This is a genomic window from Cupriavidus sp. 01L45 (assembly GCF_056399885.1).
This window is the reverse complement of sequence record NZ_JBFTSG010000044.1, coordinates 1-57671: the sequence shown is the minus strand read 5'-3', so window position 1 is coordinate 57671 and position 57671 is coordinate 1. Positions and strand designations below refer to the sequence as shown.

Sequence of the window (57671 nt, the reverse complement as noted above, 5' to 3'; positions counted from 1 at the left end):
AAAGGCCTCGGCCTCGGGAGGCAGGGCCGTAAGGTGGAAGGCATCAAGCAGGTTGCTCACTTCTTGCTCCAGGTTTCGGTGCGGGCGGATGGCACGGCGCTACAGCGCGGCCGGCCCGCCGCATCGTTATTCAGGTCTTGCGCGCCGGTACGGGCGCATTCCAGTAGCGCTCCCGCAGCGGCTGCTTGTAGAGCTTGCCGGTCGGCAGGCGCGGCATGGCGTCGATGAAATCGATCGAGCGCGGCACCATGTAGCGGGCCACCTTGGTGCGCAGGTAGGCCAGCAGTTCCTCGGCCAGCGCTTCCGACGGCACCACGCCGCTGGCCGGCTCGACCACGGCCTTGACCTCTTCGCCCATCTCGGCGTTCGGCACGCCGATCACCGCGGCGTCGCCCACGCTAGGGTGGACCACCAGCGCGTCCTCGATAGCCTGCGGATAGATATTGACGCCGCCCGAGATGATCATGAACGCCTTGCGGTCGGTCAGGTAGAGATAGCCGTCCGCATCCAGGCGGCCCACGTCGCCGACGGCGGTCCAGGTCGGATGCACCGGATGCTGCGCCGAGCGGGTCTTCTCGGGATCGTTGTGATAGTGGAACGGGAGCTGCTCGCGCTCGAAGTACACCATGCCGGTTTCCCCCACCGGCAGCTCATTGCCCTCGTCGTCGCAGATATGGAGGACGCCCAGCAAGGCGCTGCCGACCGAACCGGGGTGAGCCAGCCATTGCTGCGTATCGAGCGTGGTCACGCCATTGCCCTCGGTGGCCGCGTAGTACTCATGCAGGATCGGCCCCCACCAGTCGATCATCTGGTGCTTGACGTCCTGCGGGCACGGCGCCGCGGCATGGATGGCGACACGGTGGCTGGACAGGTCGAAGCCCTGGCGCTGCGCCGGTTCGAGCTTGAGCATGCGGATGAACATGGTCGGCACCCACTGGCTGTGGGTCACGCGGTAGCGCTCGATCATGCGCAGCGCTTCCACCGCGTCGAACTTCTCCATGAAGACGATGGTGCCGCCGCAGAACTGCGTTTCCAGCCCGTAGCCGAGCGGCGCGGTGTGATACAGCGGGGCCGGCGACAGGTAAATGGTCCGCGCGTCGAAGCCGTAGCGTTCGAACTGCGGCCGGCGCGCCGACCCGGAGCCTTCCGTGACCATGCCGTTGGGCTGGTTGCGGATGATGCCCTTGGGCCGCCCGGTGGTGCCCGAGCTGTAGATCATGGTGGCGCCCATCCATTCCTCGGCCAGGCGCTCGGCGGGACAGGCCTGCGTGGCTGCCTCGTAGCTGTCCCAGCCGGGGATCGTGCCATCCATCATCAGTTGCAGGCGGCAGGTGGGCATCTGGCCGGAGAGCTGCGCCGCCAGGTCGCGCATGGCGTACGACGTCACCACCACCTGGGCATTGCTGTCCTGGATGATGTAGGCCGCTTCCGCCGCCGTCAGGAAGCGGTTGACGGGGGTGATCATCAGCCCCGAGCGCAGCGCCGCCCAGCACAGCTCGAAGCAGCGCATATTGTTCTCGAGCACCATGGCGATGTGGTCGCCGCGCCGCAGCCCCAGCGCGTACAGGCACTGGGCGAAACGATTGGAGCGCGCGTCGAGTTCCCGATAGGTCAGGATCTCGCCGGTGGTGCCGTTGATTGCCGCGGGCTTTTCCGGCGTCAGTTCGGCGTGGTCGCCCAGGTATTTCGGGGTCTTGGTCATCGAGTCACTCCCGGGATCTCGCCGGAGGTGTCGGCGTTGGCCGCGGCCTGCCGTACCAGCCCGGGAATCCTCGCGCCCAGTTCTTCGGCCAGCCAGCGGCCTTCCTTTTCCATGCGCGGGCCGGCATGCCAGCCCTCGGCCACGGTGATGCGGCCGCCGCGCACGCCGAACACGCGCCCGGTGATATCGCTCGATTCGGTACTGCCCAGCCATGCCACCAGCGGCGCCACGTTGCCGGCGTCCAGCGGATCGAAGCCCGGCGCGGCGCCGGCGGTGAACTCGGCGCGCCTGGCCGCGAAGATGTCTTCCGTCAGGCGGCTCATCGCGGTCGGGTAGATCGCGTTGACCGTCACGCCATAGCGGTCCAGTTCGCGCGAGGCAATCACCGACATGGCGGCAATGCCCGCCTTGGCCGCGCCATAGTTGGCCTGGCCCGCGTTGCAGTACAGGCCCGACGACGAGCTGGTATTGATCAGGCGCGCCACGCGCTGGCGGCCCGCCTTGGACTCCTCGCGCCAGTAGGCGGCGGCATGGCGCGACGGCGCGAAGGTGCCGCGCATATGCACGCGGATCACCGAGTCCCAGTCTTCCTCGGTCATGTTGACGAGCGTGCGGTCGCGCAGGATGCCGGCGTTGTTGACCAGCACATCCAGCCCGCCGAACTCGCGGATGGCGGCGTCGATCATGTTCTTCGCGCCGGCCCAGTCGGCCACGTCGTCGAAGTTGGCCAGGGCCTCGCCGCCCATCGCGCGGATCTCCGCGATCACTTCCAGCGCGGGTCCGCTGGCCGCGCCCGAACCGTCGCCCTTCCCGCCCAGGTCGTTGACAACCACCTTGGCGCCCTGCCGCGCGAACTCCAGCGCGTACTCGCGCCCGAGGCCCCGGCCAGCGCCGGTGATAACGACTACGCGATCCTTGCAAAGCTGTTGCATGGCGAATCCTTGATTCCTAATTCTGTTGGCTGGTTGCGTTGCGGCGTTCAGCGCGCGCTGACGTCATAGGTCTTGACCAGTTGGCGGTAACGCACCGTTTCCGCTCCGATCATGGTGGCCATCTGCTTGCCGGACTGGCCGATCACGTCGGCATACGCGGTGCGTGCGGCAAAGTCCTTGAACTCCGGCTTGTCGATCACCTTGAGCAAAGCCATTTCGAGCTTGTGCGCAATGGGTTCCGGGGTTTTGCTGCTGACGCCAAAGCCGATCCACACGGAGAGCTCGTAGTTCGGCAGCCCGCTCTCGCGCACGGTCGGCACGGCCGGCAACTCCGGATGGCGGGCCTTGCCGGTCACCGCCAGCGGCCGCAGCTTGCCGGCGCGGATGAGCGGCAGCGCGCCGCCCACGTCCAGCAGCGCAACGTCCACCGAACCGCCCATCAGGTCCGACTGCACCTGCGACGCGCCCTTGTAGGGAATGTGGTTGAACTCAACGCCCGCCATCTGCTGCATCTGCAGCCCGCCCAGGCGGTAGTGGTAGCTGTAGTTCGCCATGCTGACCGACCGCGCCTTCTTGCGGGCCGCGCCCAGCACATCGTCGAAGGTCTTGAAGCTGGAACCGGCACCCGTCACCAGCACCGAGGTGCTGCGGATGGCGCTGGCCAGCGGCCGGATATCGCGCTGCGGATCGTACGGCAGGCTGTCATGCACCAGCGGGTTGATCACCATGGAACTCGGCGTGATCAGCAAGATGCTGTAGCCGTCGGCCGGCGCGTTGAGCATGCTTTGCACGGCGATCAGCGTATCGGCGCCGGGACGGTTCTCCACGATGCCGGGCTGGCCCAGCTCCTTGCCCACCTGGTCCGCCACGAAGCGGGTCACGGTGTCGGAGCCGCTGCCCTGCGTCAGCGGCACGATAAAGCGCAGCGGGCGCGACGGAAAGCTGTCGGCCGAAGCGGCTGGCGCCGCCAGCGCCGGCGCCAGCATGGAGATGGCGAGGCCGAAGCCAAGCAGGCGCAACGGTAGAGAGAACTTCATTTTGCTGTCTCCTGTCTGGGTGCGGCCGCCGGCTCGGGTCGGCAGGCGGCTCGCACCTTGTCCTTCATGTCGGGCAGGTGGTGCCCTATGTCAGTGCTTGCCGTACAGCGTCACCACGCAGGCGCCGCCCAGCCCCAGGTTGTGCTGCAGCGCCAGTTTCGCATCCTTCACCTGACGCTGTTCGGCGGTGCCGCGCAGCTGATGGGTCAGCTCGTAGCACTGCGCCAGCCCCGTGGCGCCCAGCGGGTGCCCCTTGGAGAGCAGGCCGCCCGACGGGTTGACCACAACCTGGCCGCCGTAGGTGTTATCGCCGTCCATCACGAACTTCTCGGCGCCGCCTTCGGGGCAGAAGCCCAGCGCTTCGTAGCAGATCACTTCGTTCTGCGCGAAGCAGTCGTGCAGTTCGCACACGTCGATGTCTTCCGGCCCGATGCCTGCCTTCTCATAGACCTTGTTGGCAGCCGCGCGCGTCATATGCGTGCCGACATAGTTCAGCATCGACGGCGGATCGAACGAGGCGGGCGGATCGGTGGTCAGCGACTGGGCCAGGATCTGCACATCGGTGCGCAGGCCGTGCTTTTTGGCGAAACGTTCCGACACCAGGATGGCGGCGGCGCCGCCGCAGGTCGGCGGGCAGGCCATCAGGCGGGTCAGTACGCCGGGGAACAGCACCGCGTCGTTCATCACGTCTTCGGTGGTCACCACCTTGCGGAACAGCGCCAGCGGGTTGTTGGCGGCGTGGCGGCTGGCCTTGGCGCGCACTGCGGCGAAGGTTTCCAGGCGGGCGCCATAGCGCTGCATGTACTCGCGCCCCGCGCCGCCGAAGGTGCGCACCGCCTGCGGCAGGTGCGCCATGTCGGCGGTCAGGCCGTGCATGATCGGCTGGAAGCGCGCGCGGGTGACCGGGCGGTCGTCCCAGTGGGACTTCAGCGCGCCGGCCTGCATCTGTTCGAAGCCGACCGCCAGCACGCAGTCGGCATCGCCCATCGCGATGGCCTGGCGTGCCAGGTACAGCGCGGTGGAGCCGGTCGAGCAGTTGTTGTTGACGTTGAYGATGGGGATGCCCGTCATGCCCACCTCGTACAGCGCGGTCTGGCCGCAGGTGGAGTCGCCGTAGACGTAGCCGGCGAAGGCCTGCTGCACGAGGTCGTAGCCGATACCGGCGTCGGCCAGGGCGCGGCGCACGGCTTCGGCGCCCATTTCGGTATAGCTCAGGCTCGCGCCGGGCTTGGCGAAGGGGATCATGCCCACGCCGCCAACTAGTACTTTTTCGCTCATGATGGTTTCCTGGTTCTCTGGATGACGGTAGGACTTAAAGCTTGCGGGCGATCAGGTCGCGCAGCACTTCGCTGGTGCCGCCGAAGATGCGGGTCACGCGCATGTCGACGAAGGCGCGCGCGATCGGGTACTCCAGCATGTAGCCGTAGCCGCCGTGCAGTTGCACCATCTCGTCGATGCACTTCCACATGGTCTCGGTGGCGAAAAGCTTGGCGATGGCCGCCTCCTGCAGCGTGAGCTTGCGCTCCATGTGCTGGGCGATGTAGTAGTCCACCATGGTGCGCACGGCCACGGCCTGGGCCTTGACGTCGGCGAGCTTGAACTTGGTGTTCTGGAAGTCCCACACGGTCTGGTTGAAGGCGCGGCGGTCCTTGACGTATTGCACGGTCAGTTCGAGCTGGCGCTCCAGTCTTGCCGCGCAGTACACGGCGATGATCAGGCGCTCCTGGGGCAGTTCTTCCATCAGGTGGATGAAGCCGCCGTTCTCATTGCCGATCAGGTTGCCGGCAGGCACGCGCACGTTGTCGAAGAACAGCTCGGCGGTATCGGCGGCGCGCTGGCCCACTTTCTCCAGCTTGCGGCCGCGGCGGAAGCCCTCGCGGTCCGCTTCCACCATGATCAGGCTCACGCCCTTGGCGCCGGCCTTGGGGTCGGTCTTGCAGACCACCACGACCATGTCGGCATTCAGGCCGTTGGAGATAAAGGTCTTGCTGCCGTTGATGACGAAGTCGTCGCCGTCGCGTACGGCGGTGGTGCGGATCGACTTCAGGTCGGAGCCGGTGCCGGGCTCGGTCATGGCAATCGCCAGGATCTTTTCGCCGCGGCAGATCGGCGGCAGCCATTCGCGCTTCTGCTCCTCGGTGCCCAGGCGCACGATGTACGGCGCGGTAATGTCCGAGTGCACCGAAAAGCTCGGGCCGGATATCCCGGAACGGTGGTACTCCTCGGCCAGCACCGCCGAGTGGCCGAAATCGCCGCCGCCGCCGCCGTATTCCTCGGGGACGGTCACGCACAGCAGGCCGTCGCGGCCGGCCTTGAGCCAGGTCTCGCGGTCGACCAGGCCGTCCTTGTCCCACTGTGCCTGGCGCGGCAGGCATTCGCGCTCGAAGAACCGGCGCGCGGTTTCCCGCAGCATTTCATGGTCGTCGCGATAGACGGTGCGCTTGATTTCCACCAGAAGCTCCTCATTGGTCGGTTGCGAGGCCAGCGTCTGTCGCGGTGAGTCCGGACCGGGGATCGCTGCCTTGATGGAAGTATTCTGGTTGCCGGGCGGGGAAAAGTACCTACCCCGGTGGAGTAGGGGTAGGGGTAGGGGTAGGGGTAGGTACGGGCGAAGGTGGCGAGGGTGGCCTGCGCGGCCGGTGCCCTAGCGGGTGGGGTGGGCGTGCTGCGGTTGCGCGGTCTTGTAGTCGCGCATGCGGGCAACCGCTTCGTCGCGGCCCGACACGTCGAGCTTGCCGTAGATGTTCTTCAGGTGCCACTTGACGGTGTCCAGCGAAACGCCGAGCACCCGTGCGATCTTCTTGTTGGGCAGCGCCTGCGCAAGCAGGCCTAGCACTTCGTTCTCGCGTTCGCTGAGCGTATCGGTCACCGGGTGAGCCGGAAGGGACACGGACGGCGCCGCCTCCTGCCCGGCCGGTGCCGTCGCCGCCATCAGCCGCTGCGCGTAGAAGCCAAGCACCGGGTCGAACCCCTGCTCCGCCGGCAAGCCTTCGAGCCTGTCACGCAAGCGCGGCGATACATCCAGCAGGCTGCGCATCAGCCCGAGCCGATGCCCCAGGCGCAGCGCTTCGACGAGGTGCCCGCGGGCGCCTTCGGGATTGCGGCGGCCTTGTTCGGCAAACGCCATCTGCAGCCGCAGGCTGGCCACCCGGCACCAGCGTCCGCCGGCTTCGGAGAGCGCGTTGAGCGGCGTGAGCCGCGCCATGGCGCCGTCGAAATCATTGCGGTGCAGGCACATGCCGATACGCGCCATCTGCGCGCAGACGCTGATCTCCCAGGCGGTGCTGCGGGCCGCGCCCGCATAGCGGGCAGCGAGCGCTTCCAGGCGCAACAGGCTGGCGTCCGCCTCGTCGATCTCCCCCTCTTCCAGCAACCAGCGCGAGCGCAGGCAAAGCGCGTTCGCCAGCAGGCGGTCGACACGATGGCGCGCCGCATAGTCTTCCAGACGCTCCAGGCTGGCCCGCGCCTCCAGCCGGCGCCCGCCCTGCCAGTGCGCGTTGGCCAGCACCATCAGGCCGCGCAGCACGGTATCCGGGATCGAGACGCGCTCCAGCACGTCGATCCGCTTTTCCAGCAACTCGCGCGCGGCATCGACATCGTTGAGTTCGTAGAGCGCCTCGCCAAGCAGCGCCGCGGCCATGCAGGCAATGCCGATGTAGGCCGGGCCCTGCTGCTCGGCCTGCGCCAGCACGTCGCAGAAGATGCGCTCGGCCAGCAGGAACTGTCCCTCGGCCGCATGGGTCATGCCGCCCATGCAGCGTCCCAGCAGGACGCCGCGCGGCGCGCCTCCATGCAACGCGCCCTCCTCCAGCACCTTGCGCGCCTGCTTGTACTCGCCGCGGTGGATAAACATCCACGACAGCACATTGCCGCGCCCCGCGTAGGTGAAATCGTCGGCGTCGGACGGCACGCGCTGCAGTTCCGGCAGCAAGGCCACCACCAAGTCGGTGTCGTCGCGCTGCAGCGCCAGCCCGCCGCGCAGCAGTGCCAGCGCATAGCGCTGCCTGGGGCCGAGCCGTTCGTGCTGCGACGCCATCTGCTCGATGCTCTGCGTCAGCGCATCGATCTCGCCGGCATACATCTGCAAGTGGGCCAGCACCAGATGCAGGTCGAAGCGCGCCGTGACCTGTTCCGGCGGCAGCTGCCGCACCAGCCCCGCGAGCTGGCTGAGTTCCCCGCGCGCCAGCAGGTCGTGCGCACAGGTTTCCACCAGGTCCGCCGCCGCGGCCGCGTCGCCCGCCCGGACCGCATGGCGCACCGCTTCGTCGATGTGCCCCCGCGCGCCGAACCAGTGCCAGGCCGCCGCGTGCAGCGCGTGCTGCTCCGCCGGCGGCAACTCCGCCAGCCGGGCCAGCAGGACTTCGCGCAGCAGCGGATGCAGGCGGTACCAGGTTTCACCGTCCTGGCCGCCACCGATCTGCGTGATGAAGAGGTCATCCGCGTCAAGCCGGGCCAGCCTGGCCGCGATCTCGCCGGCGGCATCCGGGCGCCCCAGCAGCGTGGCGCACAAGGACGCGCAAAAGCGGTTGCAGACGGCCATGCGCGTCAGCAGGTGCAGATCGCCGCCGGCCAGGCGCACCAGCACCTCGCGTTCGAAATAGCTGGCAAACGCCTGGGCGTCGCGCACCTGCACCCGCGCAAAGCCTGCCCCCTGCTTGCCTTTGACATCGATCGCGAACAGCTGGAGGCCCGCAGCCCAGCCATCGGTCAGCTCGTGCAGCACCTGCGCGTCGCGCCTGTCGATACTGCCAAGCTGTTCGCGCAGGAAACGCTCGGACTCCTCGGCCGTGAAACGCAGGTCGCGCAGGTCGAATTCGGTCGCCAGGCCCTGGTTGCGCAGGCGCGCCAGCGAGAGCGGCAACGCATTGCGCGAGGCCAGGGCCACGTGCAGGTGGGGCGGCGCGTAGTCGAGCAGCCAGCGCAGCGCCTGGAATATCCGTGGATCGTCCAGGAGGTGGACGTCGTCCAGCATCAGCACCAGTTCCCGCCGGCGGCTTGCGATGCCGCGCACCAGCGTGATCACCCAGTGCTCGGCCGCGGACTCGTCGCCGTCGCGCCCCATCAGGATTTCTGCTTCGCGCACCATCGCCGCGTCCACCGCGGCGAGGCTCGCCAGCAGTCCATGGAAGAAGCTGGTCAGGTCGTTGTCTTCGGGCGCCAGCGAGAGCCAGGCCACATCGAAGTCCAGCGTCAGCAGGGCCTGCCGCCAGGCGAGCAAGGTGCTGGTCTTGGCGCTGCCCGCCGGCCCCTGGATCACCACGCAGCGCTGGCGGCGCGCGTCCACCAGGCGCGCCATCAAGGCCTCGCGGGGCATCAGGTGGCGCGCCCCGCGCGGCGGAGTGAGTTTGGTGGGCGTGATTGGCTGGACCGGGCGCTCGGGTGAAGCGCGCGTTCCCGCCAGCTGCTCGCCGGAGTCGGACATGCTGGGAAGCCTTGTAAGCACTGCTTTCCGGGTGGGGGGGCAGCGCGCTATCGCGAAGGGATCTGGTGCCTGGATTATAGGGGCCGGATATGCCTCTCCGAGCGCCCGGCGTGGTCCCCTACCCGACGCGGGTAGGTCCGCGCATGGCCGCAATTTGTTCTACTTTGCCCCATGACGCCGGCGGCATTTGCCCGCTCCGGCCCCTTCCAAACCGGCCAGGACGCCGCGCCGCGCCCGGCCAGACCGTTCACAGGATCAGCAATGGGTGTACTAAGCGGCATTCGCGTAGTGGAGTTCGAGGCAATCGGGCCGGGCCCGTTCGGGGCCATGTTGCTGGCCGACATGGGCGCGGACGTGCTGCGCATCGACCGGCCGGTGGCGCCCACCGACCTGGGCCCCAAGTCCGCCACCGGCAAGCGGGTGGACGTCACGGGCCGGGGCCGGCGCTCGGTCACGCTCGATCTCAAGCAGCCCGAGGCCCGCAACGCCGCGCTGGAGCTGATCGAGCGCGCCGACGTGGTGATCGAGGGCTTCCGGCCCGGCACCATGGAGCGCCTTGGCCTGGGGCCGGACGTGGCGCTGGCCCGCAACCCGAAGCTGGTGTACGGGCGCATGACCGGCTGGGGCCAGACCGGGCCCATGGCCGAGCGCGCCGGCCACGACCTGAACTACATCGCCCTGTCGGGCGTGCTGTCCGGCATCGGCCGCGCGGGCGAAGCGCCGGTGCCGCCGCTGAACCTGGTGGGCGACTATGGCGGCGGCGGCATGCTGCTCGCCCTGGGCGTGGTTGCCGCCCTGCTCAATGTGCAGCGCGGTGGCAAGGGCCAGGTCGTGGACGCGGCCATGATCGAGGGCGCCGCGCAGCTTGGCGCCGTGGTCTGGGGTCTGCTGGCTTCGGGCAACTGGCGCGAGCAGCGCGCCAGCAACCTGCTGGACGGCGGCACCCCCTGGTACGACAGCTATCGCACCAGCGACGGCCACTACATGGCGGTGGGCGCGGTGGAATCGCGCTTCTATGCCGAACTGCTCGAAAAACTCGGCCTGGCCGGCAAAGACCTGCCCAGGCAGCATGACCGCAGCGGCTGGCCGGTGTTGCGCCAGCATTTCGAAGCGGTCTTCCTGACCCGCACGCGCGACGAGTGGTGCGCCATCTTCGAAGGCAGCGATGCCTGCGTGGCGCCGGTGCTGGGCTTCGCCGAAGCGCCCGATCATCCGCAGCACCGCGCCCGCGGCAGTTTTGTCGAAGTGGCCGGCGTGGTGCAGCCGGGGCCGGCGCCGCGCTTTCTCGGCACGCCGTCGGAAGTCACAGGGCCCGCGCCGGCACGCGGCGAACACGGCGCCGCGGCGCTGCGCGACTGGGGGTTCGACGCACAGTCGGTGGCGCGCCTGCGTGAACTGGGCCTTGGTTTCCTGCCCCACGCGTGATGACGGCCCCGCGACGCCGGGCCGCCCTGACCATAGAGTGAATTCCATGTCTCAATCGCAATCTTCCGTGGCGGCAATCCTGCCCCATCGGGATCCGCAAGACCGCGGCGTGCCGGCCGGCTTCGAGCCGCTTGCCGGCGCCAGGGGCTTCATGCGCCATTGTGCCGATTTCTACCTGCACGCGGAGCGGCCGGTGGTGGGCGTGCGCATCGCCGACGAACACCTGAACGCCATCGGCATCGTGCACGGGGGCTTCATGGCCATGCTGGCCGACAGTGCGTTCGGGATCGTCATGGTGCGCCGCTTCGGCACCCTGCAGCCCCGCACGCTGCATCTCAGCGTGGACTATCTTGGCCCGGCACATGCCGGCGACTGGGTGGAGGCGCATGTGGACATGCTCAAGCAAGGCCGGCGCGTCGCCAACGTGAACTGCCGGATCATGGTCGGGGACCGCACGGCGCTGCACGCCGCCGGCGTGTTCTACCTGGGCACCAGCGATGGCCGCCCGGACCAGACGGCAAGGGTTTCGCCACTGGGAGGGCACGCGCCATCCTGAGCGCCATCTCCCGCGCCCCTCCCTGCTGGCGGAGGCGCGCGCATCCTGATCAACGTATGCTGGCCTGAGTCGCCGGCGGTCACGCATGTCTGGCCGCCGGCCCGCAACGAAGCACAAACCGGGCGGCGGGACGGCCCTTTCCGTGTCTCCACCTTGACGGCGCTCGATGCCGGCAGGGTCTTGATCTCCGGCCTCGCGGCCGGAGTTCTTTTTTTCCGGGCCTCAAACACACTGCCTCCGGCCCCAGCCCGTCGCGTCGTGCGTGAGCGCTACCGAAACGCGCGGCGGCGCCCATCGGGTTCACCCGGATAGTGAAATCCCGCCCCGCCAATATGGCTGGTTACAGCCCTTCGCGCATCCCCTACCGTCGCACTTGAGCAGCCCTTCCGGCCAGCACGGCGTGACCACGCCGACCCCTGCCAGGCGGGCACCACTCCCAACTCACCGCGAGGTCATGCCAAATGCGTAAGAAGACTCTCTTTGCCGTTGCCGTTCTTGCCTGGAGCGCGCTTTGCGGCGCGCAAAGCTATCCCGCGCGCACCATCACGTTCGTCGTACCCGCACCGCCCGGCGGCGCAACGGACACCATCGCGCGCGCACTGGCCGACGATATGGGCAAGCGGCTGGACCAGACCATCATCGTCGACAACAAGCCTGGCGCCGCGGGCATGCTGGCCGTCCAGGCGGTGACGCGCGCCGCACCGGATGGCTACACGCTGCTGATCACGCATTCCGCGCCGATCATGAACACACCGTATCTCTACTCGCACGTCTCTTACGACGTGCGGCGCGACCTGGCCTTTGTCTCCGAGATCTGCATCGGCCAGGTCGTGTTCGCGGTCAATAGCAAGATCCCGGTCAAGAACATGCAGGAGTTTTTCGACTGGGCCGCGCAGAACAAGGGCAAGGTCAGCTATGGCTCCTATGGCACCGGCAGTTTCCCGCATCTGCTGGGCGCCTACCTCAACCAGTCCCGGGGGCTCGACATGGCCCATATCGCCTACAAGGGCGAAGCGCCGATGGCGCAGGACATGATCGGCGGCAACATCTCGTGGGCCATCGGCTCGGTCAGCACGCTGGGCCCGCATATCCAGAGCGGGCGCCTGCGCGCGCTGGCGATCGTGGGCAAGCAGCGCGTCAAGGCGTTGCCGAACGTGCCGACCCTCGCCGAGATCGGCCTGAAGGACCAGGAACTGAGCCCGCCCGGCTGGGTTGGCCTGATGGCGCGCTCAGGCACGCCCGCGCCGGTACTGGCCCGCCTGGAAACGGAGGCACGCGCTTCGGTCAACGCCGCGCCGATGAAAGAGCGGCTGCAGATGCTTGCGCTGGAGCCGGTCGGCAGTTCCTCGGCGGAATTCAAGCGCGACTTCGAGACGCTCGAGCCGGTGATGGCGCGACTGATCAAGTCGACCGGGGCCAAGGCTGACTGACCGCCGACTGGCTGCCGGCTGGCCCGCGTTGCGAGGAATCATCTTCCGCATTCGTCAATAGGTACTGACCGCCTCGCCGATTTTCTGCGGGATTAAAACCACCATCGCAGCGATTCACTCCCTTTTGGGTGGGTCGGAAAAAAGGAGCGCCACGCTCTAATGCCATCACGGGATCCGACGAGGAGGCTGGTTCCCGGTGACTCTGAAAACAAGCACAAGGAGAAGACATAGCATGAAAAGAACATTGGTCGCGCTGGCGGCGTTGTGCGCGGTGAGCGGCGCAGCGCAGGCACAATCGAGCGTTACCCTCTATGGCGTGATCGACGCTTCCGTGGAGTACGTCAATCGGGTGGCTGCATCGCCGGCAACACCGAACGTCGGCGGCTACCGTTTCGCGCAACCCAGCGTCGGCGGACTTTCCGCATCGCGCTGGGGCTTGCGCGGCGTGGAAGATCTCGGCGGCGGCAACCAGGCGCTGTTCGTGCTGGAGAGCGGCTTCCAGCCCGATACCGGCAACCTGCAGTCGGGCGTTCTGTTCGGGCGCCAGTCGTTCGTCGGGTTGCAGAACGGCGCTTACGGCAAGATCACGGTGGGCCGCCAGTACACCAGCTTCTTCGATGGCCTTGCCAACTTCTCGCCGCTGCGGTTTGCGGCCACCTATGAACCGGGCATCTGGTGGATGGGCCTGAACTACCGCGAAAGCAATATGGTCAAGTACACCGGCCAGTTCGGCGGGCTCCAGGCCGTGGCGCATTACTCCTTCGGCACCGGCGTCTCGGTACTGAACGCCAGCACGGCGCTGGCCAACGGCGGCGCCGGCGAGACGCCGGGACACTTCAGCGACAACACCGCCTTTGGCGCCTCGCTGCAGTACCTGAGCAATGGATTCGGGGCGTCGCTGGCCTATGACGAATGGAGACCGGCCGTGACCACCGGGCAGCCCGGCACGGTACGCAAGTTTGCCGGCGCCGCGAGCTACGCTACAGGCCCGCTCAAGGTCATGGGCGGCTATCGCTGGAACAAGGCTGACTTCAGCAACGGCAGCACGCTGCTGCGCGACGACTACTGGTGGGCTGGCGTCAACTACCAGGCCACGCCGGCCCTGGGCTTGTCGCTCGCCTACTACTACGCCGACGTGAAATCCGCGCGCGCGGCAGTCGGCGCGCCGCAGACCAACCCCGCCAACATGCAGCAGTACAGCTTTATCGCCGACTACAACTTCACCAAGCGCACGGACGTCTACCTGTCCGCCGGGTACGCGCGTAACGGCGGGTTGAGCTTCGATAGCGCGGCGACTGCCTTCGCGTTCAACTATCCGACGATGACGGGGCAGAAGAGCATGGTTGGCGTCACGGTCGGCGTGCGGCACATCTTTTAAGGTAAGCCTGGCACTGCGGAGCTGACGCGGCGTGAGAGCCCCGCGGTGGTGACCGGCACGGTTGCGCTGGGCACGCTCGCCGGCAAGGCCCCGGCGCCCGGCGACGCGGTCTTCATCTTCGCCCGTGCGGTACAGGGCCCGCGCATGCCGCTTGCCGTACTGAAGCGGCAGGTGCGCGACCTGCCAGTCACGTTCACGCTGGACGATACGCTGGCGCTTTCCCCGGCCAACCGCCTCTCTGGGCATGCCGAGGTCATGTTAGAGGCGCGCATCTCTCCCGGCGGAACCGCGATGCCGCACGCCGGCGACCTGTTTGGGCAAGTCGGTCCGGTTGCTTTGGGAAGCAGCGATGTGCGGATCGTGATCGATAGGACGGCCCCCTAGGTAGCTGGCTCAGCCTGGCTTGCCCGGCAAATTCGTGTCTCCCAGCAGCGCCGCCACGAAACTACTGCGGAAACTGCCCTTCGGATCGCAGGTTCGCCGGTAGGCGTCGAAGGCCTTGGTTCGAACACTGCGGCGCTTCGCGAGATCCTGCAGGAAAACCGGGTTGAATGGCGGCGAGAAGGTCCCGGCAGGTTGACCCGGGTCGTAGAAGCCGAACATCTTGCCGGTATGCGGCATTCCTCCCAGCGCAACCCAGGCTCGCTCGATGTCCGCGAAGAAATGGAGCAGACGGTCGGGGTACTCGGACCCTGCGACGGCCGGCACGTACCCGATAAGGTCCAGATTGACGAAGGTTGCATTGGGGGTGTCCGTGTATGTCCCGGCCAATGCGGTGTTGCCGCCGCGGACGAAGCGGAATTCCATCGGTGCAACCACCAGGAAATCGGTGGAACTCCTGATACGAGCCATCACCGCATCAAGGCCCTGCCAGGCCTTGCCTAGCCCCGCGTCGTCGAGCGCAGGAAGCTCGATGAAATAGGACATGAAGATCACGCGGGAGGCCTTCGTCAGCCATAAGTCAGAGTAGACAGCCGTGGCCTGATCGAAGAGCGTTTCGACAGTCAGGTATCCGGCATCAATGATCGCGCTCGCAGCGGTTGTGATTCCAGCATACTGCGCCGCGATGAGCGGAGGCTCGATGATGGGCTCCAGCGGTATCAGGTAGGGCGCGCCAAAGACATCCTCTCCCGCCAGGGTGCACGCATCCGGGACACTTGGCTTCAGGTTCGGAATCTTCGTCGACGGCGACGCGACCACGTCCCACCACAAGACGAGAAAGTTGCTGTTGTACGGGTTGAGGAAGGACTCAACGCGGTCATGGCCCGCGAGCAGCGTCTTGAACTGGGCGACGAACGCCGTCTCATCCATACACGTAATCCGGCTGTTCTTGCCTGGGCTCAAGGTCGTGGCCCACGGGCGTGGCAATACATCGACGGTGACGGAGGTGACGACCCCCAGCACACCGAGAGAGACGCGCGCGAACTGTAAGGGCGACCAGCCACCCTCCGCCGGAGTCTGTGTGTCGATGGTCTTCACCTGGCCATCCGGGCCCATAATGCTGAACGCCGAGGCCGTTTCCGCGAAGATCGGCGCGTTGATTGTCGCCCCATGCACATCGACCGCCGTCATCCCGCCAAGGCTGAAGAAGCCGCCCGCGGTAACGGTCTTGAGCATCATGTCGTTGGCGGTCAGGAACGCATCCAGTTCATCTTCGCGGACGCCGGTATTCACCGTGACCGTGCCTTCCGCTTGATGCAGCACGATCGACTGGTCGCCGCCGGGACCGAGGTCCTTATAGCAGGAAAGGTCGATGAGCCACTGGTCGGGAGCGGGGGCGAGGCGATTGTCCTCGGCGACCAGCGGCGGCTGCGCATGCCGCTGGCCGGAAACACGAACCGTCGCGCCAGCCTGCACTGCCTGGCGCACGATGCCCTGGAGTTCTGCGCGGCTCGTCGGAGAGAAGTAGTATTCGCCATCGATCGTCATCGTATGAACGATGTTCTGCGCCCAGTTCCTCCACGGCAGTGGCAGAACACGGAAGTCCAGTGTCGTCCCCGTGACCTCATACGCGGCCAGCCTGCCGTTACTCGCCGGCTGCACCAGGGGCGTCCCCCGGTTACTTGCTCCCAGAACCGCGGAAACGTAGGGCGCCACCCCAATCGCGTCTGCCGGGATCCCGATCGACGAAAGTGGAGGACTCACCTTGTACAGGCCGTTGTCGAAGTTGCCACTATTCCAGTCGGAGGTATGCCAACTCCCCTTCGAATCGAACCATTGAATCGAAAAGTTCATCTTGAAGATGCCATTGTTAAGGCAACCAATTTTATTGACTTGTCTCATGGTAATTCCCTCCGGCGATCCATCAGGCTGTTATATGAAAACTGGACGATCGGGCAAGKTGAGGCCCGGCGCCGGCCTCCCCCCGATGACGGATCGCAGGAACGCTGATGCCGGGCCTCACAGAGGAGAGTTTGCTGCCTACTCAATCAGATTGATTGCAAAGCCAATGTAAGTCGTCCCGACTGCATCATATGTTGCGATCTGATTGTTCGGCGCGAAACCAACAAACGGTGTTCCCTGACCGGAAGTCCCGGCCACCGCGTGCCCGTATGGCGTCACAGCCAGCGCATCGGCCGGGACACCGATTGTGTCGAGCGGGGGAGATGTCCTGGACTGCGCCACGGGATAATTTCCGCTGTTCCACTCGGTGGTATTCCACTTGCCGTCGCTACCAAGCCATTGGACGGAAAAATTGAACACGTACCCGCCTTTGTTGTTGACGGTGATCTTCTGGACCGGTCTCATGGTGTGTCTCCTGCTACGGAAAAAGTGTTAAGCGAAAAACGATCAGGATGCCGCTGCGTGGCGTCGATGTTCTTTACGTCTAACCTGACATAATTTTCTCCTTTTTCATTCAGGAACTATGAAATTGTTAAATCTCTCCAGATRGGGAGTCGAATTATTGTTGAATTGACAGGATAGGGTTCCGTGAATAATTGACATTAGTCTTCCCTATTCATGACGGCATATCTTGAACAGAGATACCGCCATGAACAGGGAATCAGACGTCGGGGTCCGGCATTGGGCGCATGTTGCCTCCCACAGAAACCTGGGCGAGATTGCGGAAATCTGCCTTCCGGCAAATGAGGTGACGACTATCGAGTGCGGCGAATCAGCGCGATCGTTGCGGCCGGTGGTTCGGCCCGCGCACCGTAGCCCTGCTGCTTAGCGCCGGAGGATGGGTGTGGATCGCACGCCAGACCGGGCCGTGGTGCGACCCTGGTGCGGTCCCTCATTGGGAAATCGGGTGATCCGCCTGATGAGTTCGTCCACTGCAGCAGTTCCAGTGATCAGGCATACGAAGTCGAGATGATGTTGCACGAGAGAGATTCCATGAAGTTTGATAGGTTCGAACCCGGTAAGCACCGCGCAAGCGCGCACGAAGCCCTTCAGGTGCGCCTCACTAGTGGTTTCTGTGGGCGCCGCCGCCGTGTCCCGGGCTAGCATCATGGTTCCCATCTCGCCGCGTCTTGGAATGCTAGTGCCTGTGGATCAATTCGGAAGTAGAAGATGCTTAAGTCTTACTTGCGTGAGGTGCAAGTGTGCTGCTACCAAGCATTGATCTGCGCATTGCATCCGGCGCTGCCGTTGCCCACATGGGCAACCGCATCAAGGGGATCTCACTTCACTGAGGCACAGGCCCGTGCCTCAGCGAAGTGGCCCACCCGGCGCGCGACCCGCCGATCAGGGTAAGTACCCCCCTGCCCACCCTTGGCCGTTTTACTCAGTCGCCCTACAATTTATCAACCGATCACTAATCGGTCGATCAATAGCAGAGGCAACCATGGCAATCCGCAAACTCGCGCACTTCTCGATCCGCACCACGGACCTCGAGACATCCTGCGCCTTCTACGAACGCATTCTCGGCTTCAGGCAAGGCTATCGCCCGCCTTTCGATTTCCCCGGCGCATGGCTGTACATGGGCGGTGACGAAGGTGACTTCGGCACCGTCCACATCATCGGCGTCGCCCCGGACAACCCCGGCGGGCTGTCCGCCTACCTCGGCGACCGCGCCCTTGCGGCGGCGGGTACCGGCACCCTCGACCACATCGCCTTCCTGGCCACCGGCGTGGCGCAGATGTGGGCAAGGCTGGAAGCCGAGGGCATCCCGTGGCGCGACCGCACCGTCCCCAGCCTGGGCCTGCACCAGGTGTTCATCGAGGACCCTTCCGGCGTCACCATTGAACTGAACTACCCCGCCGCCGAGGTGGCGGGCCTTGAAATCCCGGGCGACGGCGCACGCGCGCCCCTCCCCGCAGTGGCAGGAGACTGACCATGACAGCCCTATCGACACGGCCAAAGGCCATCATCGTGGGCGGCTCGCTGGGCGGGCTGTTCGCGGCCAACCTGCTCGCCCGCGGCGGGTGGGAAGTGGAGGTATGCGAGCGCGTTCCCGAAGCCCTTGCCGGGCGCGGCGCGGGCATCGTCACGCATCCGGAATTGTTCGAGGCCCTGGCCGCCGCCGGGGTCGAGGTGGACGACGCCATCGGCGTGCAGGTGAAGTCCCGGCTGACGCTGGGCCAGGACGGCAGCGTCCTGGCCCAGCGGGAGCTGCCGCAAACGCTGACAGCATGGGGCAAGATGTACCACGTGCTGCGCTCCGCCTTCACCGGAGGCACCTACCGCACGGGCGCCAATGTGGTGTCGGTGCGCAGCGAGCCCGGCCGCGCCGTGGTGATGCTGGACGACGGCTCGATCCATCACGCCGATCTTGTGGTCGCCGCGGACGGCTTCCGCTCCGCGTTGCGCGAGTGCCTGTTGCCCGAGGCCCGGCTCCAGTACGCCGGCTACATCGCGTGGCGCGGCCTGGTGGACGAAACGAGCCTGAGCGAAGCCACGCGCGACATGCTGTTCGAGAAGTTCGCCTTCTGCCTGCCGCCGCGCGAGCAGATCCTCGGCTACCCGGTGGCGGGCCAGGGCAACAGCACCCGGGTTGGCGAGCGCCGCTACAACTTCGTGTGGTACCGCGCCACCAGCGAAGACATGGACCTGCCCAACCTGCTGACCGACGCCAGCGGCAAGCGCTGGTCCGGCGGCATCCCGCCGGCGCTGATCCGGCCGGACGTGCTGGCGAGCATGGAGGAAGCCGCGCTGGCCAACCTGGCACCCCAGTTCGGCGAGGTGGTGGCCAAGGCCGCGCAGCCGTTGTTCCAGCCCATCTTCGACCTCGAGGTGCCGCGCATGGCGTTCGGCCGCGTGGCGCTGCTCGGCGACGCCGCCTTCGTGGCGCGCCCGCACTGCGGCATGGGCGTGACCAAGGCCGCGGGCGACGCCATGTCGCTGGTCAACGCGCTGCAAGCGCATGACAGCGTCAGTGCCGCACTGGAGAGCTACAGCGCCGAGCGCGTGCAGGTGGGTGCGGCCATCGTCCGGCACGCGCGCCACCTCGGCGCCTATATGCAGGCGCAGCTCAAGAACGAGACCGACCGCCAGATGGCCGAGCGCTATCGCACGCCGGAAGCCGTGATGCGCGAGACGGCGGTGTCGACGCGCTTCTGAGCGCGCCGCCGCCCCACGCCAAACCAACCGCCCCCAAACGGAGACAACCTTGGATCACACCGCCCCCACCTTTGCCGCAGCCGCCCGCGAAAGCGCCACGCCCGCCGCGGCCCCACCGAATCCCCTGCTCGCCAATCCGGCATTCCAGTCCCTGGTGCGCGCGCGGCGCAGGTTCGCGTGGGCCCTGACCGCCACCATGCTGGCGGTGTACTTCGGCTACATCCTCACGCTCGCCTTCCGGCCCGCGCTGCTGGGCCGCCAACTGACCCTGGGCCAGCCCATGAGCGTGGRCATTCCCGTGGGCTTCGGCATGTTCGCGGTGACCTTCCTGCTGGTGGCGGTGTACGTGCATCGCACCAACACCGTGTACGACCAGCGGATCAGCGACCTCAAGCAAGGGGCAGCAAAATGAAGCAAACCGCCATTTCCGCCACTGCCGCAGCCCTGCTGCTTGCCGCCCTGCCCGCGTTCGCGGCGCCGGGTCCGGTGGGCCAGGGCATGAACGTCATCGCCATCGCCATGTTCCTGGTGTTCGTCGCCGCCACGCTCCTGGTCACGCGCTGGGCCGCCAGGAGCAACCACAGCGTGGCCGACCACTACGCCGCCGGCGGCAAGATCACCGCCCTGCAGAACGGCTGGGCCATCGCCGGCGACTACATGTCGGCGGCCTCCCTGCTGGGCATCTCCGCGCTGGTCTTCACCAGCGGCTACGACGGCCTGATCTATTCCATCGGCTTTCTCGCCAGCTGGCCGATCATCCTGTTCCTGATCGCCGAGCCGCTGCGCAACCTCGGCCGCTTCACGCTGGCGGACGTGGTCTCCTACCGCCTGCAGCAGCGGCCCATCCGCGCGTTCTCCGCGTCCAGTTCCATCGTCATCGTGCTGCTGTACCTGGTGTCGCAGATGGTGGGGGCCGGCAAGCTGGTGGAGCTGCTGTTCGGTTTCAGCTACACGGCGGCGGTGGTGCTGGTCGGCGTGCTGATGGTGGTCTACGTGTTCTTCGGCGGCATGCTGGCCACCACCTGGATCCAGATCATCAAGGCGGTGCTGCTGCTCGCCGGCGCTGCCTTCATGGCGTTCATGGTCATGAGCCGCTTCGGCTTCAGCCTGAACGCGCTGTTCGCGCAGGCCATCGAGGCCCACGGCAAGCACGCGGCCATCATGAGCCCGGGCGGCCTGGTCTCCGATCCCGTCTCGGCGGTATCGCTCGGCCTGGCGCTGATCTTCGGCACCGCCGGCCTGCCGCATATCCTGATGCGCTTCTTCACCGTCGGCGACGTCAAGGCGGCACGCAAGAGCATTCTCTATGCCACCGGCATCGTCGGCACCGGCTACGCGCTGATCATCATCATCGGCTTTGGCACCATCGCGCTGGTGGCCAGCGATCCGGCCTACCACACGCCCGCTGGCGCGGTGATCGGCGGCGTCAACATGGTGGCCGTGCACCTGGCCCATGCCGTCGGCGGCAACCTGTTCCTCGGCTTCATCTGCGCGGTGGCGTTCTCGACCATCCTGGCCGTGGTGGCGGGGCTGACGCTGGCCGGTTCCTCGGCCATCTCGCACGATCTCTATGCCAAGGTCCTGCGCCAGGGCAACGCCACCGACAAGGAGGAGATGCGCGTCTCCCGGATGACCACGCTCGTACTGGGCGTACTGTCCATCCTGCTGGGTATCCTGTTCGAGAAGCAGACCATCGCCTTTATCGTCAGCCTGACCTTTTCCATCGCCGCCAGCTCGAATTTCCCGGTGCTGCTGCTGTCGATCTACTGGCGCGGGCTGACCACGCGGGGCGCCGTGGCGGGCGGCTCGCTCGGGCTGCTGACCGCGGTGGTGCTGACGGTGCTGAGCCCGACCGTGTGGGTGCAGGTACTCGGCCATGCGAGTGCCATCTACCCGTACGAGTATCCGGCGCTGTTCTCCATGCTGGTGGCCTTTGCCGGCATCTACGTGTTCTCGGTCACCGACCGGTCCGCGCGCGGTGCGCGCGAACGCGGCGCCTTCAACAATCAGCTGGTCGATTGCGAGCTCGGGCTGGTCAAGCCGAGGTAGCACCCGTGCCCTGTGCTGCCGGCCGCACTGCCGGCAGCCCGGCCGCGCCTCAATTTATCACCCGATTGGTACAATGCCGCAAGCGCTCCGCACGGGACGTGCCTGCCACAGGTGAACGAATGAAACGAGACGCAACGCCGACCGAGAACGATGCACCGGCCAAGACCGGAAAACGGCTGCTCCCCGAAGAGCGGGAGCAGCAGATCGTGCAGAAGGCCATCGAACACTTCACGCGCAACGGCTTCTCCGGCAGCACGCGCGATCTCGCCAAGCAGATCGGCGTCACCCAGCCCTTGCTGTACCGCTACTTCTCCAGCAAGGAGGCGCTGATCGATCGCGTCTACAGCGAAGTGTTCCAGTGGCGGCCCGACTGGGAACGCCAGATCGCCGACCGCGCCACGCCGCTGACCGAACGGCTGTATGCGTTCTACCTCGACTACGCATCCGTGATCCTGCGCGAGGAATGGATCCGGGTCTTCATCTTTGCCGGCCTCACGCGCGAAGGCATCAACAACAAATACCTCAACAAGCTGCGCAGCAAGGTCTTCCTGCCCGTGCTGGCCGAGGTGCGTGCCGAGTACGGCATCCCGGAGCCGCGCAACGCGGCGGAGCTGGAAGCCGAGGTCGAGATGATATGGGGCCTGCACGCAGCCATCTTCTATCTCGGCGTGCGCAAATGGGTCTACGGCCTCAAGGTACCCTCGGACATCGACGCCGTGATCCGCCGCAAGGTGGACATGTTTCTCCACGGCGCGCCTGCCGTCATGCGTTCCCTGCGCGCGCCCGACAAGCCCGGCAAATAAGTCCCTGCGAGGATAACCGACGCCCCTTTCCGCTGGAGTCTTACCCATGGACAAGCTGCTGGCATTGAAGCTGTTCGTCGAGACGGTCGACGCCAAGGGGTTCTCCTCCGCCGCGCGCCGGGTCAACCTGGCCACGTCATCGGTGACCCGCATGATGGACAGCCTGGAGCAGGAACTGGGCACCGTGCTGCTGAACCGGTCGACACGGCAGGTGACGGTGTCCGAAGCTGGCGCAGCCTATTACCAGCGGGCGCGCAAGATCCTCGACGCGGTGGCGGAAGCCGATGCGCTGATCGCCGACCGCGGCGATACGCCGGTGGGCCAGCTTCGCGTGTCGCTGCCGGTGGCGTTCGGGCGCCGCTGCATCGCGCCGTTCCTCGGCAGCCTGCTCGCGCAGTATCCGAAACTGGAGATGGAGGTAACGCTGACCGACGAGATCGTCGACCTGCTAGGCCAACGCATTGATCTGTCCATCCGCCTGGGCAGCGCCGCGTCGCTCGACGAGGTGGTGGCGCGTCAGATCGGCACGTTCCGGCGCAGGGTGGTGGCAAGTCCGGGCTATCTGCGGCAGCGCGGCATCCCCGCCGCGCCGGCGGAGCTGGCCGGGCACGCGTGCCTGCGCTTCAGCTACGGCGCGGGCCAGCAGATGTGGACCTTCCTGCGCGGCGCCGAGGAAGTCCAGGTGCCCGTTCCGGGCACCTTCAGGAGCAACAACGCCGAAGTGCTGCGCGAACTGGCGCTGGCCGACGGCGGCATCGCCCTGCTGCCCGACTGGCTGGTCGACGAGGATATACAGGGCGGGCGCCTGACCGCCATCCTGGACGACTGGACCGTCAACCCCAACCGCGCCAGCTCGGCCATCTCCGCGCTCTACCTGCCCAACCAGCGCGGCTCGCGGCGCATCGCCGCCTTCCTCGACTTTCTCTCGCGGATTCCCGGCCCGACCGGCGGGAAAGAAGCGGGCGGCTGACCCCCCTTCCCTTTCCCCTTCCCCGCCCCTTGCCCCTTGCTTCCAGCGCAACGCAACGTTGCGCGGCGGCCCGATTCTCCGCCGACGGGTTGGCGCCTAACCTTCAGGTCATCTCTTTTCGAGACGGGCAGCGCGGCGCAAAGGCGAGCCTGCAGCCGCCGCCCCCCATCGCACCTGACGGAGAACCACCGTGACCCACCATCTCTTCACCCCCATTCGCCTCGGCAACCATACCCTGCCGCATCGTGTTGCCATGGCGCCGCTGACGCGCTCGCGCGCCGGCCAGCCCGGCAACGTGCCCACCGCCATGAACGTCGAGTACTACCGGCAGCGTGCCGGCGCGGCGCTGATCGTCACCGAAGCCACGCAGATCTCGCAGCAGGGCCAGGGCTACGCCTGGACGCCGGGCATCCATAGCGAGGCGCAGATCCAGGGATGGCAGGCCGTCAGCGACGCCGTGCACGACCAGGGCGGCATCATCTTCATGCAACTGTGGCACGTCGGCCGCGTTTCGCACCCGGTGTTCCAGCCCGGCGGCGCGCTGCCCGTGGCACCCAGCGCCCTGCCCGTCCCGGGCAAGACCTACATCATCGACGCGCAGGGCAACGGCGCCTGGGGCGACGTGCCGGTGCCCCAGGCGCTGACCCTCGATGGCATCCGCGACATCGTGTCCGACTACCGGCGCGCCGCCCGCAACGCCATGGCCGCGGGCATGGACGGCGTGGAGATCCACGCCGGCAACGGCTACCTGCTCGACCAGTTCATCAATTCCAGCAGCAACCAGCGCGATGACGCCTACGGCGGCAGCATCGAGAACCGGGCACGGCTGCTGCTGGAGGTGGTGGACGCGATCGCGGCGGAGGTGGGGCCCGCGCGCGTTGCCGTGCGGCTGACGCCCATGGGACGCTTCATGGGCATGGGCGATGTGTCGCCCGAAGAGACCTTCGGCTATATCGTGCGCCAGCTCGATACCCGTGGCCTGGCCTATCTGCACCTGGTCGAGCCGGCCATGGTCGGCACGGTCAGGGAAGAGCACGCCGATCCCCGCTGGGACGCAATCATCCAGCAGTTGCGTGGGGCCTACCACGGTGTGCTGATGCTGGCGGGCGGCTACGGGCGCGACAGCGCAGAGCATGCGCTCGCCAGCGGCCGCGCCGACATCATCGCCTTTGGCCGCCCGTTCATCGCCAATCCCGACCTGCCTGTCCGGCTGCGCGGCGGCCTGCCGCTGAACGCGCCCGATGCCTCGTCCTTCTTCGGCGGCGGCGCCGGTGGCTACATCGACTATCCGGCCGCGGCGTGAGCGCGGGGCGTGCGGGGGCTTGGGCCGCAGGCCCGATTGTGGTCAGTCATACCAAGGTCTGATTTCCCTAAACGCATACGCTAGCCGACCCGTCCTGATGGACAGCGGCATAGGCAATGCGGCACACCTATGATGTTGACAAGGCACGGCGCCAGCAGGGACGCTTCGCGGTACYGGAGCATCCGGGCGGCGGGCAGCGGGCAGCGGGTGTGGCGGGGGCTGGCCCCGCCCTGCCGTACAGCGTCTCCTCCTTGCCGGGCCGCGCCTCCAGCATCCCCGGGGCCGGCCGGCTTTTCTTCACGCCGGCTTGCCGCCATCGGGTGCGCCCGGCCTAGCCTTCGGCGTGGCACACGCCCAATTTCTGCGCCATCAGTACCAGATCGGCAAAGGTGCGCGCCTTCATCTTGCGCATCGCCTGTCCGCGGTGGATCTTCACCGTGACCTCGCTGATGCCAATCTCGCCGGCAATCTGCTTGTTCATCAGCCCGGAGACCGCCAATGCCATGACTTCCGACTCGCGCGGCGTCAGGGTCTGGAAGCTGGCGCGCAGCATCTGGAGCCGGCGCATGCCCTCGCGCCGCCGCCGGTCTTTCTCCAGCGCCACCGATACCGCGTCGAGCAGGTCCTGGTCGCGGAACGGCTTGGCCATGAAGTCTTCGGCGCCGGCCTTCATCGCGGCCACGGTCATCGCGATATCGCCGTAGCCGGTCATGAAGATGATCGGCACGTGGATACCCAGCTGCGCCAGGCGCGCCTGCAGGTCCAGTCCGCTCGGGCCGCGCAGCCTGACATCGAGAACCAGGCAGCAGGGCACGTCCGGCATCTGGTACTCGAGCAACTCCGCGGCCGAGCCGAACAATGCAACATTCATGCCGACCGAGCGGAACAGATTGCCGAGCGCGCCGCGCAGCATGGCATCGTCGTCGACGACCAGCACCAATGCGTCGTCCCGAGCGCTCGGCTCGGCGGGCTCCAGGCTTTGGGATGTCACGATCTGCTTCTCCATTCAGCGTCAAAAAAGACCGGCAGGCGCTCGGCCATGCCGGTTGCTGTCCGGGGCTGCGCGGCATCCCCGCCTGGAATCTACGCCACTGTCTCGCCTTTGTATTGTCAATTTGTGCCGCCGGTTTTGTCTATTGTTGTCTATTGTTCTTTAACCCGTGGTCGACACAATAAAGTTAGCTATCAGGCGCCTTGTGATTACTGCGCCCGCCCTGCCGGCATACACCCCGACGGCAGCCGACTAATACGAACAGACGATAGTGATTTCCTCCGGGCAAGTTTAGCCTTCGCTCGGGTTGCTTGCGCAGAGAGATCCAGCCTCGCTCCCGCGCATCACGGTCGCGCCGCTGCCGCGATCGGGCGCCGCAGCAACCCACCGGGAATCGGCCGTCTGCCGCCAGTGCCGCGTCATGTCTGCACGATCCCGACAACCCAACCTCAGGAAAGAATCATGACCAACGCCAAGCTAGAAGTGCTGACCCCGCAAAACAGCCAGCTGATCTTCATCGACCACCAGCCGCAGATGGCCTTCGGCGTGCAGTCGATGGACCGTCAGGCGATGAAGAACAATGCCGTTGGGCTGGCCAAGGCCGCCAAGATCTTCAACATCCCCACCACCATCACCACCGTGGAGAGCGAGTCGTTCTCGGGCTTCACCTACCCCGAGCTGCTGGACGTGTTCCCCAACCAGAAGACGCTGGAACGCACCTCGATGAACTCGTGGGACGACCAGAAGGTGCGCGACGCGCTGGCCGCCAACGGCCGCAAGAAGGTCGTCGTCGCCGGCCTGTGGACCGAAGTCTGCAACACCACTTTCGCGCTGTGCGCGATGCTCGAAGGCGACTATGAGATCTACATGGTGGCCGACGCCTCCGGCGGCACCAGCAAGGAAGCGCACGACTACGCCATGCAGCGCATGGTGCAGGCCGGCGTGGTGCCGGTGACCTGGCAGCAGGTGCTGCTCGAATGGCAGCGCGACTGGGCCCACCGCGACACCTACGACGCCGTGATGAAGCTGGTCAAGGAACACTCCGGCGCCTACGGCATGGGTGTGGACTACGCCTACACCATGGTGCACAAGGCCGAGCAGCGCACCGCCACGCCGCACGAATCCATCGCCCCGGTGCCGGCCCGCTGAACGCGGCCAAGGCCACGGACCAACCACCCATACACCTCGGTCAGACATCGCATGAGCGCGCAATCCAATACGCAGGACACGGCCCGGAGCCCGTCGCGGCGCAAACTGCTGGTATCCGGCGCGGGTACGGTCGGCGCGGCCGCCGTCGCGGCGCTGGGCAGCACCGCCGCGGTCGCCACCGGCAAGCCGCAGGCCCACGCCGCGTCCCACCACACGCCAGGAGCACACAGCATGGACACCATCACCACCAAGGACGGCACCCAGATCTATTACAAAGACTGGGGCGCGGGCCGCCCGGTCGTGTTCTCGCACGGGTGGCCGCTCAATGCGGACGCCTGGGACGCGCAAATGCTGTTCCTGGTGCAGCACGGCTTCCGCGTGATTGCCCACGACCGCCGTGGCCATGGCCGCTCCGGCCAGCCCGCCAAGGGCAACGACATGAATACCTACGCCGACGACCTGGCCGCGCTGATCGAAGCGCTGGACCTCAAGGGCGCGGCGCTGGTCGGCCACTCCACCGGCGGTGGCGAGGTGGCCCACTACATCGGCCGCCACGGCACCAAACGCGTGTCCAAAGCGGTGCTGATCGGCGCGGTGCCCCCCGTCATGGTGAAGTCCGCGTCCAACCCCGGCGGCCTGCCGATGGACGTGTTCGACGGCATCCGCAAGGGCGTGACGGAGAACCGCTCGCAGTTCTACAAGGACCTGGCGATGCCGTTCTTCGGCTTCAACCGTCCCGGCGCCAAGGTCTCGCAAGGCACCATCGACGCGTTCTGGGCACAGGGCATGACCGGCGGCATCCTCGGCCAGTACCTGTGCATCAAGGAGTTCTCGGAAGTCGACTACACCGAGGACCTGAAGAAGTTCGACGTGCCGACCCTGATCCTGCATGGCGACGGCGACCAGATCGTGCCGATCGACGACTCGGCCAAGCTGAGCGCCAAGCTCGTCAAGAACGCCACGCTGAAGATCTATCCGGGCGCGTCGCACGGCATGTGCGTGATCAACGCCGACCAGGTCAACGCCGACCTGCTGGCCTTCCTGTCCGCCTGACCGGATGCCGTCCCGCGCCCCGATGCCGGGCCGGGACGGCCTGGCTTGCCCTTACCCCTGTCACTGACCCGCCGCCAGCCGGAGTTTCGCCATGACCGCATCCAGCACGCCCGACCTTATCCTCGTCAACGGCAAGTTCGCCACGCTCGACCGCGCCAATCCGCAGGCCGAAGCCGTCGCCATCAGCGACGGCAAGTTCGTCGCCGTCGGCACCCGCGCTGAGATCATGCAACTGGCCGGCAACACCACGCAGGTGGTCGATCTGCAAGGACGCCGCGCCATTCCCGGGCTGATCGACAGCCATATGCACATCATCCGCGGCGGCCTGAACTACAACATGGAACTGCGCTGGGACGGCGTGCGCTCGCTGTCCGACGCCATGCGCATGCTCAAGGACCAGGTGGCGCGCACGCCCGCGCCGCAATGGGTGCGCGTGGTCGGCGGTTTCACCGAGCACCAGTTCGCCGAGAAGCGCCTGCCGACCATCGAGGAGCTGAACGCGGCCGCGCCCGACACGCCCGTATTCATCCTGCACCTTTACGACCGCGCCATCCTCAACGGCGCGGCGCTGCGCGCCGTGGGCTATACCAGGGACACGCCGAATCCGCCGGGCGGGGAGATCGTGCACGACAAGGCCGGCAACCCCACCGGCCTGCTGCTGGCCAAGCCCAACGCCACCATCCTGTACGCCACGCTGGCCAAGGGCCCCAAGCTGCCGCCCGAGTATCAGAAGAACTCCACCCGCCATTTCATGCGCGAGGTCAACCGCCTGGGCGTGACCGGGGTGATCGACGCCGGCGGCGGCTACCAGAACTACCCCGAGGACTACAACATCATCGAGGCGTTGCACAAGGAAGGGCAGCTTACGGTGCGCCTGGCCTACAACCTGTTCACGCAGAAGCCCAAGGACGAGCTGAGCGACTTCAGCGGCTGGTCCAGGCAGATCAAGCCGGGCCAGGGCGACGACCTGTACCGCCACAACGGTGCCGGCGAGATGCTGGTCTACAGTGCTGCCGACTTCGAGGACTTCCGCGTCGAGCGGCCCGACATGCCGCCGTCCATGGAAGGCGACCTCGAACCGGTGATCCGCCTGCTGGCCGAGAACCGCTGGCCCTGGCGCCTGCATGCGACCTACAACGAGACCATCTCGCGCGCGCTGGACGTCTACGAGAAGGTGGCCAGGGATGTGCCCTTCGACGGCCTGCACTGGTTCTTCGACCACGCCGAGACGATCACCGACCGCAACATCGACCGCATCGCCGCGCTGGGCGGCGGCATCGCCGTGCAGCACCGCATGGCCTACCAGGGCGAGTATTTCGTCGAGCGCTATGGCGCGCGCGCGGCCGAGGCCACGCCGCCGATCAAGCGCATGCTGGAGCGCGGCGTCAAGGTCGGCGCCGGCACCGATGCCACGCGCGTGGCCTCGTACAACCCGTGGGTCTCGCTGTACTGGCTGACCACCGGCAAGACGGTGGGCGGGCTGTCGATGTATCCGCAGGCCAACCTGCTGGACCGCGATACCGCGCTGCGGCTGTGGACCGAGGCCAATACGTGGTTCTCCTCCGAGGAGGGCAAGAAGGGCCAGATCAAGGCCGGGCAGCTCGCCGACCTCGCTGTGCTGTCCGCCGACTACTTCGGCGTGCCCGGGGACGAGATCCAGGACATCACCTCGGTGATGACCGTGCTGGGCGGCAAGGTGGTGTACGGCGACGGCGACTTCGACAAGCTCGCGCCGGCGCTGCCGCCCGCGATGCCGGACTGGTCGCCGGTGCGCCGTGGGGGTGGCTACCAGCCGCGCCCGCAGGCGAAGGCGCTCGCGCTGAACACCGCGTGCGGCTGCGCCAGCGCCTGCGGCGTGCACGGCCACGGCCATGCCAGCGCCTGGACCGCGAGCGTGCCGGCCGCGGATGAGAGCACCTTCTGGGGTGCGCTCGGCTGCTCGTGCTGGGCCTTCTGAAGCAGGGAGACCCGACATGAACCGCCCCGCTTCCGCATTGACCCCGGCGGCCAGCGCCACGCGGCTGCCGTCCTGGCTGCGCTGGCTCGCGCTGCTGGCGCTGTGCGCCGCCTACCTGCAGGGTGGCCTGGTCAAAGCCATGGACTTCGCCGGCGCCATCGGCGAGATGCAGCACTTCGGCCTCGCGCCGGCGGTGCCGCTGGCTGCCGCGGTGATCGTGCTGGAGCTGGGGGCGTCGCTGATGATCCTGTCGGGCTTCTACCGCTGGCTCGGCGCGCTGGCGCTGGCCGTTTTCACGCTGATGGCCACCTTCCTCGCCAACCGTTTCTGGGCGGCGCCGCCGGCCGAGCAGTTCATGCTGGCCAACGCCTTCTTCGAGCATATCGGACTGGTCGGCGGCTTCGTGCTGGTGGCGTGGGAGGACCTGAACCGGCGCGCCGCCGCGCGCACGGCATGAAGCGCGACGGCCGCCTCCACTTGCCTGTGCTGCCCGACATGGCCAGGCCGGCGACCCACACTGAACACTGAATACTGGAAACGCGATGAAGCTCTATCTCATTTCGCTAGGCGCCGGCATCCTGGTCGGCATCATCTACGCCCTGCTGCAGGTCCGCTCGCCCGCGCCGCCCGTGGTCGCGCTGATTGGGCTGCTGGGCATGCTGATCGGCGAGCAGGTGGTGCCGCCGATCAAGCGCATGCTGGCGGGCGCGCCCGTTACCGCCGCCTGGTTCCACTCCGAATGCGTACCCAAGATCACCGGTGTGCCCGCGCCGACGACATTGACCGCAGCCCGCGAGGACACGCGGCCAGCGCCGGACAATGCATCGGAGTCGCGCTAAGGCGCTTGCTCTTGCTACGGCTGCGGTACCGGCAGCGTAAAGCAGAACGCCGCGCCCGGGCCCCCGGGAAACTGCCCCGCCGGCAACGCGGCCCGCGCCGGAGACTCGGCCCAGATGCAGCCGCCATGCGCCTCCACGATCGAGCGGCAGATCGACAAGCCCATGCCCAGCCCTTCGCTGCGGGTGGTGTAGAAGGCCTCGAACAGCTTGTCGATCTGCCCTGCCTCGACGCCCGGGCCGGTATCCTCGACGCGTAGCAAAGCCTGGCCGTCGGCTTGCCGCGTGGTGCTGATCCGCAGCTCGCGCTGCCCCTGGGCGCGGGACGACATGGCCTGGATGGCATTGACCAGCAGGTTGATGATCACCTGCTGCAGCTGGATGCGGTCGCCCAGCACCTGCGGCAGCCCCGCCGCGTATTGCTGGGCAACGGCGATGCCGTGGAACTCGGCCTGGTGCCTGACCATCAACACGGTCTCGTCCGCCAGTTCGCCCAGGTGGAACGGCTGCCGGCGGGAATCGTCCTTGCGCGCCAGCGCGCGGATGCGCCGGATCACCTCGCTGGCCCGCAGCCCCTCGGCGATCATGTTCTCCACCGCATGGCGCGCTTCGCCAAGATCCGGCTCGGGGCGGTTGATCCAGCGCAGGCATGCGCCACCGTAGGTCACGATGCCGGTCAGCGGCTGGTTGACCTCGTGGGCAATCGACGCCGCCAGCTCGCCCAGCGTGGTCACGCGCGACACGTGCGCCAGCTCGGCCTGCACCCGCTGGCGTTCCTGGTTCTGCCGCAGCAGTTCGGCATACAGCCGCGCATTTTCCAGCGAGATGGCGGCCTGCGAAGCCAGCAGGGACAGCAGGTTGATCCGGCGTCCGGTAAACAGCGCGTCGGCCAGGTTGTTCTCCAGATAGAGCAGCCCCACCTGTTCGCCCTGCTTGACCAGCGCCAGGCAGGCCACCGAGCGCACGCTGCGCAGTTGCACGTCCGGGTCCTGGCCGAACCTGGCATGCGACTTGGCGTTGTCAAGCACGAAGTCCGAGCGCGTGGCGAGCGCCGCGTCGACGACGGTGCGGGGATAGGCAGCCCCGGCCGGATTGAGATAGACCGCGATGCCCGCCCGCTCGGTGCGCGCCTGCGCGGCCAGCCGCAGCGCGCCGTCCTGCCACAGGAACAGCAGCGCGCGCTGCGCGGCGGCCTGCTGCAGCGTGGTGGTCAGCAGCGCCTCGATCAGGCGGTCGAGCTGCATCTCGCCGGCCAGCACCTGCGTGGCCTTGATGGCGGTGTCCAGGTCCAGCTGCGCGGCCGGCCCGATGTAGGTGGCGGGCTGGGCGGCGGCGGCGTGGGGGCGGTCCGGCGTAGCGCACACCGTGCCCATGCCCGAGGCGTCGAACGCGCGCGCGCACGCCTCGAGCTTGTCCACCTGCCCCTCGGCGCCCCAGCGGCCGTAGGCATCGCTGGCCCTGCGCAGGTAAGCCATGGCCGGCGCCGTCAGATCCTGCTCGAAACAGCAGCGCGCGCACAGTTCGTAGGCCAGGGCTTCGTCATGCAGCAGATCCTGGTCCCGCGCCAGCCGGGCGGCCCGCTCGTAGTGCCGCATGGCCTGTAGCGGATCGCGCGCCAGGCGAGCAGCCTCGGCCTCCAGGATGCCAGCGCGCGCGCCGAAGTTGGCGGGATTCTCCAGCGCCCACGCGCTCATCTGGCGCCGATGACGATCGAACGCGGCCAAGTCCGCGCCGCCTTCCTTGCCCGGGTGCCGGCCGGCCGCGCGCGGCAGCCACGCCAGCGACAGCGCCGCGAAGAAGTGGTAGTCCGCGATCTCAAGGAAGTAAGGCGCGGCCCACAGCATCGGCTCGGCCTTGCCTGCCGCCTCCAGCGCGCCGCGGCAGTCATCCACGGCAAAGCAGGCCTGCAGCTTGCGGATCCAGTAGCAGCAGGCGGCCACCGCAAGGCGCGGATCGGCCTGCAGCCGCGCCTCGATGTCATGCGGGCCCGGCGCGCCGGCTTCCGGCACCGCCCAGCCCGGCACCCTGCCCCGCAGCACCGCCACATACCTGGCCTGCGCGTCCAGTATATCGACCACGCGCCCCAGTCCCAGGGTGCGGGCGAAGGCAAGGCCCATCTCGATCTTCGCCTCCACGCCGGCCAGCGGTTCGCCGCAAGCCAGCAGATGGGTCACCAACTGGTTGCGGCTGTAGGCGGCGAAGTTGAAATCGCCGCTCTGCCGGCCCTCATCGAAACTGCGCTCGATCAGTTCCCGCCCGCCGCGCACTGGCTGGGTCCAAGGCAACAGCAGCGCGCCGAAGCACATGTGGACCTTGGCGCGGAAGCGGCCCATGCCCTCCTGCGCCACCAGCGCCAGCCCGACCTTGCCCAGGCGGTAGCCCAGTCCGTAGTCGCCCAGGCGCGGCCCGAGCGTCATGCCAAGGTGCACGTAGCCGATGCAGGAGGCCTCGTCGTTGCCGTGTTCCAGGCTGATGATGGCTATCCAGATCGGAATCAGGTCGCGCAGGTTGCGGTCCATAAAGGAGGCGGGCGACATCACCTCGGTCAGCACGCTCAGCGTGGCGCGCCAGGCCGGATCGTGCATGCGCGGCAGGCTGGCCAGCGCCTCGACTGGCCTGCCGCCCAGCAGCAGGAGGAAGCGCCGGTATTCCCGCTCCACCTGCCCCTGTGCCTGGGGCTGGAAGTCCAGGCCCATCGTGTGGATGAAGGCCAGCCCCACCTGGACGGCCTGGTCGGACTGGTCGAGCGCGGTGTGCACGGCGACCCGCAGCCGCGTGATGGCCRCCAGCTCGGACGGCGTGCGCGCCCGCGCGCCCAGGTCCTGCAAGGTGGCCGCGGCGGCGGCCAGCCGGCCGCCGACGAACTCGCACTCCGCGCGCCCCATCGCCAGGGCCAGCGCCAGGGCGTGGTGCGTCTCCCAGGCGCCGTCGGGGAGCAGCCGCTCGCCGGCCGCGAAGTAGGCGCTGGCGGCGCCATAGGCCGTGGTCTTCATCGCGCGGTGGCCGGCGTCCTGGTTCAGCGCGGCCGCCTCGATGCGCTCGCCGGCGTCGGCGATGACACCGGCCGCCAGGTTGAACTGGTCGACCGCCTCGAACAGGGTGCTGCTGGCATCGCGGTCCAGCCGCTGCGCCAGCCGGCGCGCGAGCCTCAGGTGCAGGGCGGCGCGATCGGGTGCGGGGATCGCGCCATAGGCCGCCTCCTGGACCCGGTCGTGGGTGAAGTGATAGCCGTCGTCGACGGGCACCACAAGGCCCGCGGCCACGGCATGCGACATCAGGCTGGCGATGCCGGCCTCGCTGGCGTCCCACGCCTGGGCCGCGGTGGCCGAGGAGACCGCGCTGCCCAGGCAAGACAGCGCCGTCAGCAGCGCCCGCGTTTCGCGCGGCAGGCGCTGCAACGCCTCGGTGAGCAGGCCCAGCACGTCCATCTCGGCGTCCGGGGTTTCAGGGGCCGCGTCCGCGCGCAGCAGGTCCGAGCGGTGGAGCGCGCGCAGGTACTGCAGGAAGAACAGCGGATTGCCGCCCGTCTTCCGATGGACCAGCTGGGCGATGGCCTGCGCGCGATCGCCGCCGCAGCGCAAGGTGTCGGCCACCAGCGCGGTCAGCGCCGGCGCGTCCAGCGGCGTCATCGCCATCTCGCCGCGCAGTGCGCCTTGCTGGCGCAGCGCCGCAAGCCACTCGCCGGGCGCGCCGCCCTCGACGGCATCCGTGCGGCAGGTGCCGATCACCAGCAGGGGCTGCTGCAGCGGTGCCCGGCGCAGCGCGCCGAACACCTCCAGCGATTCGCGGTCGGTCCATTGCAGGTCGTCGAGCACCAGGACCAGCGGCGGCGCCACCGATCCGAACACGCCGAGCAGGCGGCAGAATGCCTGCAGGAAACGTGTCTTTGCCTGGCCAGTGCCTGCCTCGCCGGCGCGCGGGCGAGGCGGCAGCCAGGCCGCGAAGGCCGGCGCCAGCGCGACGAACATCTCCCCGTCGTCGCCAATCGCCGCGGCCATCGCCGCGGCCCAGCCCTGCTGCCGCGCGCCGGGCGAGGCACCGGCCTGCCTGGCGAGATCGGCGCAGATCTCCGCCACGGCTGCCAGCGGCGTACCCCGCTGGTGCTGCTGCGCCTTCGCGCGCGCCACCACGCCGCCTTCGGCCTCCAGCGATCTGCCGAAGGCCTCGGCCAGCGCGGATTTGCCGCTGCCGGCGCAGCCGGTGACCAGCACATAGGAGGCCGCGGGCGCTGGTCCGCCCTGCTCGGTGGCCTCGCGATACAGCCGGCGCAGTTCGTCCAGCGCATGCGCGCGGCCGTAGAGCCAGGTCGGCGAGGCAAAGCCGGCCAGGTCCGCGGGAACGCCATCCGGCAGCGCATCCAGGCTGCCCCGGGCCTGCCACGTATAGAGACAACGCCGCAGTTCGGCCGCCAGCGCGGCAGCGCTTGGGTAGCGCTCCTCGGGGGCTTTGGCCAGCAGGCGCATCACCATGGCCGAAAGCACCCCCGGTATGCCGGCATTGCGTTCGGTGGGCACCACCGGCTGGCGCGCGAGATGGCTGTGCACCCAGGCGACCGGTTCGCTGGCCTCCAGCGGCAGCGCGCCGGTCAGCATCTGGTAGAAGGTCACGCCCAGCGCGTAGAGATCCGCGCGCGCGTCGATCGCGGACTCGCCGCGGCCGGCCTGTTCCGGCGCCAGATACGCGAGGGTTCCCGCCAGCATCCGGGATGCCGCCGGGTGCGCGGCGCCGGGCGAGGCCACGGCGGCAATGCCGAAGCCCGCGATCCAGGCGCGCTGCCGGTCCGGCGCGACCAGCAGGTGGGCGGGCTTGATGTCCAGGTGGACCACGCCCGCGTCGTGCATGGCCGCCATCGCCTCGGCCACCGCGATGGCGATGTCGAGGAAGGCGTCCGTTGCCAACGGCTCGCCCAGCGACAGTGCCAGCGGCAAGCCGCCCTGGTCCGCGGCCACCAGGGCCGGCCGGCCATCGTAGCGGGTCAGGGCAACCGGCACCGCTGCCCACTCGGGCCGTAGCAGGTGCTGCAAGGCGTACTCGTGCTCCAGGCGCCGTTGCACCGCGCCCGCATTGGCGGCCGAACCCGCCAGCGTGACCAGCACGGACGCACATCCGGCGGCGGTCCCGCGCAGCAAGGCGATTTCGCCGTCCAGCAGATACTCGAACTGATAGTGGCGCAACGGATTCATCGAACCTTGAAAGGCATCATCGAAGCTGGGAGCGGTCTGGCGCAGGCTAAACGGCGCATGGAAGTATACCGCGCGGGCCCGGCTTCTCCGCCGCGCAGGAAGGCGTCGACAGAGGCGGCCATCCCATACCTTGGTATTAGCCGCGGCGGCCAGTGCGCCGGCCGGATCCGCACAATACCACCGTATGATTCCACGGAACGCGCCGGCGCGTTATCCTCGAGACAATCGATGGGAGTCGTTCGCCAGCTTCGTCATCGCTCATGACAACCGAGGAACACCGTGTGACAGCCACCCCGGTGATCGCCATCGTCGACGACGATGCTTCTGTCCGGCAAGCCCTGGGAAGCCTGCTCCGCTCCTTCGACATGGTTGTCGAACTCTACGCAAGCGGGAACGAGTTGCTGCAGTCCCACGCCCTCGATGCCGTCTCGTGCCTGGTCACCGACGTGCAGATGCCCGCGATGAACGGCTTCGCGCTATGCGAGGCCCTGCGCATGCGTGGGCTGTCCATCCCCGTCGTCTTCATGACGGCGTTCTCCGAGGAAAGCTACCGGCAACGCGCGGAGGCGATCGGCGCCATCTGTTGTCTCAGCAAACCCTTCATGGACCCCGAGATCATCCAATGCATCGAGAATGCCCTCGCGCGCGGCGCGGCCAGGACGCCGCAGGAAAGGCGCTGACGATGTCCGGCAGCGCGTTGACCCTGGCGCACGGCATGCGCCACGAGCGGCTGGCCCTGGGCCTGGCCGGTTTCTTTGCCGCCGCTTCGATCCGCGCCGCCGACACGCTGCTGCCGGCGCTGTCGCGCGACTTCGGCATTTCCGCCGGCATGACCGGGGTGGCGGTGACCAGCTTCATGCTGGCCTATGCCGCCTTCCAGCTGATCTACGGGCCGCTGGCCGAGCGTCACGGCAAGCTGCGTGTGATCGCGTTCGCGCTGCTGGCCTGCGCGGCGGCCAATCTCAGCCAGTCGCTGGCGCCGAGCTTCCCGTGGCTGGTGGTGCTGCGCGCCATGGCCGGCGCGGCGGCGGCCGGGGTGGTGCCGATCTGCCTGGCGCGCCTGGGCGATACCGAGCCGCTGGCCTCGCGCCAGGGCCTGCTCGCGCGCTACTCGGTGGCCACCATCTGCGGGTTGATGACGGGCCAGTGGCTGTCCGGCCTGATCGCCGACACGCTGGGCTGGCGCGCCGCCTTCGTGCTGCTGGCGGCGGGCTTTGCCGTCGCGGCCGCCGTGGTGGCCAGGGCGGCCCGCCACGACGAAACGCCGGCCCGCTGGCGGCAGGCCAGCCCCGACCTGCGGCCCAGGGCCGCCGCCCTGCTCCAGTCCGCCTGGGTGCGCCGGGTGCTCTGCATGACGCTGCTGCTGGGCTTCGTGTGCCCAAGCGTGTTCGCCTTCGTGGCGACCCATCTGAAGTTCCACTTCGGCTTGTCGCTGGCAGCGGCCGGTGCCATCACGGCCATGCACGGCATCGGCGGGCTGCTGTATGCAGGCCTCGCGCCGGCGCTGATCCGCCGGCTGGGACGCTGGCGCCTGGCGTGCCTGTCGGCCGTGCTGCTGAGCGCGGGCATGGCCTGCGTCGCGCTCGGGCAGCACTGGCTGTGGATCGCCGCCGGCTGCCTGGCCGGCGGTTGCGGCTACTACATCGTGCTGAACGCCATGCAGACCATCGCCACGCAGATGGCCCCCACGCAGCGGGCCAACGCCGTCGCCCTGTTCGCGTTCTGCCTGTTCGCGGGCCAGGGCCTGGGCGTGCTGCTCGCCGCGCGGCTGGTGGACACGGCTGGCATCCCGGCGCTGTTCGGCATCGGCGCGGTCCTGGTGCTGCTGCTGGTGCTCGAGATATCCCGGCTACTGCGGCGGCGCCCGGAAGCCGCCCTGCCCTGACCTGGCTTCAGCCCGGCGCAGCCAGGTGCCGCGCGCCGGGCGGCGTGGCGCCACGGTGGAAACCCTGCACGCGGGTCTGGATCGCCTTGTCGTTCATGGTGTGGCGCTCGTGCTGGCGCAGATGCTCCAGCCACGACTCCACCAGGAAGGTTTCGATGAAGCGGCCGGGCGCGGCCAGGTCCTCGTAGACGCCCCAGGACAACGCGCCGCCGCGGCGGCGGATGCGACGCATCTCCTGCACGGCCTTGGCAAACTCCGCGGCCTGATCCGGTGCCACGTCGTACTCCACGCAGATCATCACCGGCCCCCGGTCGTGCGAGACGTCCAGCGTCCCGGGATGCAGGTAGCCCGACGGCGCCAGGTCCAGTTCCGGCGACACGCCCAGGCGCCAGCGCAGCGCCGTGGCACTGGCCAGGGCCAGACCCGCGGCTGCGATCACCAGCGCAGAGGGAATGCCGAGCAGCCCGGCCGTCTTTCCCCACAGGGCGCTGCCGGCGGTCATGGCGCCGAAGAAGACGGTCAGGTAGGCCGCCAGCGCGCGCGCCTTGACCCAGCCCGCCGCGCTGCGCTGGGCAGCCACGTTGAGCGTGGACAGCACCGCGATCCATGCCAGCCCGGCGAACAGCAGCGCCGCCGCCAGCAGCCAGAAGTGGCGCACATAGGCCAGCGCCAGCAGGCTCAGCGCGAACAGCAGGCTGGCCAGCACCATCAGGCGGTCGGCCGGGATGCGGCGTTGCAGCCTGGGCAGCAACAGCGCGCCGCCGACCGCACCCAGGCCGATGCTGGTCAGCAGCAAGCCGTAGCCGCCCGGGCCCAGGCCCAGCTCCCGCCGTGCCACCAGCGGCAGCAGCGCCCAACCGGCGCTGCCGAACAGGAAGAACGCCACCGCCCGCACCAGCACGATCCGCAGCAGTGGCGCGGCCTCCACGTAGCGCAGCCCCGCGCGCACCGCCGAGAAAAAATGCTCCGGCGGCAAATTGCGCCGGGCAGGCTCCGATTTCCAGCGCACCAACACCAGCACCACGCCCGACACCGACAGCGCATTGAGCAGGAACACCGCCGCAGGCCCGGCGAACGACAGGATCAGGCCGCCCAGCGCGGGCCCGATGGCACGGCTGATATTGATGCCCAGCGAGTTCAGGGCGATCGCCGGCGGCAGGTCGGCCTTGGCCACCAGCTCTGGCACGATGGCCTGGAACGGGGGCGAGCTCATCGCCGCTCCGGTACTCAGCAGGAACGCGGCAAGCAGCAGGATATGGGCGTTGACCAGGCCGGCGAGCGCCAGCCCGCCCAGCACCAGCGCCACGGCCAGCGTCCACAGTTGCGCGAAGATCAGGTAGCGGCGCCGGTCCACAATGTCGGCAAGCACCCCGGAAGGCAGCGCGAACAGGAACATCGGCAGGCTGCCCGCGGCCTGCACCAGGGCCACCATCAGCGGGTCCGGGTCGAGCGACGTCATCAGCCAGCTGGCACCGACGTCATTCATCCAGGTGCCCACGTTGGACGCCACGGTGGCAATCCACAACATGCGGAATGTGCGGTGCCGCAGCGGGCTCCATGGAGAACCGGCGGCGCCGGCTTGGGATTCGGTCATGGGTAGGTGGCTAAGTTTCCGGGGCCGCTGCCCCGTCATGTGGCCGACGGCCGGAAGCACTCGCTGGCGCGGCCGGCGGCGATGCCACCGGTCGATGGCCGCATTGTGCGAACACCGTCACGGCCCGTCTACTCATACCATCGGACAGTGGCGTCCAGCGCGGGCACCACCTATGATCGGGCACCGGACTGATCCAACCCTCGGTTGCCCTGCAGCCCCATCACCGAATGATCCTGTCCGTGGCGCGCGCGCCGCCTCACCTGGCCAGCCGCGCGCCGGGCCACAGCCGCACCAGCAGCCCGCCGGCCGCGCTCGCGGTGGCCAGCGCCGCCACCCCGCTCCAGCCCCAGCGCGACAGCATCAGGCTGCCCAACGCCGCGCCCGCCGCCATGCCGGCGAACATGCCGACGAACAGCACCGCGTTGAGGCGGCTGCGCGCGCCCGGCTCGATGCCGTAGATGATGGTCTGGTGCGCCACCAGCGCAACCTGCACGCCCAGGTCGAAGCCCACCGCACTGGCCACGATCAGCCACAGCCGCACATGCGGCGCCAGCCACGGCGACAGCAGCATGGCGGCGAAGGATAGCGTGGTCAGCGCGGCGCCCAGGCGCGTGACCAGCTCGGGGCCGCGCCGGTCGGCGATGCGGCCGGCCAGCGGCGCTGCCAGCGCGCCGGCGGCGCCCGCCAGGCCGAAGGCCCCGGCGCTGGCGCTGCCCAGGTGAAAGGGCTCGCCGTGCAGCATGATGGCCAGCGTCGACCAGAACGCACTGAAGCCGACCGACAGCAGGCCCTGCGCCAGCATGGCGCGGCGCAGCGCGGCATGGCTGCGCCACAGTTTGAACAACGAACCCAGCAGCTCGCGGTAGGCCAGACGCGTGGTGGCATGGAAGTGCGGCAGCCCGCGCCATGCGGCCAGCCCGATCAGCGCGATGCTGGCGGCCGCGCCGGCGAACATCGCACGCCAGCCGAAATGCTCGGCCACAAAGCCGCTGACCACGCGAGACAGCAGGATGCCCAGCAGCAGCCCGGTCATGACGGTGCCCACCACCTTGCCACGATGCGACTCCGGCGCCAGCGTGGCGGCGGCCGGCACGATGTCCTGCGCCATGGTCGCCGCGATACCGATGGCCGCGCTCGACGCCAGCAGCAGGCCGATGCCCGACGAGGCCGCGCCGGCCAGCAGCGCCGCGGCCAGTATCGCCGCCTTGATCAGGATGATGCGGCGCCGGTCGTAGCGGTCGCCCAGCGGCGCCAGCAGCAGAATGCCCAGCGCATAACCCAGTTGCGTCAGCGTGGGCACCATGCCGACGGCGCTGTCGGAGGCGCCGATGTCGGCGCCCAGCACACCCAGCATCGGCTGGCTGTAGTAAAGCGATGCCACCGACAGCCCGGCACCGGCGGCCAATAGCAGCACGAGATGCCCAGGCAGTTTGTCGCTGGCTGCGCCGGGCGTGGCAGATGTGGCGGCGGGCGCGGACGCTTCGGTGACGGGCGCCTGTGTGCCGGGGTCGGCAGGCGTGGACGGCTCGGCGGCGGTGACCGCCAGTGCGCGTGTGGAGGGCATGATGTTCAACCTCGGTTTGGAAGCAGTGTCGAAGGGCGTTTCTGCGGTCAGGGCTGGCAAGCGGCCCCGCAGGCGCGGCCGCCAAGGGGGCGGTGTTGCACGCACGGTACGCAAGGCGAGCCGGCCGCGCTTTTGCGCGCGTGCTGCTTTTGTTCCGTTTGCACGGCCGGTGCGTTGCGGGGCGGCCCGGCCAGACGCTGAACGCCCTCAGCAGCCAACCCTGCGGCGCCAGTTGCCGGGCGAAACGCCGAGCACCCGCGAGAACGCGTGGGTGAAATGGCTCTGGTCGGAGAAGCCGCAGGCGGTGGCCACCTGCGCCAATGGCAGTGCCGTGTCGCGCAGCAGTGTGCGGGCGCGCTCCAGACGCAGCGCCATCAGCCATTGATAGGGGGCCTGCCCGGTGGTATCGCGGAAGGCGCGGGTGAAATGGCTGCGCGACAGCCTGCAGGCATCCGCGATGTCCGCGATGGACAGGTCGCCGTCGATCTGCGCGGCCAGCATCTCCTTGGCCATCGCCAAGCTGCGTTGCGACAGCAAGCGGTTGGTCTTGGGCGTGGCGACCCTGGCATTGCCATAGTGCTCGACGAGATAGGTGCCGATGGCGAATCCCAGCTGGTCGACGAACAGCCTGCTGGCGTTCTGGGGTTGGCTGAGCACCGGCACCGCCGCCTGCGCCAGACGCGCCAGCACCTCGTCCCGCTCACCCGCCGCGCCGCGCAGCCCCCGGACGCGCGAACGGCCTAGTTCCCCGCCGGTGCGTTCGATGAAGGCACGGGAAATATCCAGCAGGATGAAATCGAATTGGCCATAGAAATCGGCCTTGTAGTCCTCGTCGAAATTCCGTATGTAGATGGAGCCGTTCTCGAAGTCATGGGTGGTCGCGCGATGTGCATGGAATATCCGGCGGCGATGTCCCGTGCACAGTGAAATCCCCACCAGGAACCCGCGATCCGATGCCGGGGTGGACACCTGGCTGGCATTGCCGCTGGCCGAGGTCTTGCGATGGAACTGCATCTCGCTGCCGGCGAGCGTCTGATCGTTGCGCAGCGCGGCCGCTGCGCAACCGAATGCGTCGGTCGCGGAGGCGGCGAGTGGAGTGGGGGCGCCTGCGTTTGCGGACATAGTGTTTTGGGTGAATCAACCTGCAAGCTGGCAATCGCCTTGCCGCCCGCGGCAGCTGAGGGCGCGCCAAGAATAGCAGAGCCCTCCTGCATACACGTGAATACTTGCATGGCGGCATGCGGTGATGCGCAGTCCGTTCCTCACACGGATTTCCCAGGTGCCTGCCAGGCACCTGCAGGGGCGTACGGCCCCGTGCAATCAGGCAACGCTGGCCTGACTGCTCGCGCAGCCCTCTCATACTTTGGTCTGGGCGCCACAGACCACTCGCTGATTGTTGGCGGTCAACACGGCTCCTACCATGCAACCCGAGCACAGTGCCTTCCCGCCGGCTGCCAAAGGTCCCGATGCATGGGATGCGTGCCACGGGCCTCCATCGACACCAGGACTACCGTAATGAAATGGCGTCTCTTCCCGGCAGGGCAAGCATGAAACGCCGGCCTGTCATTCTCGCCGCGGCAGGGGCAGCGGCGGCTGCCCTGGTGGCCGCGGCCTGCATCATGTGGGAGCCGGCCATCGCGCCGATCCCCGCGCCGGCGCCCTCTTCCTTCGACCGGGCGCTGACGCTGGAGGGCGCCCGCGTGGTCGCGCTCGGCGACTGCGCGGTGTGCCATACGGCCAAGGGCGGCCAGCCCTTTGCCGGCGGCCTGCCGCTGGTCACGCCGTTCGGCACGATCTACGCCACCAACATCACGCCCGACGTGGAAACCGGCATCGGCAACTGGTCGCTGGACGCCTTCGCGCGCGCCATGCGGCACGGCATCGCGCGCGACGGCCACCAGCTCTACCCGGCGTTCCCATACATCCACTTCACCAGGATGTCGGACCGCGACATCGAGGCAGCTTATGCCTACCTGATGCGGCGCGAGCCCGTGACCGCCAAGCCACCCGCCAATGCGCTGATCTTCCCGCTCAACTTCCGGCCCCTGGTTGCCTTCTGGAACGTGCTGTTCCTGCGGCCGGGCGAAGCGCAGCGCGATCCCGCGCAAGACGAAGCCTGGAACCGCGGCCGCCTGCTGGTGGACGGACTTGGCCACTGCGCCGCCTGCCACTCGCCGCTCAATGCGATCGGCGGGGAAAAAGGGGGCCTCGCCTTCGACGGCGGCGTGGTGGACAACTGGGAAGCGCCGCCGCTGAACCACCTTGTCAACGGGCCAGTGCCCTGGACCAAGGTGCAGCTCGCCACCTACCTGCGCACCGGCATCTCCCGCGCGCATGGCGCGGCAGCCGGCCCGATGCTACCGGTCACACTCGAACTGGCCACCGTGCCGGAGGCGGACGTCGATGCCATCGCGACCTATCTGATGTCGCTGCAGAATCCGGCGCCCGCGCCAGCCGTGGTGCCGGTGTCGGCGGCCGCGCCTGACCAGTCCGCCATCGCGCGCGGCGCGACGCTGTTCACCGGGGCATGCGCCGCCTGCCACGGCCCGGGTTCGCCGATGCAAAGCGTGGGCGGGCGCCCCAGCCTCCTCACCAGTTCCGCGGTCAACGCAAGCGCGCCGCGCAACGCCATCCAGATGATGCTGCAGGGCGTGTCGTGGAACGGCGAGGACGCCATGCACTACATGCCTGCGTTCGCGCAGGCCTTCGACGACCGGCAGCTTGCCGACCTGGCGGCCTACCTGCGCGCCACCTACTCCCGGCAGCCGCCGTGGACCGGCGTGCAGGACACCATAGCGAACCTCAGGAAAGGGGACGAAGCGAGATGATCAAGCTCACCGTCAACGGCGCCAGCCACCAGTTGGACATCGATCCGTCCACGCCTCTGCTCTACGCACTGCGTGACGAACTGCACCTGCACGGCGCCAAGTTCGGCTGCGGCCTGGGCCAGTGCGGTGCCTGCACCGTCATCGTCGGCGACCGTCCCGTGTTTTCGTGCCTGATGCCAGTGGCATCGATCGGCAGCCGGCCGGTGCGCACCATCGAGAGCCTGGGCACCGCCGACCGGCCGGGCCCCTTGCAGAAGGCGTTCATCGACCACCAGGCGGCGCAGTGCGGCTACTGCATCGCCGGCATGATCATGCGCGCGCAGGCCCTGCTGGAGGCCAACGCGCATCCCACCGAGGCCGAGTTGCGGGCGCACATGGAACCCAACCTGTGCCGGTGCGGCACCCATATGCGCATCCTGGCGGCCATCCGCGCCGTGGCCGGCACGCCCGGCGCCGTGCGCCCGGGCGGGGTCAAGGCCGAGGGCAACCAAAAGGGTGCGCAATGAGCGGCGATGACGGCGACGTCGACCCGGGCCGCCGCGCCTTCCTGGTCTCGGGCTCGCTGGTGGTGGGCTTCACGCTGCTGCCGGGCCGCAAGGCCATGGCGCAGACCGTGCTGGCCGACGAGGGCGCGGCCGTGCAGGTCGCGCGGCAATACCAGGCGCTGGCGGGGAGCCTGAAGACCAACCCCTATCTCGACGCCTGGATCAGGATCGCACCCGACAACCAGGTCACGGTGTACACCGGCAAGGTCGAGCTGGGCACCGGTGTGCGCACCGCGCTGCTCCAGGTAGCGGCCGAGGAACTGCAGATGGTGCCCGCGCTGATCACCTTCCTGACCGCCGATACCGGCCGTTCGCCGGACGAAGGGCTGACCGCCGGCAGCCACACCATGGCCGACAGCGGCAGCGCCCTGCTCAACGCCGCGGCCCAGGTGCGCGGGCTGCTGACAGACGCGGCCGCGCGGCAGCTGCGTGTCGATGCGGCGTCGCTGTCGGTCGGCAATGCGCGCATCACGGCTCGCGACGGGCGCTCGCTGTCGTTCGGCGAACTGTTGCCAGCGGTAAACCTGCACCGCGCGGCAACACCCGCCTCGCCGCTGCGCGACCCGAAGTCGTTCTCCGTGATCGGCACGTCGATGCCCCGGCTGGACATTCCCGGCAAGGTCACCGGCAAGCCGGGCTATGTCCAGGACCTGGCCATGCCGGGCATGGTGCATGCGCGCGTGGTGCTGCCGCCTGCCTATGACGCCGCCCTGCTGTCGGTCGACGAGGCCGCGGTCAAGTCCATGCCCGGCGTGATCGCCGTCGTGCGCGACGGCAACCTGCTCGCCGTGGTGGCCAGGGGCGAATGGCAGGCGGTGCTCGCGCAGCGAGCGCTCGGCGCCGCCTGCCGCTGGAGCAAGGGGCGCCCCCTGCCCCGCCCCGCCGACGTGAACGCGCAGCTCAGGCAGATCTCCACGCAGCACATCGAGATCGCCAACACGCGAGGCGCAGTGCCGGCAGGCGCCAGGACGCTGGCCGCCACCTATTCCAAGCACTACCTGATGCACGGATCGATCGGCCCCTCGTGCGCCGTCGCGCAGATGCAGGACGGCGTGCTCACCGTATGGACCCACTCCCAGGGCGTCTACCCGCTGCGCGACGGCCTGGCCGAGATGCTGTCGATACCCAAGGACAAGCTGCGCTGTATCCACATGGAAGGCTCGGGCTGCTACGGGCACAACGGCGCCGACGACGCCGCGGCGCACGCCGCCTACCTGGCCCGCGCCCTGCCCGCACAGCCGGTGCGCGTGCAATGGATGCGCGACCAGGAGAATCTGTGGGACCACTACACGCCAGCCATGGTCACCGAGGTCAAGGCCTCGCTCGATGCCGGCGGCCATATCGCCGGCTGGGACTATGCGCTGTGGAGCAGCTCGCATAACGAGCGCGTGGTCAACGCGGGCCAGCTGCTGCCCGCCACCCAGCTGGCCAGACCCTTCGTTCCCGCGCCCTCGGTCCCGATGCTGCAGCCCGAGGGCGGCGGCGACCGCAACGCGATTCCGCTCTACCAGCTACCGGCCTCGCACATCGTCAATCACTTCTCGCCGACCATGCCGCTGCGCACCTCGGCGATGCGCTCGCTGGGCGCGCACATGAACGTCTTCTCGATCGAGAGCTTCATGGACGAGCTGGCCGCTGCGGCCAGCACCGACCCCGTGGCGTTCCGGCTGCGGCATATGAAAGACCAGCGCGCGCGCGACGTGATCCAGCTCGCCGCGGCCAGGTTCGGCTGGCCCGGGCGCGGCCGCAAGCCCGGCCGCGGCGTCGGCTTCGCGTTCGCCAGGTACAAGAACCTGRTGGGCTACGTGGCGATCGCGCTGGAGATTTCGGTGGTGCGCGACACCGGCCTGGTGCGTCTCGAGCATGCCGAGGTGGCCGTCGATTGCGGGCAGATCGTCAATCCGGATGGCGTGCGCAACCAGATCGAGGGCGGCATCCTGCAGTCCGCGAGCTGGACGCTGTACGAGCGGCTGCGCTTCGACACCGGCGGCATCGGCAGCTTCGACTGGAGCACTTACCCGATCATGCGCTTTTCCGCCGTGCCCACCACCATCAACGTGCACCTGATCGACCGCCCCGGCACGCCGTTCCTGGGCGTGGCCGAAGCGGCGATGGGGCCCACCGCGGGCGCCCTCGGCAATGCCGTGTTCGATGCCACCGGCAAGCGCCTGCGCGACATGCCGCTGGGCGGCGAGCGGCTGCGCAGCGAAATCGCGCCGTAGCGCGGAGCTTGCCACGCCCTGTGCACCAACCGGTGCCCGGCCCCTGAACCTCAACGCCATGACCACCATGCCCACGTCCAGACCTTGCCGCGCCGTCGTGATCGGCGGCTCCCTCGGCGGCCTCTTTACCGCCATCTGCCTGCGCGCGATCGGCTGGGATGTCGATGTCTTCGAGCGGTCGCCGCAGCAGCTCGACAGCCGCGGCGGCGGGCTCGTGCTGCAGCCCGGCGTGCTCGACGCGCTGGACTTTGCCGGGGTGGCGCACCCGCCCGGCTTCGGCGTGCCGTCGAAGGACCGCATCTTCCTGGACCGCGACGGCGTGCTCCGCTGCATCTACATGCCGCAGACGCAGATCGCCTGGAACGGGCTCTATGCCCTGATAAAGGGCGCGCTCGATCCGGGCGTGATCCATGCCGGCGAGGAACTGGTCGCACTGGCCCACGAGGCCGGTCACATGACGGCCCGCTTTGCCTCCGGCCGCACCGAGCGCGCGGATCTCCTGGTCGGCGCCGACGGACCGCTGTCCACGGTGCGGCAGGCGTTGCTGCCCGGCGATGTGCCCGCCTATGCCGGCTATGTCGCCTGGCGCGGCGTGCTGCCCGAGGCTGCGCTGGATGCGCGGGCCCGGTCGCTGCTGGTCGACGCCTTTGCCTTCCAGGACGGCCCGGGACAGCAGATGCTGACCTACCTGATTCCCGGCGAGGACGGGTCGGTCCGTCACAACGAACGGCGCCTGAACTGGGTCTGGTACCGCGCGCTGCCTGCCGGAGAACCGCTGGCGGCCGTGCTGCTGGACCGCCATGGCCGACAGCACACGCATTCGCTTCCCCCGGGCGCCGTCAAGGATGCCGATGCCCAGGCGCTGCAGCTTGCCGCGGCGGACGACCTCGCGCCGGTCTTCGCCGCGCTGGTCGCATCGACCCCCGATCCCTTTCTGCAACTGATCCAGGATTACGCGGCGCCGCGCATGCGTTTCGGCCGCGCCGTGCTGCTCGGCGACGCCGCCTTCGTGGCGCGACCGCATACCGGCGCGGGCGCGGGCAAGGCGGCAGCCAATGCCGTGGCCCTGGCGCGCGCGCTGCAGGCCGGCGGGGACCGCATCGACGACGCGCTCGCGCTATGGGATCGAAGCCAATGGGCCGCGGACAAGCGTCTGGCCGAGTGGGGCATCTCGCTGGGCAGGCGCATCATGGGCGTGGTGCAGCCTGCCTAGCCGGCGCGGCGACGCGGCTCAGCGCGCCGGCACCGGCGCGAGCGACGCGTGGGGCGTGGCGGTGCGCTGCGCTGCCTTGTGCACCATGGTGTAGGCGTAGTCCACGCCCATGCCGTAGGCGCCGGAGTGTTCCTTGACCAGTTGCATCACCGCGTCGTAGGTGTCGCGGCAGGCCCAGTCGCGCTGCCATTCGAGCAGCACCTGCTGCCAGGTCACCGGCACCACGCCGGCCTGCACCATGCGCTGCATGGCGTAGTCGTGCGCTTCCTTGCTGGTGCCGCCGGACGCGTCGGCCACCATATAGATCTCGTAGTCGCTCTCGTTCATCGCACTCAGCGCGAAGGTGGTGTTGCAGACCTCCGTCCACAGGCCGGCGACGACGACCTTCTTGCGGCCGTTGGCGGCCAGCGCGTCGCGCACCTTCTGGTCGTCCCACGAGTTCATCGAGGTGCGTTCCAGCGTCGGCTGCTCGGGGAACACGTCCAGCAACTCGGGGTAGGTGTAGCCCGAGAAGGAATCCGACTCGACCGTGGTGATGGTGGTCGGGATGCTGAAGATCCTGGCGGCCTTGGCCAGGCCCACGGCATTGTTCTTCATCGCCTGGCGGTCCATCGACTGCACGCCGAAGGCCATCTGCGGCTGGTGGTCGATGAAGATCAGCTGGCTGTTTTGCGGGGTCAGCACCTGGAGTTTCGAATTGGACATGATCTGCGCTCTCTCATTGAAATTGGTTGAACTTCATGGGGCGGGGTTTTTTGTCGCCGCGCCGTCCATTGATCGAACTATACGAGAGCATCCGAGGCGCTGATGAGCGGAATCATGGATTAATTATTCAATTATTTTGATGTTAATTCCAACCCGAAAAGCGAAGGTAGCGGGCGCCGGTGCCATGACCCCGCGGGCAAAGGCTTTTCCCATCTGCCGCCGGATCGCGGTGGCGTATTTCCAGGCCAGCGGCTGGACGTCCTACGACCATCGTATGACGTTGTCAGACTAAATCAGGTCCCGGGCAACCCGATGTACGTCTGGTTGCACGGCGCCTGGTGGCGTACCTTGCTGATAGCGCCACGACGCAGCATGCGAGGCCCATCGCGCCACCAGGCAAACCAACATGAACGACCTTCTGACTCCCGATCTCGACTCAATCAGCGGCTTGGCCTTGACGCCGACACGCATCGTGCCCTCCGCCCCGGCCTGCGCGGATGGTCCCATCCGCGAGGAACGCCAATGGCGCTGCGCGCCCCGGCGCGGCGACGCCGGTGCCCGGCAGTGGGACCGCGTACCGGTGTCGCGCTGGACGCACACCGGCGCCACGCCGCTCGAGGTCAGCCATGCGGGACACGACAGCGAGCACTGCATCGGGCTGAGCCTGCGCTCGATGTCGGTCAGCTTCGCCTCGGCGGGCCGGCAGGTGTTCGATGGCCGCATCGCATCGGGCGCGGCGCAGATCACCGCACCGGGTGTGCCGGTCAATGCGGTCTTCACCTCCGCCAGCGACGTGCTGCATCTGTTCGTCTCGCAGGCAGTGCTGGCCGAGTGCTACGCCGACCAGTTCGGGCACGCGCATGCCGGCGACATGCTGCTAGGCGACCCGCGCCTGGTCACCAACCCGACCATGGAACGGCTGGGCCAGGCGCTCGCCCTGGCGCATTCGCAGGATCCCGGGCTGGGCCGCATCTTCTGCGACAGCGTCGGGCTGGCGATCGTCTCGCGCATCGTGGCCGGCCACTTCAACCGCGTCGCCGCCGATGCGCGCGTGCCGGCCAGGCTGCCCGCCTGGCGCTTGCGCAGGGTGGTGGAATTCATCGACGCCCACTTGTCGGACCCGATCGGCCTGGCCGATATCGCCGGCAGCGCGGGCCTGACCCGGATGCACTTCGCTGCCCAGTTCCGCCGTGCCACCGGCCTGCGCCCGCACGAATACTTGCTGCGACGGCGCATCGAACATGCGCAGGAGTTGCTGAGGCATGCCGACGGCAACGTACTCGACGTGGCCCTGCGCTGCGGCTTCCGCTCCCAGGCGCATTTCACCACCGTGTTCAAGCGCTTCGTCGGCGATACACCCTATTGCTGGCGCGTCAAGACCGGCAAGACTGCGAAGGCCGGCTGAGCCCCCGCCCATGACGCTGCCCACGATCCTGTCCGCTTCCATCATCCGGAGCTGAGCATGCCTGCGCACCCGAATCCCGCCACATCCCCCACCCCATCCGCGCAGGCGGACCGCCCCGACCCGTGGGGCAGCGCCATCGGCCTGCTCCGTGCGCGCCAAGCCTGCCAGCTGTACGCCGGTAGCGCCTGGCCCGATGAGGAAGACCCCCGGCACCGCCGCCACACCGCCATCGTCAGCATCGTGGAGCGGACCAGTTCCACCTTGGCGGTGATCAGCTGGCGTGATGCCACCCATTGCCGCTACGGCGCCCAGATCTGGGCTGCGGTATCGGCGCGCGAGGCTGGCGTGTGCGCCCTCAGCGGCCTCCCCATCGCCAAGGGCCAGGCGGTCTACCGCCCGCGCCCCTGCCGGCCACCGGCGCGCAACGCCGAAGCCATGATCCTCGCGTCGGTGCTACATGCGGCCCGTCCGACCGCCGACACGGATGCCTGGGCGGCATGAGGCAGGCAAGAGACGACCATCGACTTTGCTTTGAATTGAGGGGCTTCGGACTTTCGTGTGGGTAGTGCGTGCGGGTGCGAGTGGCCTGCAGCAAAACGCTGGTTAGCTCCCCTCTCCCATGAAATGGGAGAGGGGAGCTACGGCGGTGCTGGAGCTAGCCCAGCGATGAATCGACCCACACGAAAGTCGGATGAACCTGAATTGAAGGCGTCACCCATGACGATCGCTATCGCACCGGCAGCCCCGTCAGCCAGCCCCCGTCTGCTGCCCCTGCCTGCGCGCGGCCACGATGGCATCGTAGCGCCGCGAAACGCCAAGCTTGGCGAATATCTGCCTGAGATTCCACTTGACCGTCAACTCGCTGATATTCAACGCCAGCGCGATTCTCTTGTTCGACATCGACTGCTCGAGCAGCCCCAATATTTCCCGCTCCCGCCTGGTCAGGTCCGACAACGCCGTCAGGCCATCCTGCGGCGCCGCCGCGACAGTGCGATCGGGCCCGGCGGCGGGCATGGCAAGCGGTATCCCCCGCAAGCCGGCAAGGTAGTCCTCCTGCGCGCAGTCCCTGCGCCGCGGCAGGCAGCCCAGCAGGACGCGAACGCCCTTGCCTTCGTCGAGCAGCGTGCGCACCAGGCCAAGCCGGTAAGCCGTGGCCACCGCCGGCTCCATGCATGCCATCACTTCGTCGCGCCGCCCGAGCGCATCCAGCGCCAGCGCCTGCAGCAGATCGGTGGTGACCATCAGCCCCTCCCTGCCCAGTGCCGTGGCCGTGGCGCGGACGTCGTCCAGCGCCAGCAGCGCACCTTGCGCCTCGCCCATGTCCAGGAGGAGCCTGGCACGCGACAGCGCTGCGATCGCCACGATCTCGGCCGCGCGCGGTTCCGCGCCCGTCTGGTCATGCGCCAGGCCGTCGAGCGTGGCCTGCAGCGACTGCGCGTGCCGCCAGTCCCCGCCGGCAAGCACGATCCGCTGCCGTTCCGCCACCATATGCGCCATCCCGCGCCAGATGCCACGGCTGCGGAAATGCGCTTCCATATCGCTCAGGAATGCCATGGCCTCGTGCGGCAGCCCGCCAAGCACTTGCAGGCGCGCATGGCACAGCGCGGCGCGCAGCGCCACATCGGGCGACGATAGCTTGAGCATGTCGAGGCGATCCGCCAGCACCTGCCGTGCTTCCTCGGTCTTGTCGCGTTCGTACAGGACCACGGCCACCGTTGCCGCGCAGTAGCAGGCACTGACCGAGCGGCGGCCATGGTGGCGTTCCGCCTCTGCGAGCGCGTCCGTGCCCATGCGCTCGGCTTGCAGCGCATTGCCCTCCAGCAGGATCGCGCTGGCGGCGCTTGCCCTGGCCATCAGCGCCAGCTCGCCCGTGCCGGTACGCATCGCGCTTGCGGCGGCGGAGCCCAGGATATCCCGCGCCTGCGCGTGGCGGCCGCGCGCGGTCAGGCTGCGCACGGTCAGGCCAAGCCTGATGTGCTCCAGCGCCGGATGGCCCAGCGCGACGTTTTCCAGCGTTGCCAGGGTGCCGTCCAGCAGCGCCACTTCGTCGCGCTGCATGGCGATCACGGCGCGCAGCAGCCTGCCATGCCGCGACCCGCCGGCGCCAGCCCTGACGGCTTCCAGGGCGCTCAGCCATTGCTCGGCTTCGACGGGCCGCGCCGTCACCGCGCTCGCCCAGGCGGCGAGCAGCAGCAGGCGCGGATGCGCCGCCAGCCGGGCGGGAGGCACCATTTCGGCCCACTGCCGGAAGGCCCGCAACTGGCTCACGCTGGGCAAGGCCGGCATCGAACACTCGATCAGGCGGACAACGGCATCGAAATCCTCGCTCAGCAAGGCATGCGGAATCGCCTCGGCAAAGCGCCCTTGCTGCACGAACCATCCGGTGGCGCGCCGGTGCAGGCCAGCCACGTCCTGCTGGCCGCATGCCAGGCGCTGGCTCAGGAATGCCGCGAACATGGGATGAAAGCGGTACCAGCGGGCCTGGTCGTCCTCCTGCGCGGGCAACAGGAACAGGCCGCGCGCGTCGACAGCGGCGAGCAGCGCGTCCGCATGCTCCGAGCCCGTGACATGGGCGGCCAGCGCCGCATTGAAGCGCGGCAGCACCGACAAGCCTTGCATGAAGTTGAGCAACTCCGCTGGCAACCCGGCCACGACGTCTTCCGACAAGTAGGCGTGCAGGCTATCCGCATCGGGCGCCAGCGCGCGCAGGCGCACCGGATTGCGCTGCCCCGCCTTCAACGAGGCCGCCATCAGTTGCAACCCGATCGGCCAGCCGGCACAAAGCGCATGGAGCCGCGTGGCGGCGTCCAGGCCCACGCGCGCATCGAGATGCGCCTGCAGGAAGGCAAGCGTTTCCCGGAAGGAAAATGCCAGGTCCGCGCCGCCGACTTCACCTAGCTCCCCCACTGCGCGCAGACGGCCCAGCAATAGGGCTGGTGCCTCGCGCGATGCCATGACGACGTGGAGGTTGGGCAACCGTGCCTCAAGGATGGCCTGTAGCAAGGCACGGCTGGCGGGATGGCTGGTCCGGTCGGACTCGTCGATCATCAGGTACAGCTCTTCGCGCGCGCCGGCCAGCGCCTGGATATAGCCGGCAGCCAGCGATTCCGGGGCCGCCAGCGCATCGTCCTGCCATGGCGGCGCGAGCCGCGCATGCTGCAAGGCGGCACGCAGGCTGGCGCGGAACACCTCCGGCGCTTCATCTTCGGCGTCCAGCGAAAGCCACGCTACGCTGGCGCCCTCCCCGATCAGCTTCTGGCGCCACTGCGCCATCAGGATGGTCTTGCCGAAACCCGCGCCGGCAGTGATCAGCACCAGCTTGCGCTGGCGCGCGTCGTGCAGGCCGGCAAGCAGGTCTTCGCGCGGGATCGAGCGGCTGCCAAGGCGAGGCGGCGCCAGCTTGGTAGTGGGAGCAGGTTGATACCGTTCCATCGAAATTCGGCTCTCGGCAATGCGGGCCAGGCGGTGCGAGAAAAGGACCGCCGGCCTGTCCCGGTGGATATCGGGTGTCCGGACGTGGCGCGTGGGCGGGAGAACGCGCGCTTCGGGGATTGCGCGAAATATATACTAGCCATGCATGGCGCAAGCCCTGGTTTGGGGCCGCCCACCTGATCCGGGTGGCTGGGCGACTGCCCGAGCGAGGCAAGAGCGGGATGCATGCGGAGCACACGCCGCTCCGGCGCGCCGGCCGAATTGCGCCGGGCCGCCTGTACAATGCATCACCATTTCGATTGACATCGACGCTGGCCGGCATGGCCAGTGCTCGGAGACAAGAAGGCACCGGTCACCTATGCCGCAAAGCCCCTCCTCCCCCGGCGCTCGCCCGCCTGCCAGCGCGGCGCCGGAATCCACCAGCAATACAAAGCACCAGCCGCCACGCGACACGGTCAGGGTTCTGGCGCGCGAACGCGTGCTTGCGCAACTGACCGAGGCACGGCGCCGCCGCGCGATCGTGCTGCAAGGCCCGGCCGGCTGCGGGAAGACCGCCACGCTGCTGGCGTGGCGCCAGGCGCTGCTCGCACTAGGCTTCGATGTTGCCTGGCTGACCCTGTCAGCCGACGACAACGAACTGGCGCGCTGGCTCGATGCCCTGCTGGGCAGCCTGGCCCAGGTCGATACCGCGATGACACGCGAGGCGGCGTTGCTGGGCGGCCGCGGGATGGATGCGGAAGTCGTCGAGCGCACCGTGCTGGCGCTGGTGCAAGGCATCGCCAGCCATCCGCGCGACCTGGTGCTGGTGCTCGACGAACTGCACCATCTTGCCGACGCCCGCGTGCACGAGTCGCTGCAATGGCTGCTCGACTACGCGCCGCCTAACCTCCATATCGTGCTGGCGTCGCGCGGCAACGTACCGCTATCGCTCGGCCGCCTGCGGGACCAAGGGCTGGTGCTGGAACTGGACCAGCGCGACCTGCGCTTCACGCTGGCGGAATCCGGGCAATTCCTGAAGGCGCAACTCGGCGATATCAGCGCGCGCGACGCGCGCCAGCTGCACGAACTGACCGATGGCTGGGTAGCCGGGCTGCAGCTGTTTGCCACGCACTGGAAGCGGCGCCGGCAACACAGCGGCGCGCAGTCCGGCGCCGACAGTTTCGTGCGCGCCAATGTGCAGAATGCCGGCGCCTTCGCCGGCTATTTCGAACGTGAAGTGCTGGCGCGCCTGGCGCCCGCCGAGACGGAGTTGCTGGTGCGCGCGGCGGCATGCCAGCGCTTCAGCGCCTCGCTTTGCGTGGCGCTGAACGAGCAGGCGCAAAGCTCCGCCGATGTGGTCGCCCTGCTCGCCCGCCTCGACAACGACAACCTGTTCATCGCGCCCGTCGACGGGCCCGACCGGGAAACCTGGTATCGGCTGCATCCGCTGCTGCGCGAAACCCTGCTCCAGCGCTTCGGCGCGCGCAGCGAGGCACAGCAGCGCGCCGTGCATGCGGCCGCCTGGCACTGGTTCCGCGCGCACCGTTTGCTGGAAGAAGCCGTGCGCCATGCCGTGCTGGCGGGAGAAGCCGACGCGGCCGCGGATCTCGTGCAGCAATATGCCGGCACGCTCACCGCCCGGGGGGAGTTGCGCAAGCTGATCGGGCTGATGCGCCTGCTGCCGGCCGAGCAGATCGAGGCGCGCATCAAGCTGCGCCTGATGACCCTGCAGATGCAGATCTTCGCGCGCGACCTCGACGCCTGCGCGGTGAGCATCGAGCGCCTGCTCGCCGACATTCCCGAAACCGACCTGGTGGCCAGTTACCGGCTCACTATCCTGCGCTTCGGGCTGGCCGTGCAATGCGACGATACCGATGGCGCGCTGGCGCTGGTGCCCCGGCTAATGCAGGCGCCCGCCGACGCCGAACCGGTCACCCTCGGCGCGCGCAACAACCTGCTTTCGTGGCTGTACATGCACCTTGGCGAGTACGAGCGCGCGCGCCGCATCCAGGCCGAGGCGCCGCCGCTGCTGGCGGAAGGCGCGCCGCTGCTGGGCACCAGCGGCGGCAGCCTGAACGGACTCTGCATGGTCGGTTTCAGCTTCGCCCTGGAGGGCAAGATGATCCAGGTCGAGCGCATCTGCCGGGACATCCTGTTCGAGGCGGACAAGGCCGGCAGCGCCGCGGCCGAACCCGGCTACTTTGCCGCCGCGCTGCTTGGCGAAGTGCTCTACGAACAGAACGACATCGCGGGCGCGCGCCGGCTGCTGGAAGACCGCGTGGACGTGCTGGAACGCGTGTCGATTCCCGACTCGGTGCTGCGGGTGCTCCGAACGCTGTCGGCATCGCACTGGGCGGCCGGGCATCAGCTCGATGCGTTTGCCTACCTGGAGCGGCTGGAAGAGTACGCGGCGCAACGTGGCCTGGATCGCTTGCTGGCCCATAGCCTGGGGGACCAGGTCCAGCGCCATCTGTCTTGCGGCGATCCGGACGCCRCGCAGGCCGCGCTGGCGCGCCTGGAGGTCATCGATGCGCGTCACCCGCACGCACAGCCGAGCGCGCTCGATGAGATCCGGGTGGTGGCCGAACGCGCACGCATCCAGATGTGCCTTGCGCATGACGACCTTGCCGGGGCGGCGCAGCGCCTGGCGCCGCTGATCGCCCTGTGCGATGCGCGGGGCTGGCAGCGCCAGGTGGCGCAGTTGCAGTGGCAAAGCGCGGTGGTCGACTTCCGGCGCGGGCTGCCGGATGCCGCGCGCGACCAGATGCTGGCGGCCTTGCGCCGTGGGCACCGGCTTGGGCTGGTGCGCAGCCTGCTCGATGCGGATCCGGCGGGGCTTGACCTGGTCGGTGAGATCACACTGGGGCAGGCGGCGGACCCTTTGCTGGCTTTTTATGTCGAACGCCTGCGCTCCGCGCGGGAGGCGCTGGGGGGTGCCGTTCCGGACACGTCTCCTCTCTCCTCCGATGGGCAGCCGGCAAATGCCGCCGGCATGGAAGGGTTGAGCGAGCGTGAGGCCGATGTGGTGCGGTTGCTTGGGCAGGCGCTGCCCAACAAGAAAATCGCGCGGACGCTTGGGCTGTCGCCGGAGACTGTGAAGTGGCACTTGCGGAATGTTTTTCGCAAGCTTGGGGTTAGTAGTCGTGATGAGGCTGTGGCTCGGGTTCGGGATATGGAGTTGGGGGGTGGGGGGGGTTAAACCGTATGTGATTTTTGGGGGCGGCGTTGGTTTTTGCACCCAACAGCGTACGACATCCCCCTGCGGGGGGCAGAGCAATCAGGCTTGTGGGACTCGGTGGTTGCGTCGTACGGCCCTGTGTGTTGGCTAGCGTGCCCAACCGGCTCGAAGGGCATCGCAATGGCATCACCCAATGGTCACGTGGTGGGGCCCCTGATTCGCTTTGCTCGGTGCCCCTTCCCACATCTGCCGTTCGCGATGTGCAGCGCCGCGATCCTACCTGCAGTAGTGGTTTCGTGGTTTTGTCTCTAACGGTAGCCGCCCGGTCATTTGATGCCCTGCTGTACCGGCGCTAGCGGCACCTTGCTATCAACGCCCTTGGTTTCGTGGTGGGCATCGCGGACCGGTCCGCCGAGGGCCGCGCTTGCATAGCGGCGTTGGCATCTTGCACCCAAGTGCGTACGACATCCCCCTGCGGGGGACGCCGGTCACTCTTCTTTGCCTCGGCAAAGAAGACTAACGAGAAGAAAGCCGACCCTGCCGGGGGCAGAGCAATCAGGCTTGTGGGCCTCGGTGGTTGCGTCGTACGGCCCTGTGTGTTGGCTGGCGTGTCCAACCGGCTCGAAGGGCCTCGCAATGGCGTGCCCCATGGGTTTCGTGGTGGCGCCCCTGACCTCGTGTGCAGTGCCCCTTCCCACATCTGCCGTTCGCGGTGCCGAGCGCCACGATCCCGCCCGCATCGGTGGTTTCGTGGTTTTGTCTCTGGCGGCAAGCGTCCAGCCATTTGATGCCCTGCCGTACCAGCGCGAGCGGCACCTTGCTATCAACGCCCTTGGTTTCGTGGTGGGCATGGCGGACCGGTCCGCGAGGGTCACGCTCGAACATCACCGCGCCTGCTCTCCGAGACAAAACCACGAAACCAGCCACACCCGAAACGGCGCAGACCCTCGCACCGCGAACGGCAGATGTGGGAATGGGCACTGCACACGAGGTCAGGGGCACCACCACGAAACCCATGGGCATGCCATTGCGAGGCCCTGCAAGCCGGTAACGGCAGATACCAGCAGAACCGCTGCCCATACGACGAAACCAGCACCCTGCGCACCCGCGATTGCTCTGCCCCCGGCAGGGTCGGCTTTCTTCTCGTTAGTCTTCTTTGCCGAGGCAAAGAAGAGTGACCGGCGTCCCCCGCAGGGGGATGTCGTACGCACTTGGGTGCAAAAACCAACGCCGCCCCCCCAAAAACCCCACCCCCCGGCAAACACAACGGTTCCCCCCACACGCGGCCCCAAAAAAGCAAAGCCACCTAACGCGGGTGGTTATATCCCACCCCCTCTTAGCGTTACCGTAACGCCATACCAAAACCCACCCCCCGGGACCCCAAAAAAACAACCTGCTGACGCGCCCCACCCGCATCCAGCCCAGGAGACAGCCCCAATGAAC

Annotated in this window: 42 protein-coding genes (1 of these 42 running past the window's edge); 26 read left to right on the top strand and 16 right to left on the bottom strand. The window is 68.1% G+C overall.

Features of this window, described 5'->3' with window-relative positions; genetic code table 11:
* From AC1DT6_RS27130 to AC1DT6_RS27100, 7 genes are all read right to left on the bottom strand, one after another.
* Positions 1-60, bottom strand: the start of a protein-coding gene (locus AC1DT6_RS27130; RefSeq protein ID WP_441630431.1) for an acyl-CoA dehydrogenase family protein. 1098 nt of this gene lie to the left of the window's left edge; the window shows 60 of its 1158 coding nt (coding positions 1-60); the start codon lies at positions 58-60; the stop codon falls past the left edge of the window.
* 70 nt (positions 61-130) lie between these two features.
* Positions 131-1702 (bottom strand): acyl-CoA synthetase, encoded by a 1572-nt coding sequence (locus tag AC1DT6_RS27125; RefSeq protein ID WP_441630429.1) that lies wholly within the window; start codon positions 1700-1702, stop codon positions 131-133.
* Positions 1699-2634, bottom strand: a complete 936-nt coding sequence (locus AC1DT6_RS27120; protein WP_441630427.1) for an SDR family oxidoreductase — start codon at positions 2632-2634, stop codon at positions 1699-1701. The genes AC1DT6_RS27125 and AC1DT6_RS27120 overlap by 4 nt, the downstream gene beginning before the upstream one ends.
* A 47-nt stretch (positions 2635-2681) precedes the next feature.
* Entirely contained in the window at positions 2682-3671 is a 990-nt protein-coding gene (locus tag AC1DT6_RS27115; RefSeq protein WP_441630425.1) for a Bug family tripartite tricarboxylate transporter substrate binding protein, read from the bottom strand.
* Positions 3672-3761: 90 nt separating this feature from the next.
* A complete protein-coding gene (locus AC1DT6_RS27110) occupies positions 3762-4949 on the bottom strand; it encodes a lipid-transfer protein (RefSeq protein WP_477115081.1) in 1188 nt (395 codons plus the stop codon).
* A gap of 34 nt (positions 4950-4983) precedes the next feature.
* Complete coding sequence (locus AC1DT6_RS27105; protein WP_441630421.1) at positions 4984-6123, bottom strand: acyl-CoA dehydrogenase family protein; 1140 nt, start codon at positions 6121-6123, stop codon at positions 4984-4986.
* 192 nt (positions 6124-6315) lie between these two features.
* Positions 6316-9093 (bottom strand): winged helix-turn-helix domain-containing protein, encoded by a 2778-nt coding sequence (locus tag AC1DT6_RS27100; RefSeq protein ID WP_441630419.1) that lies wholly within the window; start codon positions 9091-9093, stop codon positions 6316-6318.
* Between the two features lie 261 nt (positions 9094-9354).
* Here AC1DT6_RS27100 and AC1DT6_RS27095 point away from each other — a divergent pair, with 261 nt between their 5' ends.
* The 5 genes from AC1DT6_RS27095 (at position 9355) to AC1DT6_RS27075 (ending at position 14266) form a co-directional block, all read left to right on the top strand.
* Positions 9355-10518, top strand: a complete 1164-nt coding sequence (locus tag AC1DT6_RS27095) for a CaiB/BaiF CoA transferase family protein (protein WP_477103641.1) — start codon at positions 9355-9357, stop codon at positions 10516-10518.
* A 46-nt stretch (positions 10519-10564) separates the two neighbouring features.
* On the top strand, positions 10565-11074 hold the full coding sequence (locus AC1DT6_RS27090) for a PaaI family thioesterase (protein WP_441630415.1): 510 nt from the start codon (positions 10565-10567) through the stop codon (positions 11072-11074).
* Between the two features lie 461 nt (positions 11075-11535).
* Complete coding sequence (locus tag AC1DT6_RS27085) at positions 11536-12504, top strand: Bug family tripartite tricarboxylate transporter substrate binding protein (RefSeq protein ID WP_441630413.1); 969 nt, start codon at positions 11536-11538, stop codon at positions 12502-12504.
* Between the two features lie 232 nt (positions 12505-12736).
* Positions 12737-13882 (top strand): porin, encoded by a 1146-nt coding sequence (locus tag AC1DT6_RS27080; protein ID WP_441630411.1) that lies wholly within the window; start codon positions 12737-12739, stop codon positions 13880-13882.
* 45 nt (positions 13883-13927) lie between these two features.
* Entirely contained in the window at positions 13928-14266 is a 339-nt protein-coding gene (locus AC1DT6_RS27075) for a c-type cytochrome biogenesis protein CcmI/CycH (RefSeq protein ID WP_441630409.1), read from the top strand.
* Positions 14267-14275: 9 nt separating this feature from the next.
* Here AC1DT6_RS27075 and AC1DT6_RS27070 read toward each other — a convergent pair whose 3' ends face one another.
* Positions 14276-16165: an FAD-binding protein gene (locus AC1DT6_RS27070; protein WP_441630407.1), complete on the bottom strand. Its 1890-nt coding sequence runs from the start codon at positions 16163-16165 to the stop codon at positions 14276-14278.
* Between the two features lie 138 nt (positions 16166-16303).
* Complete coding sequence (locus AC1DT6_RS27065) at positions 16304-16630, bottom strand: hypothetical protein (RefSeq protein ID WP_035874195.1); 327 nt, start codon at positions 16628-16630, stop codon at positions 16304-16306.
* A gap of 1039 nt (positions 16631-17669) precedes the next feature.
* On the opposite strand from AC1DT6_RS27065, the gene AC1DT6_RS27060 reads away from it, so the two are divergent.
* The 7 genes from AC1DT6_RS27060 (at position 17670) to AC1DT6_RS27030 (ending at position 24509) form a co-directional block, all read left to right on the top strand.
* Positions 17670-18158 carry a VOC family protein gene (locus AC1DT6_RS27060; protein ID WP_441630405.1) on the top strand — a complete coding sequence of 163 codons (489 nt, stop codon included), beginning with the start codon at positions 17670-17672 and terminating at the stop codon, positions 18156-18158.
* Between the two features lie 2 nt (positions 18159-18160).
* Positions 18161-19384, top strand: coding sequence for an FAD binding domain-containing protein (locus AC1DT6_RS27055; RefSeq protein ID WP_441630403.1), 1224 nt, complete (start codon positions 18161-18163; stop codon positions 19382-19384).
* Positions 19385-19433: 49 nt separating this feature from the next.
* On the top strand, positions 19434-19796 hold the full coding sequence (locus AC1DT6_RS27050) for a DUF485 domain-containing protein (protein WP_477115080.1): 363 nt from the start codon (positions 19434-19436) through the stop codon (positions 19794-19796).
* Positions 19793-21433 carry a cation/acetate symporter ActP gene (gene actP / locus AC1DT6_RS27045; protein ID WP_441630399.1) on the top strand — a complete coding sequence of 547 codons (1641 nt, stop codon included), beginning with the start codon at positions 19793-19795 and terminating at the stop codon, positions 21431-21433. The genes AC1DT6_RS27050 and actP overlap by 4 nt, the downstream gene beginning before the upstream one ends.
* Before the next feature lie 206 nt (positions 21434-21639).
* Positions 21640-22236, top strand: coding sequence for a TetR/AcrR family transcriptional regulator (locus AC1DT6_RS27040; protein WP_045242397.1), 597 nt, complete (start codon positions 21640-21642; stop codon positions 22234-22236).
* A 46-nt stretch (positions 22237-22282) separates the two neighbouring features.
* Complete coding sequence (locus AC1DT6_RS27035) at positions 22283-23206, top strand: LysR family transcriptional regulator (protein WP_441630397.1); 924 nt, start codon at positions 22283-22285, stop codon at positions 23204-23206.
* A 190-nt stretch (positions 23207-23396) separates the two neighbouring features.
* Positions 23397-24509 (top strand): alkene reductase, encoded by a 1113-nt coding sequence (locus AC1DT6_RS27030; RefSeq protein WP_441630395.1) that lies wholly within the window; start codon positions 23397-23399, stop codon positions 24507-24509.
* A gap of 331 nt (positions 24510-24840) precedes the next feature.
* Here AC1DT6_RS27030 and AC1DT6_RS27025 read toward each other — a convergent pair whose 3' ends face one another.
* Complete coding sequence (locus AC1DT6_RS27025; RefSeq protein WP_441630391.1) at positions 24841-25500, bottom strand: response regulator transcription factor; 660 nt, start codon at positions 25498-25500, stop codon at positions 24841-24843.
* 462 nt (positions 25501-25962) lie between these two features.
* Here AC1DT6_RS27025 and AC1DT6_RS27020 point away from each other — a divergent pair, with 462 nt between their 5' ends.
* The 5 genes from AC1DT6_RS27020 to AC1DT6_RS27000 all read left to right on the top strand — a co-directional run bounded on the left by AC1DT6_RS27020 (position 25963) and on the right by AC1DT6_RS27000 (position 30498).
* Positions 25963-26649 (top strand): hydrolase, encoded by a 687-nt coding sequence (locus tag AC1DT6_RS27020; RefSeq protein ID WP_441630389.1) that lies wholly within the window; start codon positions 25963-25965, stop codon positions 26647-26649.
* Between the two features lie 231 nt (positions 26650-26880).
* Positions 26881-27702, top strand: coding sequence for an alpha/beta fold hydrolase (locus tag AC1DT6_RS27015; protein ID WP_441630469.1), 822 nt, complete (start codon positions 26881-26883; stop codon positions 27700-27702).
* A 91-nt stretch (positions 27703-27793) separates the two neighbouring features.
* Positions 27794-29659 (top strand): amidohydrolase, encoded by a 1866-nt coding sequence (locus tag AC1DT6_RS27010; RefSeq protein ID WP_477103640.1) that lies wholly within the window; start codon positions 27794-27796, stop codon positions 29657-29659.
* Between the two features lie 16 nt (positions 29660-29675).
* The gene (locus tag AC1DT6_RS27005) at positions 29676-30116 is read left to right on the top strand and encodes a DoxX family protein (RefSeq protein ID WP_441630385.1); all 441 of its coding nucleotides are present in this window, start codon (positions 29676-29678) and stop codon (positions 30114-30116) included.
* A gap of 85 nt (positions 30117-30201) precedes the next feature.
* A complete protein-coding gene (locus AC1DT6_RS27000) occupies positions 30202-30498 on the top strand; it encodes a XapX domain-containing protein (RefSeq protein ID WP_441630383.1) in 297 nt (98 codons plus the stop codon).
* Between the two features lie 14 nt (positions 30499-30512).
* Here AC1DT6_RS27000 and AC1DT6_RS26995 read toward each other — a convergent pair whose 3' ends face one another.
* The gene (locus tag AC1DT6_RS26995; protein WP_477115079.1) at positions 30513-35678 is read right to left on the bottom strand and encodes a trifunctional serine/threonine-protein kinase/ATP-binding protein/sensor histidine kinase; all 5166 of its coding nucleotides are present in this window, start codon (positions 35676-35678) and stop codon (positions 30513-30515) included.
* Positions 35679-35959: 281 nt separating this feature from the next.
* On the opposite strand from AC1DT6_RS26995, the gene AC1DT6_RS26990 reads away from it, so the two are divergent.
* Together AC1DT6_RS26990 and AC1DT6_RS26985 are read left to right on the top strand one after the other, a co-directional pair.
* A complete protein-coding gene (locus AC1DT6_RS26990; protein WP_441630379.1) occupies positions 35960-36358 on the top strand; it encodes a response regulator transcription factor in 399 nt (132 codons plus the stop codon).
* Positions 36301-37563, top strand: a complete 1263-nt coding sequence (locus tag AC1DT6_RS26985; RefSeq protein ID WP_477115078.1) for an MFS transporter — start codon at positions 36301-36303, stop codon at positions 37561-37563. The genes AC1DT6_RS26990 and AC1DT6_RS26985 overlap by 58 nt, the downstream gene beginning before the upstream one ends.
* 7 nt (positions 37564-37570) lie before the next feature.
* Here the strand turns inward: AC1DT6_RS26985 and AC1DT6_RS26980 are convergent, their stop codons facing one another.
* From AC1DT6_RS26980 to AC1DT6_RS26970, 3 genes are all read right to left on the bottom strand, one after another.
* Positions 37571-39157 (bottom strand): MFS transporter, encoded by a 1587-nt coding sequence (locus AC1DT6_RS26980; RefSeq protein ID WP_441630375.1) that lies wholly within the window; start codon positions 39155-39157, stop codon positions 37571-37573.
* Between the two features lie 256 nt (positions 39158-39413).
* Complete coding sequence (locus AC1DT6_RS26975) at positions 39414-40721, bottom strand: MFS transporter (protein ID WP_477103638.1); 1308 nt, start codon at positions 40719-40721, stop codon at positions 39414-39416.
* 207 nt (positions 40722-40928) lie between these two features.
* On the bottom strand, positions 40929-41843 hold the full coding sequence (locus AC1DT6_RS26970; RefSeq protein ID WP_441636008.1) for a helix-turn-helix domain-containing protein: 915 nt from the start codon (positions 41841-41843) through the stop codon (positions 40929-40931).
* A gap of 425 nt (positions 41844-42268) precedes the next feature.
* On the opposite strand from AC1DT6_RS26970, the gene AC1DT6_RS26965 reads away from it, so the two are divergent.
* From AC1DT6_RS26965 to AC1DT6_RS26950, 4 genes are read left to right on the top strand one after another with little or no spacing between them, the layout of a single operon-like run.
* A complete protein-coding gene (locus AC1DT6_RS26965; RefSeq protein ID WP_441636006.1) occupies positions 42269-43549 on the top strand; it encodes a c-type cytochrome in 1281 nt (426 codons plus the stop codon).
* Positions 43546-44055, top strand: a complete 510-nt coding sequence (locus tag AC1DT6_RS26960) for a (2Fe-2S)-binding protein (RefSeq protein WP_441636004.1) — start codon at positions 43546-43548, stop codon at positions 44053-44055. Before AC1DT6_RS26965 ends, AC1DT6_RS26960 begins: the two co-directional genes overlap by 4 nt.
* Positions 44052-46316 (top strand): xanthine dehydrogenase family protein molybdopterin-binding subunit, encoded by a 2265-nt coding sequence (locus AC1DT6_RS26955; protein ID WP_477115077.1) that lies wholly within the window; start codon positions 44052-44054, stop codon positions 46314-46316. Before AC1DT6_RS26960 ends, AC1DT6_RS26955 begins: the two co-directional genes overlap by 4 nt.
* A 58-nt stretch (positions 46317-46374) precedes the next feature.
* Complete coding sequence (locus tag AC1DT6_RS26950; RefSeq protein ID WP_477103637.1) at positions 46375-47529, top strand: FAD binding domain-containing protein; 1155 nt, start codon at positions 46375-46377, stop codon at positions 47527-47529.
* Positions 47530-47547: 18 nt separating this feature from the next.
* Here AC1DT6_RS26950 and AC1DT6_RS26945 read toward each other — a convergent pair whose 3' ends face one another.
* On the bottom strand, positions 47548-48234 hold the full coding sequence (locus AC1DT6_RS26945) for a hydrolase (protein WP_441636000.1): 687 nt from the start codon (positions 48232-48234) through the stop codon (positions 47548-47550).
* Between the two features lie 406 nt (positions 48235-48640).
* Here AC1DT6_RS26945 and AC1DT6_RS26940 point away from each other — a divergent pair, with 406 nt between their 5' ends.
* Positions 48641-49639, top strand: a complete 999-nt coding sequence (locus AC1DT6_RS26940; RefSeq protein WP_441635998.1) for a helix-turn-helix transcriptional regulator — start codon at positions 48641-48643, stop codon at positions 49637-49639.
* Positions 49640-49696: 57 nt separating this feature from the next.
* Positions 49697-50140 carry a DUF3331 domain-containing protein gene (locus AC1DT6_RS26935; RefSeq protein WP_441635996.1) on the top strand — a complete coding sequence of 148 codons (444 nt, stop codon included), beginning with the start codon at positions 49697-49699 and terminating at the stop codon, positions 50138-50140.
* A gap of 246 nt (positions 50141-50386) precedes the next feature.
* Here the strand turns inward: AC1DT6_RS26935 and AC1DT6_RS26930 are convergent, their stop codons facing one another.
* Positions 50387-53071, bottom strand: a complete 2685-nt coding sequence (locus tag AC1DT6_RS26930; protein ID WP_477103636.1) for a winged helix-turn-helix domain-containing protein — start codon at positions 53069-53071, stop codon at positions 50387-50389.
* A 358-nt stretch (positions 53072-53429) separates the two neighbouring features.
* Between AC1DT6_RS26930 and AC1DT6_RS26925 the strand changes: the two genes are divergently transcribed.
* Positions 53430-56249 carry a winged helix-turn-helix domain-containing protein gene (locus AC1DT6_RS26925; protein WP_477115076.1) on the top strand — a complete coding sequence of 940 codons (2820 nt, stop codon included), beginning with the start codon at positions 53430-53432 and terminating at the stop codon, positions 56247-56249.
* Positions 56250-57671: the final 1422 nt, after the last annotated feature.

Coding starts and splice junctions, on each gene's coding strand:
- AC1DT6_RS27120 (WP_441630427.1), bottom strand. CDS start 2,634: ATGCAACAGCTTTGCAAGGATCGCGTAGTCGTTATCACCGGCGCTGGC.
- AC1DT6_RS27065 (WP_035874195.1), bottom strand. CDS start 16,630: ATGAGACCGGTCCAGAAGATCACCGTCAACAACAAAGGCGGGTACGTG.
- AC1DT6_RS27010 (WP_477103640.1), top strand. CDS start 27,794: ATGACCGCATCCAGCACGCCCGACCTTATCCTCGTCAACGGCAAGTTC.
- AC1DT6_RS27015 (WP_441630469.1), top strand. CDS start 26,881: ATGGACACCATCACCACCAAGGACGGCACCCAGATCTATTACAAAGAC.
- AC1DT6_RS26965 (WP_441636006.1), top strand. CDS start 42,269: ATGAAACGCCGGCCTGTCATTCTCGCCGCGGCAGGGGCAGCGGCGGCT.
- AC1DT6_RS26980 (WP_441630375.1), bottom strand. CDS start 39,157: ATGACCGAATCCCAAGCCGGCGCCGCCGGTTCTCCATGGAGCCCGCTG.
- AC1DT6_RS27125 (WP_441630429.1), bottom strand. CDS start 1,702: ATGACCAAGACCCCGAAATACCTGGGCGACCACGCCGAACTGACGCCG.
- AC1DT6_RS27000 (WP_441630383.1), top strand. CDS start 30,202: ATGAAGCTCTATCTCATTTCGCTAGGCGCCGGCATCCTGGTCGGCATC.
- AC1DT6_RS27090 (WP_441630415.1), top strand. CDS start 10,565: ATGTCTCAATCGCAATCTTCCGTGGCGGCAATCCTGCCCCATCGGGAT.
- AC1DT6_RS26985 (WP_477115078.1), top strand. CDS start 36,301: ATGCATCGAGAATGCCCTCGCGCGCGGCGCGGCCAGGACGCCGCAGGA.
- AC1DT6_RS27085 (WP_441630413.1), top strand. CDS start 11,536: ATGCGTAAGAAGACTCTCTTTGCCGTTGCCGTTCTTGCCTGGAGCGCG.
- AC1DT6_RS27055 (WP_441630403.1), top strand. CDS start 18,161: ATGACAGCCCTATCGACACGGCCAAAGGCCATCATCGTGGGCGGCTCG.
- AC1DT6_RS27005 (WP_441630385.1), top strand. CDS start 29,676: ATGAACCGCCCCGCTTCCGCATTGACCCCGGCGGCCAGCGCCACGCGG.
- AC1DT6_RS27080 (WP_441630411.1), top strand. CDS start 12,737: ATGAAAAGAACATTGGTCGCGCTGGCGGCGTTGTGCGCGGTGAGCGGC.
- AC1DT6_RS26960 (WP_441636004.1), top strand. CDS start 43,546: ATGATCAAGCTCACCGTCAACGGCGCCAGCCACCAGTTGGACATCGAT.
- AC1DT6_RS26940 (WP_441635998.1), top strand. CDS start 48,641: ATGAACGACCTTCTGACTCCCGATCTCGACTCAATCAGCGGCTTGGCC.
- AC1DT6_RS27070 (WP_441630407.1), bottom strand. CDS start 16,165: ATGAGACAAGTCAATAAAATTGGTTGCCTTAACAATGGCATCTTCAAG.
- AC1DT6_RS27115 (WP_441630425.1), bottom strand. CDS start 3,671: ATGAAGTTCTCTCTACCGTTGCGCCTGCTTGGCTTCGGCCTCGCCATC.
- AC1DT6_RS27095 (WP_477103641.1), top strand. CDS start 9,355: ATGGGTGTACTAAGCGGCATTCGCGTAGTGGAGTTCGAGGCAATCGGG.
- actP (WP_441630399.1), top strand. CDS start 19,793: ATGAAGCAAACCGCCATTTCCGCCACTGCCGCAGCCCTGCTGCTTGCC.
- AC1DT6_RS27100 (WP_441630419.1), bottom strand. CDS start 9,093: ATGTCCGACTCCGGCGAGCAGCTGGCGGGAACGCGCGCTTCACCCGAG.
- AC1DT6_RS27060 (WP_441630405.1), top strand. CDS start 17,670: ATGGCAATCCGCAAACTCGCGCACTTCTCGATCCGCACCACGGACCTC.
- AC1DT6_RS26950 (WP_477103637.1), top strand. CDS start 46,375: ATGACCACCATGCCCACGTCCAGACCTTGCCGCGCCGTCGTGATCGGC.
- AC1DT6_RS27020 (WP_441630389.1), top strand. CDS start 25,963: ATGACCAACGCCAAGCTAGAAGTGCTGACCCCGCAAAACAGCCAGCTG.
- AC1DT6_RS26945 (WP_441636000.1), bottom strand. CDS start 48,234: ATGTCCAATTCGAAACTCCAGGTGCTGACCCCGCAAAACAGCCAGCTG.
- AC1DT6_RS26970 (WP_441636008.1), bottom strand. CDS start 41,843: ATGTCCGCAAACGCAGGCGCCCCCACTCCACTCGCCGCCTCCGCGACC.
- AC1DT6_RS27035 (WP_441630397.1), top strand. CDS start 22,283: ATGGACAAGCTGCTGGCATTGAAGCTGTTCGTCGAGACGGTCGACGCC.
- AC1DT6_RS26975 (WP_477103638.1), bottom strand. CDS start 40,721: ATGCCCTCCACACGCGCACTGGCGGTCACCGCCGCCGAGCCGTCCACG.
- AC1DT6_RS26935 (WP_441635996.1), top strand. CDS start 49,697: ATGCCTGCGCACCCGAATCCCGCCACATCCCCCACCCCATCCGCGCAG.
- AC1DT6_RS26930 (WP_477103636.1), bottom strand. CDS start 53,071: ATGGAACGGTATCAACCTGCTCCCACTACCAAGCTGGCGCCGCCTCGC.